Origin of the sequence: Eubacterium sp. AF19-12LB (assembly GCF_003479125.1) — a bacterium.
GTDB lineage: Bacteria > Bacillota > Clostridia > Lachnospirales > Lachnospiraceae > Eubacterium_U > Eubacterium_U album.
In genome coordinates this window covers 1-56,637 of sequence record NZ_QUGP01000009.1, presented here as the reverse complement: position 1 = coordinate 56,637, position 56,637 = coordinate 1, and the positions used below count along the sequence as shown (strand labels likewise).

65 protein-coding genes, 1 tRNA gene and 2 pseudogenes (1 of these 68 only partly in view) are annotated in these 56,637 nt (G+C 38.8%); 11 read left to right on the top strand and 57 right to left on the bottom strand.

Features of this window, described 5'->3' with window-relative positions:
- The 5 genes in view from DWX29_RS09740 to DWX29_RS09720 are tightly spaced (at most 29 nt apart) and all read left to right on the top strand, a layout consistent with a single transcriptional unit that may run on beyond the window.
- Positions 1-1,288: the 3' portion of a relaxase/mobilization nuclease domain-containing protein gene (locus DWX29_RS09740; protein WP_118565761.1), read on the top strand. Its footprint begins 266 nt before the window's first position; the window shows 1,288 of its 1,554 coding nt (coding positions 267-1,554); its start codon lies off the left edge, out of view; it ends in the stop codon at positions 1,286-1,288.
- 29 nt (positions 1,289-1,317) lie between these two features.
- Positions 1,318-1,644, top strand: a complete 327-nt coding sequence (locus DWX29_RS09735; protein ID WP_003864545.1) for a hypothetical protein — start codon at positions 1,318-1,320, stop codon at positions 1,642-1,644.
- Positions 1,631-2,410: an FAD-dependent thymidylate synthase gene (locus DWX29_RS09730; protein ID WP_118565760.1), complete on the top strand. Its 780-nt coding sequence runs from the start codon at positions 1,631-1,633 to the stop codon at positions 2,408-2,410. Before DWX29_RS09735 ends, DWX29_RS09730 begins: the two co-directional genes overlap by 14 nt.
- Positions 2,400-2,813, top strand: coding sequence for a deoxyuridine 5'-triphosphate nucleotidohydrolase (locus DWX29_RS09725; protein ID WP_040015613.1), 414 nt, complete (start codon positions 2,400-2,402; stop codon positions 2,811-2,813). The genes DWX29_RS09730 and DWX29_RS09725 overlap by 11 nt, the downstream gene beginning before the upstream one ends.
- 4 nt (positions 2,814-2,817) lie before the next feature.
- A complete protein-coding gene (locus DWX29_RS09720) occupies positions 2,818-3,096 on the top strand; it encodes a helix-turn-helix transcriptional regulator (protein WP_118143298.1) in 279 nt (92 codons plus the stop codon).
- Between the two features lie 77 nt (positions 3,097-3,173).
- On the opposite strand, the gene DWX29_RS09715 is transcribed toward DWX29_RS09720, so the two are convergent.
- The 30 genes from DWX29_RS09715 to DWX29_RS09570 form a co-directional block, all read right to left on the bottom strand.
- Positions 3,174-3,365 carry a PC4/YdbC family ssDNA-binding protein gene (locus DWX29_RS09715; RefSeq protein WP_055249572.1) on the bottom strand — a complete coding sequence of 64 codons (192 nt, stop codon included), beginning with the start codon at positions 3,363-3,365 and terminating at the stop codon, positions 3,174-3,176.
- A 78-nt stretch (positions 3,366-3,443) separates the two neighbouring features.
- On the bottom strand, positions 3,444-4,241 hold the full coding sequence (locus DWX29_RS09710) for a YhfC family glutamic-type intramembrane protease (protein WP_243053256.1): 798 nt from the start codon (positions 4,239-4,241) through the stop codon (positions 3,444-3,446).
- Between the two features lie 19 nt (positions 4,242-4,260).
- Positions 4,261-4,563, bottom strand: a complete 303-nt coding sequence (locus DWX29_RS09705) for a hypothetical protein (RefSeq protein ID WP_008121271.1) — start codon at positions 4,561-4,563, stop codon at positions 4,261-4,263.
- A gap of 9 nt (positions 4,564-4,572) precedes the next feature.
- A complete protein-coding gene (locus DWX29_RS09700; RefSeq protein WP_003865061.1) occupies positions 4,573-4,779 on the bottom strand; it encodes a helix-turn-helix transcriptional regulator in 207 nt (68 codons plus the stop codon).
- Positions 4,776-5,105 carry a DUF6442 family protein gene (locus tag DWX29_RS09695; protein WP_005349825.1) on the bottom strand — a complete coding sequence of 110 codons (330 nt, stop codon included), beginning with the start codon at positions 5,103-5,105 and terminating at the stop codon, positions 4,776-4,778. Before DWX29_RS09695 ends, DWX29_RS09700 begins: the two co-directional genes overlap by 4 nt.
- 213 nt (positions 5,106-5,318) lie before the next feature.
- Entirely contained in the window at positions 5,319-5,396 is a 78-nt protein-coding gene (locus tag DWX29_RS12975; protein WP_242854876.1) for a TnpV protein, read from the bottom strand.
- A 202-nt stretch (positions 5,397-5,598) separates the two neighbouring features.
- Positions 5,599-5,889, bottom strand: coding sequence for a molecular chaperone (locus DWX29_RS09685; RefSeq protein ID WP_118004269.1), 291 nt, complete (start codon positions 5,887-5,889; stop codon positions 5,599-5,601).
- A 3-nt stretch (positions 5,890-5,892) separates the two neighbouring features.
- On the bottom strand, positions 5,893-6,777 hold the full coding sequence (locus tag DWX29_RS09680; RefSeq protein ID WP_118565758.1) for a DUF4316 domain-containing protein: 885 nt from the start codon (positions 6,775-6,777) through the stop codon (positions 5,893-5,895).
- Positions 6,767-7,027, bottom strand: coding sequence for a transposon-transfer assisting family protein (locus DWX29_RS09675; protein ID WP_005423594.1), 261 nt, complete (start codon positions 7,025-7,027; stop codon positions 6,767-6,769). Before DWX29_RS09675 ends, DWX29_RS09680 begins: the two co-directional genes overlap by 11 nt.
- On the bottom strand, positions 7,024-9,045 hold the full coding sequence (locus DWX29_RS09670; protein WP_118565757.1) for a YodL domain-containing protein: 2,022 nt from the start codon (positions 9,043-9,045) through the stop codon (positions 7,024-7,026). The genes DWX29_RS09675 and DWX29_RS09670 overlap by 4 nt, the downstream gene beginning before the upstream one ends.
- 81 nt (positions 9,046-9,126) lie before the next feature.
- A complete protein-coding gene (locus DWX29_RS09665; protein ID WP_118565756.1) occupies positions 9,127-10,176 on the bottom strand; it encodes a DUF5688 family protein in 1,050 nt (349 codons plus the stop codon).
- Positions 10,177-10,204: 28 nt separating this feature from the next.
- Positions 10,205-12,316, bottom strand: coding sequence for a DNA topoisomerase 3 (locus tag DWX29_RS09660; RefSeq protein WP_118565755.1), 2,112 nt, complete (start codon positions 12,314-12,316; stop codon positions 10,205-10,207).
- Between the two features lie 75 nt (positions 12,317-12,391).
- Entirely contained in the window at positions 12,392-13,123 is a 732-nt protein-coding gene (locus tag DWX29_RS09655; protein ID WP_118565754.1) for a CD1107 family mobile element protein, read from the bottom strand.
- A complete protein-coding gene (locus DWX29_RS09650) occupies positions 13,098-13,406 on the bottom strand; it encodes a DUF4315 family protein (protein ID WP_117499802.1) in 309 nt (102 codons plus the stop codon). Before DWX29_RS09650 ends, DWX29_RS09655 begins: the two co-directional genes overlap by 26 nt.
- Positions 13,407-13,432: 26 nt before the next feature.
- Positions 13,433-15,676 (bottom strand): CD1108 family mobile element protein, encoded by a 2,244-nt coding sequence (locus tag DWX29_RS09645; RefSeq protein WP_118565753.1) that lies wholly within the window; start codon positions 15,674-15,676, stop codon positions 13,433-13,435.
- 51 nt (positions 15,677-15,727) lie between these two features.
- Entirely contained in the window at positions 15,728-16,186 is a 459-nt protein-coding gene (locus DWX29_RS09640; protein ID WP_003864573.1) for a hypothetical protein, read from the bottom strand.
- Complete coding sequence (locus DWX29_RS09635) at positions 16,170-18,611, bottom strand: VirB4-like conjugal transfer ATPase, CD1110 family (RefSeq protein ID WP_334286161.1); 2,442 nt, start codon at positions 18,609-18,611, stop codon at positions 16,170-16,172. Before DWX29_RS09635 ends, DWX29_RS09640 begins: the two co-directional genes overlap by 17 nt.
- A complete protein-coding gene (locus tag DWX29_RS09630; RefSeq protein ID WP_118565751.1) occupies positions 18,592-18,981 on the bottom strand; it encodes a PrgI family protein in 390 nt (129 codons plus the stop codon). The genes DWX29_RS09635 and DWX29_RS09630 overlap by 20 nt, the downstream gene beginning before the upstream one ends.
- Before the next feature lie 22 nt (positions 18,982-19,003).
- The gene (locus DWX29_RS09625; protein ID WP_055055578.1) at positions 19,004-19,876 is read right to left on the bottom strand and encodes a VirB6/TrbL-like conjugal transfer protein, CD1112 family; all 873 of its coding nucleotides are present in this window, start codon (positions 19,874-19,876) and stop codon (positions 19,004-19,006) included.
- Positions 19,877-19,895: 19 nt separating this feature from the next.
- Complete coding sequence (locus DWX29_RS09620; RefSeq protein ID WP_005334815.1) at positions 19,896-20,111, bottom strand: Maff2 family mobile element protein; 216 nt, start codon at positions 20,109-20,111, stop codon at positions 19,896-19,898.
- Between the two features lie 250 nt (positions 20,112-20,361).
- Positions 20,362-20,814, bottom strand: coding sequence for a helix-turn-helix transcriptional regulator (locus tag DWX29_RS09610; protein ID WP_118177960.1), 453 nt, complete (start codon positions 20,812-20,814; stop codon positions 20,362-20,364).
- Between the two features lie 103 nt (positions 20,815-20,917).
- A complete protein-coding gene (locus DWX29_RS09605) occupies positions 20,918-22,732 on the bottom strand; it encodes a VirD4-like conjugal transfer protein, CD1115 family (protein ID WP_118085141.1) in 1,815 nt (604 codons plus the stop codon).
- Positions 22,729-23,292 carry a PcfB family protein gene (locus DWX29_RS09600; RefSeq protein ID WP_114100248.1) on the bottom strand — a complete coding sequence of 188 codons (564 nt, stop codon included), beginning with the start codon at positions 23,290-23,292 and terminating at the stop codon, positions 22,729-22,731. Before DWX29_RS09600 ends, DWX29_RS09605 begins: the two co-directional genes overlap by 4 nt.
- Positions 23,293-23,571, bottom strand: a complete 279-nt coding sequence (locus tag DWX29_RS09595; protein ID WP_005423569.1) for a hypothetical protein — start codon at positions 23,569-23,571, stop codon at positions 23,293-23,295. It abuts the gene before it with no gap.
- Positions 23,561-23,704 (bottom strand): hypothetical protein, encoded by a 144-nt coding sequence (locus DWX29_RS12820; RefSeq protein WP_164492145.1) that lies wholly within the window; start codon positions 23,702-23,704, stop codon positions 23,561-23,563. Before DWX29_RS12820 ends, DWX29_RS09595 begins: the two co-directional genes overlap by 11 nt.
- 68 nt (positions 23,705-23,772) lie before the next feature.
- Positions 23,773-28,881, bottom strand: coding sequence for a SpaA isopeptide-forming pilin-related protein (locus tag DWX29_RS09590; RefSeq protein WP_347497673.1), 5,109 nt, complete (start codon positions 28,879-28,881; stop codon positions 23,773-23,775).
- A 625-nt stretch (positions 28,882-29,506) separates the two neighbouring features.
- Positions 29,507-30,127: a sigma-70 family RNA polymerase sigma factor gene (locus DWX29_RS09585; protein WP_233420481.1), complete on the bottom strand. Its 621-nt coding sequence runs from the start codon at positions 30,125-30,127 to the stop codon at positions 29,507-29,509.
- Between the two features lie 658 nt (positions 30,128-30,785).
- Positions 30,786-31,013: a hypothetical protein gene (locus DWX29_RS09580; RefSeq protein ID WP_005334838.1), complete on the bottom strand. Its 228-nt coding sequence runs from the start codon at positions 31,011-31,013 to the stop codon at positions 30,786-30,788.
- Positions 31,014-31,247: 234 nt separating this feature from the next.
- Entirely contained in the window at positions 31,248-31,601 is a 354-nt protein-coding gene (locus tag DWX29_RS09575) for a hypothetical protein (protein WP_118565749.1), read from the bottom strand.
- Between the two features lie 77 nt (positions 31,602-31,678).
- The gene (locus tag DWX29_RS09570; RefSeq protein ID WP_005334844.1) at positions 31,679-33,001 is read right to left on the bottom strand and encodes a DNA repair protein; all 1,323 of its coding nucleotides are present in this window, start codon (positions 32,999-33,001) and stop codon (positions 31,679-31,681) included.
- A 253-nt stretch (positions 33,002-33,254) separates the two neighbouring features.
- Here DWX29_RS09570 and DWX29_RS09565 point away from each other — a divergent pair, with 253 nt between their 5' ends.
- From DWX29_RS09565 to DWX29_RS09555, 3 genes are all read left to right on the top strand, one after another.
- The gene (locus DWX29_RS09565; protein ID WP_033126080.1) at positions 33,255-33,674 is read left to right on the top strand and encodes a helix-turn-helix transcriptional regulator; all 420 of its coding nucleotides are present in this window, start codon (positions 33,255-33,257) and stop codon (positions 33,672-33,674) included.
- Between the two features lie 166 nt (positions 33,675-33,840).
- Complete coding sequence (locus DWX29_RS09560; protein ID WP_055283368.1) at positions 33,841-34,281, top strand: ImmA/IrrE family metallo-endopeptidase; 441 nt, start codon at positions 33,841-33,843, stop codon at positions 34,279-34,281.
- Between the two features lie 65 nt (positions 34,282-34,346).
- Positions 34,347-35,000 (top strand): CpXC domain-containing protein, encoded by a 654-nt coding sequence (locus tag DWX29_RS09555; protein WP_055057021.1) that lies wholly within the window; start codon positions 34,347-34,349, stop codon positions 34,998-35,000.
- Between the two features lie 102 nt (positions 35,001-35,102).
- Here the strand turns inward: DWX29_RS09555 and DWX29_RS09550 are convergent, their stop codons facing one another.
- Positions 35,103-35,312: a DUF6219 family protein gene (locus tag DWX29_RS09550; protein ID WP_118565748.1), complete on the bottom strand. Its 210-nt coding sequence runs from the start codon at positions 35,310-35,312 to the stop codon at positions 35,103-35,105.
- A gap of 45 nt (positions 35,313-35,357) precedes the next feature.
- Here DWX29_RS09550 and DWX29_RS09545 point away from each other — a divergent pair, with 45 nt between their 5' ends.
- Positions 35,358-35,651, top strand: a complete 294-nt coding sequence (locus DWX29_RS09545) for a penicillin-binding transpeptidase domain-containing protein (RefSeq protein ID WP_081019506.1) — start codon at positions 35,358-35,360, stop codon at positions 35,649-35,651.
- Positions 35,648-35,704, top strand: a pseudogene (locus DWX29_RS13145) (hypothetical protein); the annotation flags it as partial. The gene DWX29_RS09545 and the pseudogene DWX29_RS13145, both read left to right, overlap by 4 nt.
- Positions 35,705-35,777: 73 nt before the next feature.
- Here the strand turns inward: DWX29_RS13145 and DWX29_RS09540 are convergent.
- From DWX29_RS09540 to serS, 23 genes and pseudogenes are all read right to left on the bottom strand, one after another.
- Positions 35,778-36,653 (bottom strand): ABC transporter ATP-binding protein, encoded by an 876-nt coding sequence (locus DWX29_RS09540; RefSeq protein ID WP_118565747.1) that lies wholly within the window; start codon positions 36,651-36,653, stop codon positions 35,778-35,780.
- Between the two features lie 4 nt (positions 36,654-36,657).
- Complete coding sequence (locus DWX29_RS09535) at positions 36,658-37,317, bottom strand: hypothetical protein (protein ID WP_118565746.1); 660 nt, start codon at positions 37,315-37,317, stop codon at positions 36,658-36,660.
- On the bottom strand, positions 37,318-38,382 hold the full coding sequence (locus DWX29_RS09530; RefSeq protein ID WP_040015615.1) for an ABC transporter permease subunit: 1,065 nt from the start codon (positions 38,380-38,382) through the stop codon (positions 37,318-37,320).
- 82 nt (positions 38,383-38,464) lie between these two features.
- Positions 38,465-39,646 (bottom strand): HAMP domain-containing sensor histidine kinase, encoded by a 1,182-nt coding sequence (locus tag DWX29_RS09525; protein WP_005334857.1) that lies wholly within the window; start codon positions 39,644-39,646, stop codon positions 38,465-38,467.
- Positions 39,634-40,308, bottom strand: a complete 675-nt coding sequence (locus DWX29_RS09520) for a response regulator transcription factor (protein ID WP_005334858.1) — start codon at positions 40,306-40,308, stop codon at positions 39,634-39,636. Before DWX29_RS09520 ends, DWX29_RS09525 begins: the two co-directional genes overlap by 13 nt.
- A 176-nt stretch (positions 40,309-40,484) precedes the next feature.
- Positions 40,485-40,637: a TnpV protein gene (locus tag DWX29_RS09515; protein WP_330371201.1), complete on the bottom strand. Its 153-nt coding sequence runs from the start codon at positions 40,635-40,637 to the stop codon at positions 40,485-40,487.
- Positions 40,638-40,742: 105 nt separating this feature from the next.
- On the bottom strand, positions 40,743-41,279 hold the full coding sequence (locus tag DWX29_RS09510) for a GNAT family N-acetyltransferase (protein WP_117528505.1): 537 nt from the start codon (positions 41,277-41,279) through the stop codon (positions 40,743-40,745).
- A complete protein-coding gene (locus DWX29_RS09505) occupies positions 41,248-41,784 on the bottom strand; it encodes a dihydrofolate reductase (protein WP_117528506.1) in 537 nt (178 codons plus the stop codon). Before DWX29_RS09505 ends, DWX29_RS09510 begins: the two co-directional genes overlap by 32 nt.
- Before the next feature lie 38 nt (positions 41,785-41,822).
- Positions 41,823-42,353, bottom strand: coding sequence for a GNAT family N-acetyltransferase (locus DWX29_RS09500; RefSeq protein ID WP_117528507.1), 531 nt, complete (start codon positions 42,351-42,353; stop codon positions 41,823-41,825).
- Positions 42,354-42,383: 30 nt separating this feature from the next.
- Positions 42,384-42,776, bottom strand: a pseudogene (locus tag DWX29_RS09495) (pyridoxamine 5'-phosphate oxidase family protein).
- A gap of 67 nt (positions 42,777-42,843) precedes the next feature.
- On the bottom strand, positions 42,844-43,341 hold the full coding sequence (queF, locus tag DWX29_RS09490) for a preQ(1) synthase (RefSeq protein ID WP_055214233.1): 498 nt from the start codon (positions 43,339-43,341) through the stop codon (positions 42,844-42,846).
- Between the two features lie 14 nt (positions 43,342-43,355).
- The gene (gene queC, locus DWX29_RS09485) at positions 43,356-44,036 is read right to left on the bottom strand and encodes a 7-cyano-7-deazaguanine synthase QueC (protein WP_117528508.1); all 681 of its coding nucleotides are present in this window, start codon (positions 44,034-44,036) and stop codon (positions 43,356-43,358) included.
- The gene (gene folE / locus DWX29_RS09480; protein ID WP_117836027.1) at positions 43,999-44,622 is read right to left on the bottom strand and encodes a GTP cyclohydrolase I; all 624 of its coding nucleotides are present in this window, start codon (positions 44,620-44,622) and stop codon (positions 43,999-44,001) included. The genes queC and folE overlap by 38 nt, the downstream gene beginning before the upstream one ends.
- A 1-nt stretch (position 44,623) precedes the next feature.
- Positions 44,624-45,292 (bottom strand): putative 7-carboxy-7-deazaguanine synthase QueE, encoded by a 669-nt coding sequence (gene queE / locus DWX29_RS09475; RefSeq protein WP_117836026.1) that lies wholly within the window; start codon positions 45,290-45,292, stop codon positions 44,624-44,626.
- Positions 45,293-45,327: 35 nt separating this feature from the next.
- Positions 45,328-45,747, bottom strand: a complete 420-nt coding sequence (queD, locus tag DWX29_RS09470; RefSeq protein ID WP_117529282.1) for a 6-carboxytetrahydropterin synthase QueD — start codon at positions 45,745-45,747, stop codon at positions 45,328-45,330.
- Positions 45,748-46,029: 282 nt separating this feature from the next.
- Entirely contained in the window at positions 46,030-46,428 is a 399-nt protein-coding gene (locus DWX29_RS09465) for a hypothetical protein (protein WP_330371202.1), read from the bottom strand.
- Positions 46,429-46,441: 13 nt separating this feature from the next.
- Positions 46,442-46,738, bottom strand: coding sequence for a hypothetical protein (locus DWX29_RS09460; RefSeq protein WP_005334864.1), 297 nt, complete (start codon positions 46,736-46,738; stop codon positions 46,442-46,444).
- 9 nt (positions 46,739-46,747) lie between these two features.
- Positions 46,748-47,746, bottom strand: coding sequence for a DUF6017 domain-containing protein (locus DWX29_RS09455; protein WP_117947869.1), 999 nt, complete (start codon positions 47,744-47,746; stop codon positions 46,748-46,750).
- 78 nt (positions 47,747-47,824) lie between these two features.
- Positions 47,825-48,727: a ParB/RepB/Spo0J family partition protein gene (locus DWX29_RS09450; protein ID WP_005334867.1), complete on the bottom strand. Its 903-nt coding sequence runs from the start codon at positions 48,725-48,727 to the stop codon at positions 47,825-47,827.
- Positions 48,717-49,502 carry an AAA family ATPase gene (locus tag DWX29_RS09445; protein ID WP_005334870.1) on the bottom strand — a complete coding sequence of 262 codons (786 nt, stop codon included), beginning with the start codon at positions 49,500-49,502 and terminating at the stop codon, positions 48,717-48,719. Before DWX29_RS09445 ends, DWX29_RS09450 begins: the two co-directional genes overlap by 11 nt.
- A 14-nt stretch (positions 49,503-49,516) precedes the next feature.
- Entirely contained in the window at positions 49,517-50,386 is an 870-nt protein-coding gene (locus tag DWX29_RS09440; RefSeq protein ID WP_195993176.1) for a ParB/RepB/Spo0J family partition protein, read from the bottom strand.
- A 422-nt stretch (positions 50,387-50,808) separates the two neighbouring features.
- Positions 50,809-50,882 (bottom strand) — tRNA-Arg (locus tag DWX29_RS09430).
- A gap of 317 nt (positions 50,883-51,199) precedes the next feature.
- Positions 51,200-52,486: a serine--tRNA ligase gene (serS, locus tag DWX29_RS09425; protein WP_118565745.1), complete on the bottom strand. Its 1,287-nt coding sequence runs from the start codon at positions 52,484-52,486 to the stop codon at positions 51,200-51,202.
- A 336-nt stretch (positions 52,487-52,822) separates the two neighbouring features.
- On the opposite strand from serS, the gene DWX29_RS09420 reads away from it, so the two are divergent.
- Positions 52,823-53,560, top strand: a complete 738-nt coding sequence (locus DWX29_RS09420; RefSeq protein WP_022088780.1) for a phosphotransferase — start codon at positions 52,823-52,825, stop codon at positions 53,558-53,560.
- 319 nt (positions 53,561-53,879) lie between these two features.
- Here the strand turns inward: DWX29_RS09420 and DWX29_RS09415 are convergent, their stop codons facing one another.
- From DWX29_RS09415 to DWX29_RS09405, 3 genes are all read right to left on the bottom strand, one after another.
- The gene (locus DWX29_RS09415) at positions 53,880-54,368 is read right to left on the bottom strand and encodes a DUF4446 family protein (RefSeq protein ID WP_022088781.1); all 489 of its coding nucleotides are present in this window, start codon (positions 54,366-54,368) and stop codon (positions 53,880-53,882) included.
- A 76-nt stretch (positions 54,369-54,444) separates the two neighbouring features.
- A complete protein-coding gene (locus DWX29_RS09410) occupies positions 54,445-55,386 on the bottom strand; it encodes a ParB/RepB/Spo0J family partition protein (protein ID WP_118565743.1) in 942 nt (313 codons plus the stop codon).
- A 261-nt stretch (positions 55,387-55,647) separates the two neighbouring features.
- On the bottom strand, positions 55,648-56,418 hold the full coding sequence (locus DWX29_RS09405) for an AAA family ATPase (RefSeq protein WP_022088783.1): 771 nt from the start codon (positions 56,416-56,418) through the stop codon (positions 55,648-55,650).
- Between the last annotated feature and the right edge of the window lie 219 nt (positions 56,419-56,637).

Below are 56,637 nucleotides of genomic sequence, written 5' to 3'. Positions count from 1 at the left end.
AGCCGATGTTACAGAAAACGGTCTTACCGGAGAGAGAGCACAGGCAATCAGTTTGGACCTTGCAAAGCAGATGTTTCCCGGATATCAGGCACTGGTGGTTACGCATACTGATGGTCACAATGAATCCGGAAATATCCATACTCATATCGTCATCAACAGTGTGCGAAAGACTGCAGTGGAAAGGCGGCCTTATATGGATAAACCACATGAGGAAGCCGCCGGTTACAAGCATCGATCCACTGATAAATTCATGAACACTTTTAAGAAAACCGTCATGGATCGGTGCCAACAGGAAGGACTTCACCAAATAGATCTTCTTGCACCGGCTGAGAAAAAAATCACTCAGAAAGAGTATATGGCACAGAAACATGGCCAACAAAAACTGGATGAGATCAATCAGAAAATCATCGAAGATGGTCTCAAGCCAACATCCACCGTGTTCCTTACACAGAAAGAATATTTGCGAAATACAATTGATGAATGTGCTGCCACATCCAATAGTTTTGATGAATTCCAATCCAAACTTCTGGAACAATTTCAAATCTCTGTGATTGAGCATCGTGGCAGATACAGCTATCTTCATCCTGATCGACAGAAGCGGATTACTGAACGTGCACTGGGAACACGATATGGAAAAGAATACCTGGAACAGACCTTCTTACGCAAGGATCCATTGGCCATTCTCTACATCAGATCTCACCTGCGCCTGGTTGTAAATCTCCAGACAAATGTGAAAGCAATGCAGAGCCCGGCTTATGCTCATCGGGTAAAACTTTCTAACCTGCAGCAAATGGCAAATACCATTATCTATGTGCAGGAACATGGATTTGATACGCAGTCAGATCTGAAAAACACACTGCTTGCCTCAAAGCAGGAACTAAAAGAAATGCAGACACAGGTTGCTCAGCATCATTCCGATCTAAGAATCCTCAACAATCAGATCCGTTATACCGGACAGTACTATGCAAATAAGGAAGTTTATTCCCAGTTTTCAAAAGCAAAGTACAAAGGAAAGTACCGGAAAGAACATGCGAAGGAAATTCAGAAATATGAAGAAGCCAGAGATTGGCTGAGATCCTTTTATCAGGATGGAAAGATGACAAGCCTAAAAACCTTGACTTTACAAAAAGAAAAACTGCAACAGCAGATAGCTTCCGAAGAAGAAGCAATAAGCAGCTTGAAAGAAAAATTAAAAGATTTGGATACTGCCGATCAGAATGTTGATTTCATTCTTCAGATGCAGATTCCGGAACCAGTAAGATCAAAAACCAAGGATCTCGAAAGATAACCATCACAAAACAAAGGAGGAACTATCACATGACACAAGAAGAATTTAATATTGTATTTGAACTTCAGATGAGAAAGTGTGCCGATATTCTGGCACATAAAAAGAAAGAATATACCGGTGACAATATTGACCGCCTCAGTGCATTCAAGATTGCTGCCGCTTTACAAAACTGCGATCCAAAAGCAGCACTGGCCGGTATGATGTCGAAACATGTCGTATCCCTTTACGATATGTGTTATTCCACTCTGTTACATTTTGACATGGAACAGTGGGATGAAAAAATCACAGACTGCATCAATTATCTGATCCTTTTAAAAGCTCTGGTAAAGGAGGAACAGGCCTATGGATCACATTGAAACAGCTATCTTAAACTGCTATGGAATCCGGGAAGCAGAACAGAATATGGTCTTTGCTGCCAGACTCACACAACACGGTCATACGATCCAGAACATGGCAGATCTGATGGATCTTTACCGTCAATCCTACAGTCAGAAGACTGTAGAAAACATTGCAGGGCTTCCGCATCCAACCGTGCAGAAATTCATGGTCATTACCGTAGCTGTTGTTGGTGCAAGCAGACGCTTCCTGGCACAGATCACAAGACATCAGAACGAAGTAAAGTACATGAGTGCATCTCTGCAGTACAGCAATTATTCCGGTCATGCTGCATTTGCTATTCCATATGGAATCATGAAAGCAGATAAAGAAATCCAGGATATTTACAAGAAAAGCTGTCAGTCAGATCTGGATCATTATGCAGAGCTTTGTGCCTTAGGCATTGATCATGATTCAGCCGGATATGCCACACCTCAGGGACTTCGAAACGTACTGATCATCAGCGCGACACCTTACCAGTGGAAGCATATGATTGGCCAAAGAACCTGCCGAAGAAATACGGATGAAACAAGGATTGTGATGCTACAGATCTGGCAAAGATTGTACAAATTAAGCCCGATCCTTTTTGCACCGGATCTGACCGGTCCATTCTGTCAGAGAGGAAGCTGCATGGAAAAACAGATGTCCTGCCAGAATCCTATTTCAAAACTTTGGACTCCTGCTGATATCTTAAAAGAAGATTATCCATTGCTCATCAGGAAGGAGGTGAGCAGCCATAAAGATTAAACTGATTGACTTTGGTCTGAAAGCAGATCATCATCCCTTCCGACCACATGAAAATGATGCCGGTGCGGATGTATTCATGCCTTATGATTGCGTATTAAAACCAGGCGAGGTTGCAAGAATTCCACTTGGATTCGGTCTCATCATCCCAGATGGATTTGCCGGATATGTCTTTCCACGAAGCAGCATGGCAGCAAAAGGACTGGTATGCGAACTTCCACCGATTGATTCCGGTTACCGTGGTGAGATTCATGCCATTATCAGCAATGTGAGCACATCTTCTCAGACCATTCATAAAGACACACGCGTCGGTCAGCTGGTGATTACACCGGTCGTGATCGCAGATTTTGTCCTGGACCTTGGTAATGAACGAGGAACCGGGGCTTTTGGAAGTACAGGAGAATAATACTATGATTACATTTGGAAGAAAATTAAAACACTTAAGACAGAAAAATCATCTCACCCAGAAAGAACTTGGCATAGCTGTTGGATTTCCCTACAGCTGTGCTGATGTCCGGATTGCTCAATATGAAGGCGATGTCCGAACACCAAAAGAGGATCTTATGAAACTCTTCGCATCAACACTCGGTGTTCCGGTTGAACTCTTTACCGTACCAGTACTCTCAGAACCTAGAGAGTATGAAGCGGCAGAATATTGGAGGTATGAGTTAGGGGCGGAGTTGGATTAAATTTATATTTCTACGAAGAAAGCCAAAGACATTTAACTGTTCACCCAATCAAACGTCTTTGGCTTATTTAATTACAACTATTTTTTTAGAGTTTTACCCAGTAACTCATACAGAGCTTCTGCCTCTTCTTGAGATAAAGTAATTCCTTTTCCCATTTTTTCATGTTCTGGTGCCCAGTCACGAATATCATATTTTTCTGCAGCTCCATTCCATGAAATCATATTTAATTCTTTTTTCCAACCTTTGGCACTTTCTGAAAGTATTCCTATTGGGTAACAAAAAACACCGTATTTCTACGGTGCGTTCTGTCAGATATATTCTGTTTTATGATAGCAGAAAACTGGAATTCACAGTTCTTCCATCCTTCCCATCTTCAGCGCCATAACAAGAGTTCCGGCTGCCATCACAAAGACACCAATTTCAATCACATAGATGGGAAGAAGCGCCGGACCTGCCACGGCAAAGAAGTCCACGATAAAATGAATCCCATATGCAAGAACCGCTGTAAAAGCCGCTGTCCTACATTTGCCTGCCTTTATCGCCCGGTAGATCAGCAGTGACAACCCGATATGCAGAATGATGGCACTGATTCTTTCGATTCCGCTTACAAAAAAGAGTGGTGCCGGTGTTGTCCATAGGGCCGACAGCTGTGACACGGTCTGGTTTGCAGACTCAGCAGGAAGTGCCGCCAACGTATTCTGCATGGCTCCGCTGTTGATCATCAGCATGGACACAAGATTGCTGATTCCGGAGAGTCCTCCGAGCAGAATGGCCTCCACACCGCCATGCCCGATTCCATACATCAGTGCATTTGGAAAATCCAGCCATTTCTTCATCCAGAACTTCATGGCAATCAGTCTTCCAGTCTCTTCAAAAACCGCTGCAGCCAAAGCCGCGTACACATAGTAAAGCCATGGCCTGCTCTGTGCGTTCAGTCCGCAGAACTGAATGACAAGAACATGCAGCAGCTGCTCCAACAGCATGGCAAACAGCAGATAGGTTCCTGCTCCGATAAAGAACGAAGAAATCCTTGCCTTAAGCTTCACCCTTCCTGCAATGAACAAAGCAATCGGTACCCCCATCGAGAGGACAACGGAGCAGATAACTCCCGCTATCGCCAGTCCTGATATTGTGTTCAATTCCATCTTTATACCTCCCTGATTCTTAAAAAATTCCTTTATTGTATTTGAACTGTCCATACAATATAAAGCCTAATCCGACAATAACTGCTGGAAGAATGATATAATCTATAATTATTTCACTCCAAAACGAAACAATAAAACCTAATACAAGAGATATTCCTATAATCAGCGTTCCTGTGCCGACTGTTTTTCCATACTTTGGTATATCTTCTTCCTTTACTTTTCGCCTGTTATAAGAGTGAATTGTGCTGATATTGCCTTTGATATTTACAATTCCCACAACAGATATGAACACTCCCAAAATCAACATTATAATATTTTCCATAATGACCTCCTAAAAATAAAATAGTTCCTCAAATTTTTTGTCCAATGCAATACAAAGAATTAGAGCCAATTTTGCAGTTGGATTAAACTGTCCTGTTTCAATAGAACTAATGGTATTTCTTGATACCCCTACCATTTCTGCAAGCTGAGCTTGAGAAAGATTTGCTTCTGTGCGAACTTCCTTTAAGTGATTTTTCAGTTGTAATTGTTCTTTCATATTCTCACCTCTAAAAGATGGCTAACAAATCCAACAAATGCCAAAATGGAAAACACAAAAAACAGAACAGTCAAGACCAAATCGCTCTTTCGCTTCATTTTGATAAAACGAACTAACCATTGTGTTGCAATAATGCTGAAGTATATAACCCACGGACTATAAATCATAGTATGAGCAAGCACAGAAGATAACAGCGAAAGTAAACAACACACTAAAGCACCAACTCTGCTTGCGTGACTTCCGGCTTGATATACCACTTCCATTTCAGCCAAGTCCTTATTGCGATGTTCTTTTCTGCTTGCATTTAAGATTTCGTCCTTTTTCATAAAAACACCTCCATGCCAAGTTTTCTTTGCATATTTTAATTATACACATACCAAGTTTTCTTGTCAATAGAGTCATAAAAAAGTTACAACCGATATAAGAGATAACTTTTCTACCACTTCGATTATACTCACGACTTAATGACTTCTTGAATACATGCCGAAAAAGAAAAACTGCCATCGGTTTGACAGCAGTTCTTCTTCGGTTGGTATCCGTTAGGAATACACAATATCATTCAATACAATCTCATCGGCACAGGCTCGAATGTTATTCATCAATCCTATCCATCTCATCATATCCGTTGCTTTCAGTTCTTCCGTTACACCCTGCTTAAACGCTAGTTTTTGCCCTTTAATCGTGGTATTACTTATAGCAAAGCACAAAATAAGGCCCAAAAGGGCACTTTCCCTTTTGAGCCTATACACTTTATTAGCTAACGTATTTTGCTTTCATTTTTCCTCATGGTCATGAGGCTTTTTTTTCTTAAATCGCATTCTATGAATCCTTCGATTGTTCTTTCTGTTCTTCAATAATTCGTTCTGTTGCTTTATGAATTCTGTCCTTAGAATAGGGTGGTCTTAAATTCAATGACAACCGTCCTTTTCTGATCATATACGTTTCACTTCCATCCTCAGAAAATCCTTTCAACCAGCAATCATCTGGATACTTCTCAGCAAAAGTCCGTAACCGTTTCTGCAAGCTCTGATTGAAGGTATACACATCATAGAATCCGTCATCTTCATTGGTCAGAATAATCGTTTCTTTTTCACACTTTAACCTTCGCATATTCTACCCCCGCTTTCTTTCCATTTCCTGATCCAGATATTTTGGTATCGGCTTTCCGGACCGGCGAGCAATAGCAATCTGTTTCTGATGGAGTCGCTTGATCACAGATCTTCGTTTCTTAGGTTTATTATCCTGTTCATTTCGGGAAGTCTGTTTGTTGCTGTGGGCATCAGAGATCTTTTCTGGATTCTTCTTCTGATTATTCACCAAACCATCCACCATATCATAATTGGCTTCGGTACCGGATTCTCTGCTTCGTTCATAAGTGCCGTTCTGGTAGAACTTCTGGTAATGTTCCAGACGGATTTGACCATCTTGTTTTAACTGTTCGACTGAATTTAGCGGTGCCTGCTGTTGAATGTAATTATGGATCTTTTGTTTTGTTTTTTCGTCGAATTTCTTACATTCTTCGACAACCATTTTTCCATAGGCATCCAGGATAATACCCTGGGCCTGATCTCGGTATACCTGATGTTCCATCAAATAAAACTGTTTTCCATCAATAATGATGGTGTCTGTTGCAATCCAGTTCCCCTTTTTCCCATTAATCTGATAATTCTCAGTTTCCATAGTGATCAGTGCACCGGATGTGTTGATACGAATAAATCCGGCCAGATACTGTGGATAGTTCTCATCTACATAGTAGCAGCTGATTTCTCCATTCTTGTTCAATACGAGCACGTCACTGACTTCGCATTGTTTTTTCGTCCGTTTCCAGATGTCAGCGACTTTTTCATTTTCCTGCATTTCATGAATCGAGATTAATCGGTAATTTTCGACAGTAATCGACACATTCTGCTGTCTTGCCTCTTGATATGGCAGATGCCACAGTGCTTTTCCTGCTGTCTGCTGATCTACTCGGTAGACTGCAAATTGATTAAGCTTCATAGGCATCGTCCTCCAAGTTATTCAGATAATAATTCAGATCCAGAGAATAGTAGTATTTGTCTTCGATCTGCTGTAATTTTCCAACTGTAGAATTGATGATCTCAATCATTTCATCATTCTCAGGATCACTTTCTTCCTGTTCCAAAACTTCCAAAGCTTCTTTCAGTGTTTGGATTGTTTCTTCCTTTGTGTGCTGCTGGAAGATAGCAGTAATAGTCAGTTCGTTTTCTTCCAGGTTTACATTTCTCATAGGCTCATTTCCCCCCTTTTCTTTTTCGGTATTGGTTTCATCTGTATATTCAGCTCCTTCTCGTTTTTTTCTTCGCTTATATTTTTTTCGTTATCCACTTTCTTATTGGATTCCAGAGGATTTTCCATATTTGGATGTCTTTCTTCCAAGTACTTTTCCACACGACTGATTGCATTTTGCACATAAGAATTTTCTCTAAATCCAGGAATCGAATTCAAAAATTCTTTCTGTATTTTTCCTTCGATCATCAGACTCTGCATTCCTTCATAATCACTTCCGTCTTTCAGATCAAAGCCAACACATTTCAGTCCATGCATACGTTCTGATGGGATTTTCTCATAAGCTTCCAAGGCTTCTGGTAATGTCAGGTCATAATGTACTTCACCCATTACAGGAAATTCAGCACATTCAGCCGCATAAAAACTGATACATGTAAGATCATTTTCATAATCCACATTTTCTATTTCCGGGACAATATCGAGTATTTTTTCTCTTTGTGCTGCAAAGTCTGGAAGTTCTGCAAATCCAAATCGATCCACGTAATATGCCTGCATATCCCCACCACGGTTTGTAATGATAACATCACTGACCGACATAGAATGTGATTTATAATCTGCCGGTGGATTATCGTTGAATACGGCATACAAATCATCCAGCTTTTCATTTTCATGTAATCTGCCAGAATAGACACATTTATAATTTGCTGCATCGATTGTAATGCCATCTTCTTTGACCATTGCCATATTCATAAATAAATGTTGTTTTCCCGGTGTGCCTTCATCCACATGGTAAATCGCATAGCGGTCACCATTACCTCTGAACATTTCTTCCTCTAGGGTATAATCAAACTTAAATGGATACAAAGCCCGATCAACTCTTTCCGAAATATCCGTTCCTTCTGCAATCGTATCTTCCAGCCAATCTTTGATATCTCCCCATGATTCAAACTGCAAATACCCGGCAATTTCATGTGTCCCATCCGGTGCCAGTACAATATGTCCCGGTTCGCTTTCCCGATAATCATAGCGGTATCCGGCTGCTTCCAGTGCATCTACCAGAATGCCGTATTTTTCATGTAATTCTGTTTTTTGTTTTTCTTCAAGAATGATTTCCAGTTCTTCTGTAAGCTGATCGATCATTTCACCGGCTGTCTTGCGGATCACATCCATAGATGCTTTCATTTCCTTCATTTCCCGGCTGCTGCTCCAACCTGCAATATAAGGAAAACTGTAATCCGATGTATCCAAACCAAAGGAAGAACACACACAGTAAGCAACGGATTCTGCTTCAACTTCTTTTGTCAGACGGTCTTTTTCTACACCAAGGCTTTCCATGATTTCCTTGTCATGCAGTTTAGCATGGGCGGTTTCATGAATAGCAGTCTTTAAGGTCTGACTTTCACTGAGCCCTTTTTTGATCACGATTTCCTTGTCTGCATTATGATAATATCCATTGGCATTGCCATTGATCTCATCGAATCGTATCGGCACTGGGGATATTTTCTGAATAGCCTGCATGAAAGAATCAAAATCCTGCACAGCTGCAGTCAATAATTCCGGTGCTAGTGTCTGGATTGGTTCCCCGGATGTCTGAGCAATATCAAAGACGGTAACTGCTTTAAAATGTGGAACCGTAACTTCCACTTTTTCAGTCTTAGGTTTTCCATCGGTTCCCATGATTGGTCGCTGATTTTCATCCAGGACCTCTTTTTCCTTCATTTTCTTATATGGTGCTGGTGCGATGATCGTAATTCCTTTTTCGCCCTTCATGACCTGTCTACCCATGGACTGCCAGTTTTTGTAGCTGGTAACAAGTGTGGCATCCGGTCGCTGCATAGCAATCAACATTGTATTGTTAAAGGAATAATTGTGAAACTTTGCCATGGTTTTAAGAAATTCCTGATAGCGGTTACTTGTAAAAAGTTCTTCCACACCGGATTCCAGTGACTGCATAATGCTGTCCATATCTTTTCCCTGAACAGGCAGTGGAATAGTAGTAGTTTTATTTTGTTCTGTCATAATACTCCTTTCCAAAAACGCCCTACGACATTTCTTTATGCCGCAGGGCGTTTGCTCATTTAACGTTTTTCATGCTTGGTATTAAAGTTCCATATCATGTTTCTTTGCTTTCGGTTTCTTATCCGGCTGTTCTTTTCCGGCTTTCTCCGTTTTTGCAGCCTGTGCTTCTTTTTCTTTCTGACGTTCTGTGAATCTGTCAGCTTTTTCAAAGACATGATCCTTTGTATCAAAGTGATATACATCATTGGTAAGGCGTTCTGCGGGGGCTACCTGAGTGGCATTTACTTCTTTTACCATATCTCTTAACATTTCTGCATCCACTTGCCCGTCATCTGGAAAGACCAGCATTTGATGGATGGATGATGGCAAAATGAAGAAATCATTTCCAAGAAGTTCCCCCATGTTATCCATGAATTCCGGATAAAAGATCACACCGGCTCCATCAATTCTTTCTGTATTCGTAACAAAAAAGAATGTCGGCATCTCACTTGATTCCTGCAATGTTTCCTGCAGCATTTCACGTTCATCCGGTGTCAGCATGAGAATATTTTTCTGATACATTTCATCTATCAATGCACCTATACTTGATACCTCCGGGACCATAACTCGCGGTGAACTTTTCATCGCATCTTCATGAAGCTGTTCTGCCGAGATTCCATACTGTTCAAGCAGATCATTCTTGATAAACATGGAACTTAATCCATCCTGATCCTTGCCTACTGCCACATGATAGGTAATTGCGAGGTCTTCCTTCAGCTGATGCGGCGCATTTTCGAGGACTTCTTTATTTGCTTCGGCTGATGATACACGGATAAACAGCTTGTCCTTCACGTCTTCATAATTTAAAATGGACTTCAGATCAATCTGTATCGGTGTCTCAATGACTATATCTGCAATCTTTCTGCATACAGTTTCCATTGTTACGCCAGGCTGTGCTTTATATGCTTCATACAGCTGATTAAGATTAATCGTCGGGGTAAGCATCTCACCTTCTTTTCTCACCATCAATCCCGTATAGGCACGGTTCAGTTTCTGACACTCCATCGTTGATACTTCTGCATTCTCATAATCCTTTGGTAAAAAGAGTTTGATATTGTCCTTTACTTCATTTACAAATTCATTAAAATTCATTCTTCGTTTCCTCCTCTAATCTGTTTTCTTATTTCTTTTTGCTTTTGTTTTTTGGTTTCTTTTGTGGAAAGGATAAAGAAAAATTTACCCTTCCGGTTTCATCTGCATCCATAAGAAGATCTGCCTCAAAGTACATATTCTTCTTTTTGGAATACAGGTCTTTTACATGCACACTTCCACTTTTCAGAAGTTCTGCAGCCATCTTCTTATCCATGGCTTTTTCCATGCTCTGCAGATAGCGATTTTCTTTCCAGAGAGCAAAATGGCAATCGTGGTTACTGCAATAGAAGTTGGTTTTACTTTCGTATACCAGGCTTCCACATACCGGACAGGTTCCAATACTTTCTCTGGTCTGAAATCTTCTTGTTTCTTCTTCGGAGATTGCATCGCATCCATTCAGCATCATGGTGAGCATGTTTTTGATCCCGGTCATAAACTGTTCCGGTGCAATTTCTCCATGCTCCATCAAAAGCAGCTGATTTTCCCATTCTGCAGTCATACTTGCAGATTTCAGAAAGTCTGGCAGGATCTCCACAAGGACTTTTCCATCATCTGTTGGAAGAATCTTTTTTCCTTTTCGGGTAGCATATTGGGAATAGATCAGTTTCTCGATGATACCGGCTCTTGTTGCCGGAGTTCCTAATCCTTTCTTTTCCGTATCTTCATCGAATTCCTTATTTCCAGCTGTTTCCATTGCCGCAAGGAGAGTATCTTCGCTGTATGGTTTTGGTGGCGATGTAAAATGTTCTGTCTTTTCTGCAGCTACAGCATAGAAAGTCTGTCCCTGGGTTACTTTCGGCATCCTCTCTTTCATTTCCTGATCCGGATCTACGATTGCCATGCGATCCTTATTTTTGAAGCAGTTTTCAAAGAGTTTCCATCCATCCTGCAGAACAATCTTTCCTTTTGCTTTGAAGATTTCTCCCTGGCATTCCACTTCAATCTCTGTTTCCTGGTAAATGTGATCCTTACTCATTGCCATGACCGTATGGACTGCGATCAGGAAGAGAATCTTTTCTTCCCAGGATTTCAGTTCATCCAGATGGCTGGATGCAAGCTCCATCGTTGGGATGATTGCATGGTGATCTGTCACTTTGCTGTTATTCATGACTTTCTTCACATCTGGCTGCTCCGGCTGATCAAACGGACCTGTCAGTTGATATTTCTCATAAATCTGACGAACCACATTTCTTGCGGTCTGCTCCATATCTTCGGTCAGATACTGGCTGTCCGTTCTTGGATAAGTGATCAGTTTCTTTTCATACAGGCTCTGAGCGGTATCCAGTGTCTGTTTGGCTGTCATTCCGTAGATACGGTTTGCTTCTCTCTGCAGTGTGGTCAGATCATAAAGCTTTGGTGCTTTTACTTTCTTTTCCGTTTCTTTTACTGCTGTGACAATAGCTTCACTTCCTTGGCATCTGCTTCTTAACTGTTCCGCCTCATCCGGATCAAAGATTTTTGGCTTTACAGCCGGAATTCCATCACAATCGAGTTCCACATTGAAATACTTTTCTTTCTGGAAATTGCTGATCTGTCCGGCACGTTCCACCAACATGGCAAGTGTCGGTGTCTGAACCCTTCCAACGGTCAGCTTTTTGAAGTACTTTGTGGTGTAAGCTCTGGTTGCATTCATTCCTACCAGCCAGTCAGCCTGAGAACGGCATACAGCAGCTTCGGCCAGATGTCGGTATTCCTCTGCGGATCTCAGATGCTGCATTCCATCAAGGATTGCTGAATCTTCCAGAGAACTGATCCATAATCGTTTCACCGGCTTTTTACTTCCGGATAAGTCATAGACATGTTTGAAGATTAATTCTCCTTCACGTCCGGCATCACAGGCATTTACGACGTATTCAATTTCCGGACTGTTGAGCAGTCTTTTTAAGATATAGAACTGATCTTTCTTATCTTCTGAGACTGTAACTTTCCAGTCTTTCGGGATGATCGGGAGATCTTCATATCTCCACTGGCTAAATTTCTCATCGTAGACATCCGGTGAAACATACTCGACCAGATGTCCGAAGCACCAGCTGACCATACAGTCGGTTCCTCTTAAATATCCGTCTTCTCGTTCCTGTGCTCCAATCACTTCTGCGATTGCTCTTGATACACTTGGTTTTTCTGCAATTACTAAATACATGATGTATAACCTCCTTCATATAACGAAACGGAGAGAGCATGTTTTACAGTCCCCTCCGCTAAAAAAGTTTATTTATTATTCATTTTCTTCAAAATCTTCGTCTTCAGACTCTTCCTCATCCGGAATTTCTTCCAGTCCACCTGTTTCCAACCCTTCCGGCTGATCATCCTCGTCTTCCTCTTTCTTTAGCTTATAGATCTTGAAGTAGTAGTATGCTGCTACACCGCCGAGAGCCAGGATCAGGATTGTTGCCATTGCACCCATATTGGTTTTGGTAGATGCTGTTTTCTCCGGATCAACGGTAGCTTCCTTGTCTACATCCTCATTATTTGTTTCATCCAGCACAACCTTTGATGTATCTGGCTGTGGTGTTACGACAGTAGCAGTGCTGTCTTTATCCAGAAACTCTGAAAGATCATTTTCATCAATCTGGGATAACATATAGACATTCTGGGATGTGGCACTGCGGTCGATCACGATATAGAAAGTATTATTATTCTTCGTTGTAACTGTAAGAAACTCCTTTGTGGAATCATCGGTAATGTCATCTTTAACTTCACCATTTCCAGGTGTCGTAAATGCAGTTCCCTTGTCTGTTCCATCTTCTGGCAACACCTCACTTGTACTTGCCGCCTCGTCCTTTTTGTCTTCTTTGTCTGTTGACTGCTCTGTCTGAGTTGTCTCTGCTTTGGATGCCTCTGCTGATTCATCCACATAGGCAAATGCTGTGGTTGATGCTGTAAAAAGCATCATGACTCCCAACAACACTCCTGCCATTTTCTTATTCATTTTCTTCCATTTCACCATTCTGATTTTCCTCCTTATTTTTTTCTGTGAATACAAAGGAGCCCGAACCTTCTTCGTCAGACTCCCTGCTTACCTGAAATTTAACTGTTCCCTTCTGGATACCATCCAAAAGATCATATAACTGACCATTCTCCATCTTCATACCACGGATGCACCTGATCATCTCATTGTCCTCTTCCTGCTTTAATGCAGCCTGGACACCTCTGAGATATTGCTGCAGATCCGCAATCTTTTTCTCTGTCTTGGCAATCTCATCCAGATATTTTTTAATCTTTTTATTCAAACTTTCACCTCCCTTCGTTCACCCCTTTATGGCAGTCTTCCAAAGCACATGAAGTGTTGCTGCCAGTAGGATGTGCTGATATTTGAGTAATGGATCGGATCCCCGCAATGGATCATCATATTATTACCGACATAGATACCCACATGGCTTGCACCAGATGTGTTATACGTTCCCTGGAAGAAGATCAAATCTCCTGGTTTTGCTTCTTGCGGTGATACATAAGTACATACGCCTCTTAATCCATCCGCGGTCAATCGTCCATAGTTCCAGCCATTACCACAGTGGTTAATGACATAAGATACGAAACCTGAGCAGTCAAATCCGGACGGAGAGTAACCGCCCCATACATAAGGTACTCCCAGATATTTTTCTGCTTCTCGAATCATCCGAGCGAATTCTTCATCCTGCAGTGCTTCCGGTGGAATCTCATAACTCATTCCATTACCGCCTGCTCCACTGGTCACATTGTTTACATCCCACAGATAATTTCTGTTTCCATAGGTCGTATTTAATGCATTGTAGATGATCAGCTGCTCCGCATTCAGATTGGCTCTTGCCACAGCATCAAAGCTTCCATTTGTCAGTGTCACATATAGAATCTTCTTAGTGCTTGTACTGGTAACCGTTACTTCCTGACTGCCATTGTCATCTGCGATATAGGCTTCCCAGGTCTGATGTCCATGAGCAGAAGCGGCAGCATGGTTATCATAGTAAACGTCAAACTGCACACCATATCGTGCAAAGGCTCCGGTATCCTCAACCGTGTATTCCACACCATTCATTACTACCTTAGTTCCGATCGGCACAAATGGATTGGATGCATCTACAGCAATGGTATGGTTTGCAGTAGGATATGCCCCACTGGCAGTTGGGCCTCCGGACCATACGCCACAACAGATTCGACAGTTACAATATCCGCTGGTCACTACCTGTCCTAATGATTCTCCGACTCGAACATTTCTGGTTTCTGTCACCGTTTCTGTTCGACCTTCTGTATTCAGATGATATTGTGCTTCAAAAAGAGATTGCAGCTCGTTTTCAACATCTGAGTACGTCCAGTCCCCATATTTTGCGGTAAGATACGAGATAAGATGGTATGGATTATGACCAATCTCAGCAATGTTGTACTGATACTCGTCATAATTCGGATGTCTTCGTTCCATCTCATTAATCTGCTGGTTCAAGGCACTTTCCAAAGCAGCATATCTGTTTTCGGCAGCATAGATATCCTCGTCTGAACTTGGATACGTTGTAATACCAATCACAGATCCAGCTCCCTCGATAGAAGCACTGCAGCTCCCCAGAGATACTGAAATGACTAGAAAAAGAAGCGCAAAAATACCGATGCCTGCGAACATGGCACGATTACGCTTTATAATCTCTTTCAAGGCAATCTTTGCTTTTACCGTCATGTTCTCGACACCGGCAATGGTTGTTGCTCCACCTAGACTGCCAACGGATTTTCCGGCTCTGGCTGCCCGGTATGCATCCTTATATCGTTTTTTCTGAAAGAAGCGGTTATAGAAATGTCTCTTTTGCTCAGCGTTCTTTACCGATTCTGCATGTTTGACTCCTTCCATACTTTCTGCAGAACCAAATTTCAGTTTCTTTTCTACGGTAGCCTCACGATAACCTCTGCGATGGGTTTTCACATCCGTCCGTTTGCTGCGGATCTGAGTATGACGCAGACCACGTAACGCATCTTCTGTTTCACGCTCTACAAGTCTGGCACTTTCCACACCTGCATTTTCATCTGTTTCTTCCTCTTCGGAAGAGACTGCTTTCATGCCAGATATAACAGCTTGTGTGGCAATGTATTTCCCGGCTGTCCCTCCCGGTTTCATGCCAGCACCTTTCACCATCTGATTTCCTTCATCATCAAAGGATAATCTTCCGGCTTTTGCCTGTTCTTTGGTCATCTGTTTTTGCAGCTGTTTCTTCCGAATGGATTTCTTTTGGCTGTTCAGAGTGTTATCATCATCCGGGATTTTTTCATGGCGATGCAGTTTCTTTCGATATCCGGATACTTTTTCTTCCGGTGTAACTTCAACTGTATTCTCAACAGCTTCCTGCCGGACAGAAGATTTCCGGATCTTTTCCATCTGCAGTCGTTTACCTTTTCCCGATTTTGAATCTTCATTCTCAGCCTTTTTCCGTTCCCGTTCAGGAACAAATTCTTCTTTAGTTTCCGGTCGCCCACGGCTCCTGTGACTGATATCTTTTACACTACCATCATGGAGATTTTCTTCTGTCAGACCATCTCTGGTCATCTTTGCGACCTTTTTATCTTTGCCTTTAAATTCTTTTCCAGCTATAGGTCATCACCTCCTGGCACAACTTTTCTTTCTGTACTCATTCAGTTCCTGGCGTCCTATAATCGGGATACCAGGATAACCATCTGCCTGTGTCCTGATTGCCGGAGAGCTCGCCTGAATATGAAATACCCAGTTCAATTCACTCGGATCTCTCGGCCAGAAACCATTGATCAGCATAGCCTCCTTGAACTGATTGTTGTGCAGATGGATCTGGGTACGTTTATACAAAACTTCTTTCAGATCATCACTGGTAAGATGCGGATAGATTTTCTGTGCCGGATAAAAATTCCAGAATACCCAGTCAAGGATAATATTCTGTGTTTCCAGCGGAAGTTCATACAGATGATGATCATCATTGACTGTATGAACACGGTATCCAGGCTGTGCATTTTCCAGATTTTTCATCTGAATGTAAGGATTATCCTGGTTCCACTGCCTGATTCGGATCTTATCGATTTCCTTCATGTTTTTCCGCCTCCATTTCTTTCTCTCGTTTTTCAACTTCTTCCGGTTTTGTAGTCATCAAACTGTACAGCTTCAAGGTCTTATCGAACTTGTCCTTAAATGGAATAATTGTTGTTCCATAGAAAAGAAGTCCTTCTCCTTCCCCGGAATTCGTCACATAAGACAACTGATATGGGGAAATATTCAGCTGTTTTGCGAGGATCTGTCTGTCACCTGCCGCCTGGTTCAGCATCAGGATAAAATCACTGTTCTCAAAGATATTTTCAATTTCCCTGCTGGCAAGAAGATCCTTAATGTTCTGAGTGATACCAGTCGGTACACCTCCCCATTTACGGAATCTCTTCCAGATTTCTACGGAATAAGCTGCTGTCTGTTCTTCTTTGAGCAGAAGGTGGAACTCATCGATGTAGTACCTGGTGGATTTGATGCCACGGTTGATCGTAACTCTGTTCCATACCTGATCCTGGACGATGAGCATTCCGATTTTCTTCAGCTGCTTTCCAAGCTCTTTGATATCAAAACAGACAATTCGATTATTCAGTTCCACATTGGTTCTATGGTTGAATACTTTCAGTGATCCATTTACATAGATTTCCAGTGCTGTTGCAATTCTCTGGGCCTGTGGTTCTTTCTGCTTTCTGAGGCAGTCATACAGGTCACCAAGGACCGGCATGTTTTCCGGTTTTGGATCTGCAAAGTACTTCTGATACACCAGTGGAAGACAACGGTCGATCACTGATTTTTCCTCTGCTTCAATACCATCCCTGCTTCCCATGATTAGCTCACATAAGGACAGGACAAAATCAGATTTCACACCAAGTGGATTGTCATCATCGGAATAATCCATATTGATATCCATCGGATTGATATAATCCTTACTGGTTGGTGAGATGTGTACTACCTGTCCGCCAAGTGCATGGACCAGCGGGTAATACTCGCCCTCCGGATCTCCGATGATAATGTCATCCTTCGTAACAAAGAACGCATTGGTGATCTCTCTTTTTGCTGCAAAGGATTTACCGGATCCAGGTGTACCAAGGATCAATCCATTCGGGTTTTTCAGCTTTTTACGATCCACCATAATCATGTTGTTACTAAGGGCATTCAATCCGTAATATAAGGATTCTCCCGCCATAAATAGTTCCTGTGTCGTAAATGGAACAAAGATTGCTGTGCTGGTAGTCGTAAGAGCCCGCTTGATCGGGATATGATTTACTCCCAACGGAACACTACTCATAAGTCCTTCTTCCTGCTGATAATCCAGACGTTTCAGTACACAGTTATATTTCTGGGCGATACCGGCAGTCTGGAAGATGGCATTATCCAGTGCCTGCTTTGTCTTTGCGGTATTTAAAAAGAGCGCTGTTACAAGGAACATACGCTCATTTCGTGACTGCAGGTCTTCCAGAAGCCTTTTCGCTTCTCCGCCATACGTGTTCAGATCCGATGGGATAATATCCATATCATATCCGGCCCGGACTGCTTTTTTCTGTTCTTCGATTTTCATACGATTGATATCCGTCACTTTGCTTTTTACCAGCTTGATTGCCTTCATCTGATCCACCGACTGCACATGCAGGTTGACGATCAGGTTCTTATCAATATCCAGAAATTCTGCCAGCATCTTATCCGTAAGCTCCGGCGCCAGGATCTGCAGATAGGAGACAGCCCCGATGGTATTTCCCATCTGGAATGTATTTCTGTCCCGGAACACAAAACTGGTCGGTGCCACATAATCCTTTGTATTGAGTCCTGTCCGGATCATGGATCCATAGTCAAACTGGAAATCTGTCATCACATCCGGATTGAATGTCTCATACAGGATCTGCAGACGTTCCACGCCATTCAGCGGATATGCCGGAACTCCAAGGATCTTGAAGTTGTTCAGGATATCTGATTCAATACGTTCCAGCTTTGGCTTTGCTTCCCGGATATTATCCGCTTCGATGGAAAAGGTGATATATTTTGACTTCACCAGACCGTTGTTTCCTTTTGCCAGCTGCTGTTTCAACATCTTTGCGTATTCCATACGGACATCATCAAAAGCATCCTCCTGTGGCCGGATCCGGATGACCTGTTCAAATTCTTTCATGCTGCTTTTATGATTGATAAAGCTCAGCTGAAAATGGATACTGGCATCAAAGTAATTGAGGAAATCACACCAGTTTTCAAAGATTGCATTTTTATCTTCATTCTGAGCCAGCTGGTAGTTGATGTCATAAAAGCGGATACACTTAGAATAAGTTTTTCCCTGTACCCTGCAGATTCCATCTCTTCCCATTTCCTTATAAGCGATCGACTGCTGGACGGACAGTTTTTTCTGCCTGCGTTTCTCTTCCTGCTTTTCTTTTTTCTTTTTCTCTTTTCTGTCTACTTTTTTGTATCCGGTATCTGCGACAGTTTTCTTATTTTTCTTTTTTTGCAACCGTTTTTCCTCCTTTCGGTTTTCCTGCATCCGGAGACTGTCTGATCTGTTCCGGATCTGTCTCATAATAGTTTTCAGTTTCATATTTTCTGACGAGCGGACGAAGAAACTTCACCCGGATCATATGCATCAGAACATCTTCCAGATGCATCCCGTCTTTTTCGTACATGGCAAATAAAAATGCCGGTAACATTAAAAGCACCATGACCGTTGCTGCATTACTGTTTCCCATCACATTACGCAAGAGAAAATAGCTTGGAATTCCCATTGCAGCACCTATCCCGATACAGATCAGCTGTCTTTTGGTCAGGTTAAATGCCACTTTATTCTTTACCTTCGTTAAATCTTTCGGTACGCTGACATATGCCATGATTTTCACTCCTTCCTGTAATTTAGTGCGCGTTAAATATCGACTTACTTAAGGATGCCGTCTTAAAGAGGCTGTAACATAAGATCACCGTGTAAGCCATAACGCCAAATAATGAAGAACTCAGATTATCTGAATACTGGATACCTGCAACAAGCACTGCATAGATTGCAACGCATACCATCATCAGAAATGCCTGGAAAGCCAGGGCAAAGAGTCCTCTGAAATAATTCGTGCCGATCTGTCCCCATTCTCTGTTACTCATAGTTGCGAATGGAATCGGCGCAACTGAGGTATATAGGTAAATCTCTATCATACGTCCATACATGATCACTGTGATCAGTACAGACAGGATCTTCATACAGAAGCCGACGATAAGGGTTTCCAGCGCCAATACAACAAGTTCTCCGATTTCCATACTTTCCAGTGTTGTGGAAAGATCCGTCAATGCCGAAGAAATATCAATGGCGGTACTTCCTGTGATAACACCGGCCGCAGAATTAACTACGTGCTGACCCACATCGAATACCGCCATTGTGATCGTAAATGTGTTACTCACCAGATACACAGCGATCCACATTTTTACGAAGTACTTGAAAAACATCCAGGTATCAATATCATGCATGTTGTTACGCTCGGTCAGCATAGAAATCAATTCGTAGCAGAGTACGAGTGTGATAATAATACCTGCGATCGGCATGATCACGGAATCCGATAGGTTCCGGATCATACTGAATATGCTGCCGTTCCACCCTTGCGGGGTCTGTCCAACCTGGGTAGCGATCTCACCGGTCTTTTGATTGACATCAGTAAACATCGTGTCCAGGTTGGAAGTGATCATCCCGGTTAAGAGTTCCCTCATCCATTCCTCAATCGCATCAAAAATCTGACTGAACATGGATCTCTACTCCTTTCTCTTAACCAAATAATCCACTCAGAAGCGGGATTAGCTGTGTTCCGATCAGGATAACACCACCACCGCTCATCAACTGCTTAATTCCCTGGGATTTTGCACCCGGGTTGTCGTTTCCATAACCTTCCATCAGGTTGATTACGCCCCAGACACCAAGACCGGCACCGATTGCAACGACCAGTGTCTGAAGGATATTGATTGCACTGCTAAAAAAAGCCATAATCAAATGTATGAACAAACGCTTTTTCTTATGGTCTGTAAGCGTTTGGCTCTACTCCTTTCCCTTTTATTCAGACCTTTTTTTACCTGTTTTATTTGCAAGGCGATCTTATCTTTATCTTCACTTTTTTCTCCTTTCTTCCTACTTTTAGATTTCTTTCTTGAAAAAACATAAAAAAAATAGAGCATATAGATGGATTTTTCTACATGCTCTAACGCTTTTTGTTCTTTTTACAAATACTTGAAATTTTTTACTTCCTATCCAATTTTTTTGCCAGCACAAAATTAAACAAAAATGCTACTGTCACTATTAAAATACATATTATCGTAATCCACGCTGGTACTTTCATATCAAATTGAACTCTTAGCAACAAAGAAATTACTAAAAATATACCTCCTATAATCTCTATAAAATCTAGGATCCTTTTTTGCATCATCTGAATTTTTTCCCTTTCTTTTACCCTATCAAACTTCCATATTCCATATTTTGATTGAATATCTGTGATATCTTCATCAGATATAAGTTCATCCAAAGTGACTCCAAGCTCCATTGCTAACTTTTTTGCTGTAATTAGATCTGGACATCTTGAACCGTTCTCCCATCGGCATACAGTTTGTCGTGATACGTACAGTTTATCGGCAAGTTGTTGTTGTGTATATTTTTTTTCTTCTCTGATTTTTTTAATGTTATCATTTAAAGCCATACTTCTTACCTCTCTTTCATTCATATCATATAATGATACCATTAAAAAAGAAAGAACCAGCATGGTTTTCCTATGTTTCCACTTTGGTAACATAGAAATTTTCTTAATTAATGATTTCAATTTGTCTTATTTCATCCTCTGTTACATCAATCCGAAACATCTCAAACTCTGTATCTTTTGAAAATGTCAGATTATGATTCAGATATTTTTCAACATCAAAAGCATTTTTCTTATCATAATCGGCAAGTTCCTTGTACCGTTTATGCTTTGTGATGTCATATTTGTTGCTTAAAAACGGCCGGACTCCTCGAAGCTGTAAGATACATTTTTCTCCATCCATGACCGCCAGCTCATCTCTACTCATCAGTTCTTTTCCAGTCTTTTGATAGTTCAGCCCATAGGACCGGTTGCTGCCTCTAGTGTCTGATGTGTTGTAAAGATCTATGGTTTCCTTTCCCAGGGTTTCTGATATTTCCTTCAGTGTGGAACTTTCCTTTCCACCCAGGAAAAGAACGGTGTCACAGTTACCCGTGATCGTCTCAGCCGCATCCTTATAGATTGTTTTCAGCTGAGATTGTGACTGCAAAATGATAGAAGCGGAGATTTCCCTGCTTCGGATCGTAGCAATCAATTTGTCGAATTTTGGGATCTGTCCGATATTGCTGAACTCATCAAGAAGCAGTCGTACATGATAGGGAAGCCTGCCTCCATGCTCATCATCCGCTTTATCACAAAGCAGGTTAAAGAGCTGGGTGTACATGATTGCTACCACAAAGTTGAATGTGTCATCTGTATCACTGATGATGACAAACATAGCTGTTCTCTGATCACCGATCATATCCAGTTCCATCTCGTCATAGGACATGATTTCTCTTAGTTCCTGAATATCAAATGGTGCAAGTCTGGCACCACAGGAAATCAAAATCGATTTTGCAGTTTTGCCGGCAGCAAGCTTGTACTTGCGATATTGCCTTACTGCAAAGTGTTCTGGATTTTCTGCTTCCAGCTCTTCAAACAATTCATCCACTGCATTTTTAAATTCTTCATCATCCTCCCTGGTCTCACTGGCATTGATAAATTCCAACAGAGTAGAAAAGTTCTGTTCTTCCTCTGGTGCCTCATACCAGATGTATCCGATCAGTGCAGAATACAAAAGACGTTCGGCCTTCACCCAGAAATCTTCCGTTGATTTTTCGCCTTCACCCTTGGTATTTGCGATAATGGTATTGACCAGCTTCAAGATGTCTTTTTCACTCCGGATATAATGGAACGGATTGTAATGCATGGACTTTTTAAAGTTGATCGTATTTAATACCTTGATCCGGTATCCTCCATTTACCAACATCTTCCCGCATTCGACGATGATAGTACCCTTCGGATCAGTGACCACATAGGATACGTGATCCGTCATCTGCATAAGGTTGGGCTTCACATAGAATCTTGTCTTTCCGGATCCGGAACCACCGATGACGATCACATTCTTATTTCGGGCATACTTTGGTGCTTTTGGTCTGCTGTTCATGGTCAGACGTTCCGTTTCTGTGAGGATGACATTGTTTTCAAAAACCGGATCCATGAAGGGTTCGATATCTTTTCTATTTCCCCATCTTGCAGATCCATACTCCACACCCTGCCGGAACTTCTTTGCATTTTTAGAACGATAGTAGACCACCAGCTTTAATGTACTTGCAACCAGAACACCTACTGTAAGATCCTGCAAAGCGACACTTGGCAGCCAGCTTAAAAATGCCAGTCGGAAATTGACTAACATCACGCCAAGTCTCTGGACCATGCTTTCTCCCAGGCAATGCCGGTACAGCCAGGAGCCTTTATCTGCTACATAGAAGATAAAGAAATATGGGAGATTTAAGATCACCAGCCGTTTGACCTGGATCTTCTGTAATTTTTCCCTAATCATCGTTCCTGACCTCTGGATTTTTGTCTCTGCTTCACACGCTGGCGGTGCTTTGCTTTTCTTTCTACAGATTTCTGCAGTTTCTTTCTGACAGATGGTTTCTTCACCTGTTTCTTTTTCAGTTCTACTCCGGCATATTCCCGGAAAGCCGCTGTCATCACATCCACGTCTTTTGCCTTAAAGAAGACCAGATATTTCGGTGGATCAGCACCAACTTCTTTCTTCAAGCTGTAATCAATGCCGTATTTTCTTGCCACACGGTCAAAGGATTTGATATTTTCATCTGTGATCTTTAAGTTGGAAAGCTGTACTCCCTGTGCATTCAGCTGCTTGATGGTCTGCTTTCCATGCGGCTTTTTCTTTTCAATCTTTTTTCGGGCTTTTTCCCTTCCTTTCTCCTGAGCCCGTCCGGTCTTTTCTGCCATTTTCACCTGCGTTGCTTTCTGTTTCCTGCGGTTGTCCATTTCCAGGAACTTCCGAAGGGCTGCTTTTAGCACACTGGCAGTGATCTTGACTCCCTGGATGCTCAGGCTGATCACTTTCTGATTTACTTCTTCCTGCAATTACCCACGTCCTTTCTTTCCTTTCATCTCAGAATAAAGACGGGCAATACAATATCCGATGCATGGAACATGTTTTCCATACGGACAGCCACCACATGGTGTTGTTTTTACTGCTTTTTTCTTTTCCGGAAGCAGATAGTGGCACTGTTTCAAGCTACAGCCTTTCTTTTTGCCTCCCCACCAGTAACAGTACTTGCAGGACCATGGCTTTTCTTCGCTGTACTTTCTTCCCTCAATAGCTGCATTTGGTTCTATGATCAGATCTTTATTAGTCTTCATTCTGTTCTTCCTCTTTTCTCATGATTTCTGTCAGTTTTTTCTCTGCCTGACTTCCGGCAGCAATGAGACAATACAAAACTGTAAATATTGCCGCTGCTCCCAGAAGAGCAACAAAAATAATGATATTTCTCATGGTTTCTCCCATCTAAAAAAGCGTCCACAGATTCCTTTCGGTTTCCATGAACGCTCATTCTTATTTAATTAGTGTTTCTTTTTTCTCATAAATGCAAGGGCTCCTGTACCAGTCGCACCAATGCCGAGAAGCATAAACCACAGCCACAGATTGGTGTTATCCCCAGTCTTTGGTGAATCACTGACAGGTTTTCCACCTTCCGGTGTCTTTTCTGCCGGTTTTTCCTCATCCACCATGGTTACATGCTGTACTACACTGGTATCCTTTACTTCGAATTCCACATCTTTTGCAACCAGATAGCCATCCGGTGCTGTTTCTTCACGGAGAGTGTATTTTCCGATCGGAAGCATTTCGATGTAATGTGCTTTCTCTGTACTGGTCCAGCTTTCCACAACTTTTCCATCCTGATCAAGGATTGTGAGTTTCGCTCCCGGAAGTTCTTTTCCGGCGATATCCTGTTTGGAGATTTTCACCTTCGTTACATCATCCTTCATCTCAACTTTCTGCACATCGGCAGTATCTTTGATCGTGAACTTCACGCTTTCAGCTGTCACGTAACCATCAGCAGGTTTTGTTTCAACCAGTGTGTATTCTTTTCCGACAGTCAGCTCACGGATCACATGTGCTTCTTTACCGGAAGTCCATTCATCCACGATATTTCCATCAGCATCTACCACTTTCAGCTTACATCCTGGAAGTTCTTTTCCGGTTGTCAGACTGGATTTGGTAAATTCTACAATGGTTGGCTGATTCTCAAAGGTAAAATCATAGGTTACAGTCGGCTGATCCTCACCTGCATACTCAAACGTAAATTCTTTTCCTTCATCGTTGGTTACGAATCCGTCTGGTGCATAGAGCTCTTTTACATAATAAGTTGCTCCTATTGGAAGATCTGCAACAAATGTGATCTTTCCTTCTTCATCTGTAGATTTCAGCTCAATGATCTCATCGGCTTCGATCAGGACTTTACCAGTTGTCTCAGACTTAATGTCATCTTTGGCAAATAATCCAAAGATAGCACCTTCCAGTGTACGGTCAGAATCTTTTTCTTTCTTAAGTACACTGACTTCTACTCTCTGACGGTTGTTCTGCCAGTCTTTGTCATAGACTACAACCGGTGTATTCTGATCCACGTAAGTCAGATCTACATGACGGATCTCACCATCCAGCACATGACCGTAAGCAGTTCCTGTTTCCTTCACGTAGTATTTCCCAAGTGGAAGATTTTCCAGTTTTGCAATACCGGTTTCATCTGTCTTGATCGTTGCAATCAGTTCATCCTTTTTATAATAATCGTCACTGACGCCATCGGCAGCCTTAATGTCTTCCTCAGCATAGACTTCAAACGTAACATCTGTCAGCTTTCCGGTTACATAGTTGAAAATGTGTTCCACCACACCTTTGACCTTATCGGCCAGTGTAACAGAATCCAGGAATTCTCCTTTTTTGTTGATGATCAGTTCACCAACCGGTACCTCGTCCTTCATTTCCACTTTCTGAACCTCTCCGGTATCTTTGACTGTGAATGTCACATCATTGGCTACCAGATAGCCATGTGGTGCAAACTCTTCATGTAGGGTATAAGTCTCACCCACTTTCAGATATTTGATCACATGCGGTGCATCTTTGGAAGATCTCCAGCTATCTACTACATTTCCATCTTTATCCGTTACTTTCAGATAAGCTCCATCCAGTTCTACACCGGTTGTTGCATCTGATTTTGTGATCTCAACAGTTGTTGGCTGGTTCTTCTTTACGGATTTTAATGTTACTGTCTGTACATCCTGCCCCTGATAAGAAGCATCAAATCTCAGTACTTCATCCGAAGATACGAATCCATCTGGTGCTTTCAGTTCTTTTACATAATAGCTTCCAAGTGGAAGATCCAGTGTACATGCTGCCTGACCTTTTTCATCAGAAGTCATTTCCTGTAAAAGAGTATCTGCTTTGACGATCACTTTTCCATCTTTCGTCTGAATGTCTTTTGCATTGTAAATACCGAACACTGCTCCGGCTACTGTATTGCCTGTCTCAGCATCCTGTTTTTCGACCGTAATCGACACTTTCTGTCGTTCATCTGTGACAGAGATTTCTTTCTCGATCACTGCAGTATCCTGATCCGCATAAGCAAATTCGACATTTTCCGGCACAGTATTTAACACATAAGTGTCCGGTGCATTCTTCTCTTTAACATAGTACCTGCCAAGTGGAAGATTCTTTACGGTTGCATAACCATCTGCATCCGTTGTGACGGTTGCTACCAGTGCATCCTTTGCAAAATACAGAGTTCTCTGTCCATCTGCACCTACCTGATGATCGGCAGTATAAATATCCTCTGCCGCATAGACTTCAAATTCAGCACCTGCAAGTCCAGCCATTTCAAACTGGAATTCCTTATCAAATCCCTTTAACACTTCACCCTGTTTATAGATCTTTAACTGACCTTTGACCGGGGCATTGGTATATTCCACATCAATGACTGCATCTCCTGTGACAGGATCGGTCAGATAAGCAGTATCTGTATCAACTGCAACTGTCACATAGTTTTTGGATATTGTGTACCCATCGGGTGCCGTCACTTCCTCAATCCTGTAGTTACCAGGTTTCAGATTCTTTGGCAGTACCAGGTATCCTTCTTCATTTGTGAAATAAGATTTGTGTACCGTTGGCTTTGGATAGGATGTTGTCTGTTCCACATATTTCTGATTATCCAGGTCATATACCTTGAATTCAGTATTCGCCAGGAGTACAGATTTCTGTGTTTCTGCATCCTTTTTGATGATCTTTAATTTTGCTTTGAATTCCTTATCCAGAAGCACTCGCCATGTCTGTGGTGTATCCGGATGATTCTCTGTGATCTTCACTACAAAATCATCGACCGGTGCATAGTTGTGTTTGCTTGTGGTTTCTCTTACCACATAAGTTCCATATGGAAGCGGAATCGATCTTGCATATCCTTTTTCATCGGTAAACATTTCTGCCTGGCCATCTGCAGTCAGTACAACTGGTCTGGCTGAGTCAAAATCGTAACTTCCATCTGCTTTTACTTTCAGATCACTGACAAGCCATGCTGAAAAACCAACTCCCTGCAGAAGATCTGCATCGGTCTTTCCGTTGTTTGCTGCCTTGATGATCTGAAATGGCTGTTTGATGACAGTTTCTTTACATACAGAAGTTCTTTCTACTGTCGGAACAGTAGCACCTTCGTAAGTACAGTCCACCTCATGTTCTGTCGGATCCAGTACGTATCCCACCGGAGCACTAAGCTCTTTCAGATAATACTTTCCAAGATAGAGATCCGATACAGAAGCTTCGCCATTCTTATCCGTTGTCAGGGATGTGATCAGGCTGTCTTTCTTATGGATCGTTCCGGTTCTTCCATCCGGATGAACAATATCTTCCCTTGCATAAAGGCCATATACTGCACCTTCCAGCGTTGCATCACCCTGTGCTGCATTCCCTGTCTCAGCATCCTGTTTTGCAATGTTGATCTTTGCATTTACACGTTTGTCTGTTACATTTTTGGTCGTTGTCTTTCCGATAGCAAGAGTCACATTATAAGACTTTGTATCGATCTGATACCCTGTTGGAACAGAGATTTCTTTCAGATAAACAACTTCCTGTGTTTTCTCCATTGTGAGCTGTGAAGCACCATTCTGATCAGTTGCAGGCATCTCTGCAATCAGCTTTGTACATGCAGCATCGGAATAGATCCCGTACACTGCACCAGCCAGTGCATTTCCTGTATCCTGATCTTTCTTTACAATGGATACTTTGCATTCTTTTGTCCAGGTTACTTTAAAATCCACATATTTCTCATTTCCGACACCTTCACCGAAAACAAGAGCCAGGTCCTGTGTCCCAGATCCTGTTGTGATCTTATAGGCTGAATATTCCTTATCAATACTTCCTTTCATCTTAGAAGAGAAAGTAGCACTGACATTTTCTGCCTGATTAAGTGGTGCTGTCAGATAGAACTTTGTACCACCGGAAATCTCCACATTAGCCCCTGCAGCACTTGTTTTTCCGGTTGTCACATTTACAAGTTTTACACCTTTCGGCAGCTTGAAAGTAACCGTCTGCAGTTTATCCGCTTTGAATGTTATCACACTTGTTCGCTGGCTGTTTCCTTCCACATAAGCCTTTACATTAGATTCGGAAAAGCTCATATCTACAGACGGAATGTCCGGCATATTTACACAATAATTGTAAAGCTCCATTGCCAGGTTCTTTCCTGTTGCATTAGTTCCGGATGCCCAGTCACTGGATCCATTTGCATAAGCTGCTGCAAGATGGGTAATGATGAATCTCTTTCCTGCCGGAAAATCCGGATGTTTCTCATCGAAGAAACCATTCTCATCACTTGCTTTTGTTCCGTAATAGCAGACCTTTGCAAGTGTCTTTCCATCGGCAAGTTTCTGGATCGTATAAGTTCCATTTCCCGGTCCTTTTTTCGATGGTTCAACACAGTATGCTGTCGCATTGATGCTTCCCCATTTCACATAATATGGACAAGTCAGATAAGAACCTAATCCATAGTCTGCGTAATAGTACCAGGAGCCGGCTGTAACTGTGACTGATTTTGTTCCTGTTTCACCGGAAGCAAGCATCATTGGCATATCAAAAGTAATACTTTCGCCTGCTTCAAGATCTGCAAGAGCAATTTCCTGGTCAACAGCTTCCTGCATAACCTCTGAGAGTGTGATCCCTGTTTCCGGATCAACGGTCTCCTGATCCTCCGTTGCTTCGATTTCTGCATCAAATTCTTTTTCTGTCAGTTCTGTTTTGCTCTCCGTGTCAGCAGCATCAGTTTCCTCTGTAGACGAGTCAGCCTCCGAATCCTCTGTTTCTGTCTTATCGGAAGAACCAGCATCCTGATCAGAAGAACTTTCTGACTGCGAATCTTTCTGTTGATCCGCTTCTTTTACCACGATCTTTCGATTGATCTGGTAGGTTGGGTGATCCGTTGTCTGTGGTTCTACATAATAGACTGCCTTATAGGAATTGGCATAATCGGTAGAAAAATCATTCCCGTCCGTATCTTTTGCTTCCTGAAATATAACTTTTACTTTGCTGTCATCCTGGATCGTAAGACCGGTATAATCACTCTTTACATCGAAATTGTCTCCAACCTTGATCTCATAATCCTTTGCAGTTACCACTTCATCTTCATCCAACTGATCCTTGATCTCCTCATAATACGGAATCTTTTTTACAGATCCGGCATCATCAGAAGCATAGGCAACAGCGGGAGAGAGTACCGTCGATAGAACCGTTACTGCAGTCAGTAAACCGGACATCACCCTGCGTGCTTTCTTTTTCACGTTCATTCTCTTAAATCCTTCCTTTCTGATTTTTTTGTGTATGGTTATCTGTTAGTTTCTGCATATTATCTTTTATACGAAGATGATCGCCTCCTTTCCTGAAATTTGCGCTATTTGGGACAGTCAGCACAAGCTGAGATAACAGCACAAATATATGGCGGTACCTGTTTGTCACAAATACCGCCACATGATTTCTACTGTCATCCTCTTTTTAGATTCAGACATTTTATTTTGATTTAAGATTTAAGCGTTTTCCTGTTTTCTTTCCCGGATCCGTTCCTATATCAGTTTCCATCTCTGATACGTTTTCTTCTGGCAGACACGCAGCTTTTCGCTCTATGCATGTTCAAACCAAATATCACTCCGGGCAGGCTATTCATTTTTCAAGGTACATGAAGGTGTTCTATGCAAACCCTTCATATAACGAAACGCTCAGAGCCTGTTTTACAGTGGTCTAATTCAATTTTTTGAAATTTTTTTAAAATTCTTCGTTTTCCGCCTTTTTTTTCATCGTTTTTAATGCCCTGTTCAGGAGGTCATTTACACTCTGCTGTTTGATTCCCAGATAATCTGCAACATCCTGCTGACGCATTTCCTCGAAATAAACCAGATTGAGTACCATCTTTTGCCTCTCTGTCAATTCCTTGATCAGCGCATGCAGAATTTCTCTGTCGATAACATCGTCAACAAAATCTTTTGAAGATCCTCTCATAATCTCCGCATCATCTGTAACATCGCTGTTAGAAAATACACCATGATTGGTGCTGATTTTGCTCTGGCTGTATGCCATACGGTCTTCAGCCTCTATCAGCAGACGGATATACCAGTTTTCATTATCAAAGAACTCTTTATTGAATTCCTTGTTATCGCCAGTTACACTCACATATTCATAGTCATCACAACTATGAAGTGGAAATACGGTTGATTGATTTCCTGCTGTATAAAGTACATATCCGTGATCATAAACAGAGATTGTTGTATCTGCATTGATCATTTCCTTTACTACAACTTTGTGTTCCTTCAAGGATTTCACGCTTGGGATTCTCTTCTCCACATCAGCAACTTTCACGATTTTTTTCAGTTCTTTTAATGTCAACATAAAGACCACCTTTCTGCCTTTCGGCTCCGGGTGGTCCATTCCATCTTTTATAAAATTCCTGCACAGACATAAAGAACTGCAGCACAAGAGGTCACGAACTCACCCGTTTTTTTTGGACGGGAGTCCGCGACTCCTTTGTAACGCATGTATCTGCGTTTAGATTAAGTTTGCCAGATTGCCTGGCTTATTCAGTTGCTATGTGCATCTTCTGATTCATTCTCTGTTTGCTCTTTGCGAAACATGGAATAATCGCCCATAGCATCGTAAGGACAATGCCTTACAAATTCCTGGTATTCGATTTCAGTCATCTTTACTTCCTCCTTTGCGCCATATTATCAAAATCTCTCTCTGCAATTATTTTTGCAGAAGAGAATTCAACCTCTATATAACGAAACGCTGAGAGCCTGTTTTACAGTGGGGTACGACAAAAAATTTAAAAATTTTTTGAAATACATCAAAAAAGCCCGACAAAACAAATACTTCAACAATCTCCAAAACCAGAAAATACTTCTGATCTTGCAGTGTATCCGTAAATGTTTTGCCGGGCTCTTAGTGATTCCAGTCAGGTTCAGCTCCTTGACAAACTCTTGCTGTCTGGTGCGTTCTTGATGGTTCCTGCCAAATTCAACGCTTACTACAGACAGCTCATTCTATTCTGTTATGATCCCTGATTCATCATCTTTCGGGAATACGTCCGCATCCTGGACTTTAATTGTTCATCTCGTATATGGATCGGACGAACCGACACCATATCATCCTTTACAAATATTTCCAATGTACTGCGACATTTTTTGCACTCCACTTCTGAATCGCTTTGTGCGCTCTTTTCAATAAATGCTCCACATACAGAGCAGTGTACATGCCATTTAATAGCACCTGATCCCATATAGGCTTCCTCCTTTAAGCAATAAGATATTTCTCCATTTATTACTCAACGGACCAAAGGGAAATCAAATCCGCCTTATGAGCATCATGCCATCCATTCCGTAAGTGCCAAAGCTGCACGAACAGCACGATTTTTATTCTGATCAGATCTGCTTTGTCGATCTGTGCATCTTTTTTTATCCTTCCACCAGCTACCACACACTCTTTCCGGTATAAAAAATTCCGCTGTGATTAATTAACATGATATTTCAATAGTTTCAAATACATCACCAGTCAGATCACAGATGTCCTGGATCTGGATCTCGGTATCATCAATCCGTAAGTGGACTGATGGATCAAAAAATTCTACGGTTCCAGATAATGTATGGTACTGACCAACGGATGGATTCTTCCATGACTTTTGAAAATAAGTTGCCTGTATCTTCATTCCATATACCAGGATCCTTAATTTCATATCCAGCTCATTTTTCTTTTCCTCAGATAAATCTCTTTTTGGTTCGTAAATGATTTCCTGTTGCCGGATCGTTTCATCCAGTCCACGAAGTGCCGCAAATGGAGCAAACTGTTTTGCCCTGCGTCCTACATCCATGGGATGTCTCCTGGAAACCGGTCTTGGTAAATATAAATACGGTTGATATGCACTTGCCAGCACTATTCGCACCTCCTCTAAGCACGGTGTCCTCCAACCTGTTCATTGCGTTCTCTATAGGTGGAACACTCCAGCAGATTGGATCCACGCATGATCGCATTCTTTCCATAACGCTGCTTTACATTCAATACTGCTTCCTGTAAATGCCGTTCTTTATCAGTCTGTTTGGGATCATCAAACAGGCTGTACTGCACATAACTTTCAGGAGCAACCCTGTTCGCACACACCTCGATTCTTCGGATTCCGGTATATCTGTCTGCAATCCTGAGATATAAATCTTCCACTGCATCTATGATCTTTTTGGAACTGTTACTTTCTCTTTCGAGTTTTACGGTTCCTTTGGATGCCTCATGCTCATACCTGTGGTCATAGGCGATCCATAAGGTGAGAGAGCTTGTTACCAGTCCTTTTTCAAACAGATCCAGGACCAGATTATCTGTCATTTCCCTTACGATCACAAGTGCTTCGTCAAAAGAATAATTTCGCATCAGCACCTGACCATTTGAAAGGCTGTGTTCCTCCGAATGATAGTTCTTGATGTCACTCATCCGGCACGTTTCATATCCCCATGCATGATCGATCAACAGCTCTGCATCAATCCCAAACATCTTATACAGCCAGTCTTCGGATCTTAAAGAAGCCATTGCGATATCGCCCATCGTATGGATCCCGTAACCAGCCAGTTTCTTTTCAGTCCGGGATCCAATCCTCCAGAAGTCACTTAATGGTTTATGATCCCATAGCTGCTCTCTGTAAGAGAATTCATCCAGGATTCCAATATGGTCATCCACATGCTTTGCTACGATATCCATTGCGATCTTAGCAAGATACAGATTGGTTCCCACACCTGCAGTTGCAGTGATGCCAGTTTCCTCCATGACTGCCTGCATAAGCTTTATCGCCATTTCTTTTGCAGTGAGATGATAAAGCTGCAGATAGTTTGTCACATCAATAAAACACTCATCAACACTGTACACATGGATATCTTCTTTTGAGACATACCGCAGATAGATTCCATAGATCTTTGCGGAATAATCCATGTACAACTGCATCCTCGGCATGGCTGTAATGTACTTCACACAATCCGGTATCTCATGGATCCGGCACCGGTTCTTGATGCCAAGAGACTTCATAGCCGGAGTGATTGCCAGGCAGATTGTTGACTTTGATCTGGTCGGATCTGCAACCACCAGGTTTGTTTTAAATGGATTCAGCCCACGTTCTACGCATTCTACAGAAGCATAAAAGGACTTCAGATCAATACAGATAATAGAAGTCTGATCCTGACTCACATTGCCACCTCCCATACGTCTTTCCTCTTTTTGTAACATGTATCCCATTTTGACTATCAATGATTGTCTATCCTTCCTGTTTTCATTGAATTACAGGAAATTCATTTCACATATCCATTGACAAAAGAGGAAATATTGTGTATCTTATAGGAAAGATGTTTCCCTTATCTGTGATTCACATTATAGGAGATATATTTCCCTTTGTCAAGATTAATTTTTATTTTTTAGGAGACACATTTCCCGTTTTGCCTTGAAGCGGCTAATGAAACTTATAAGACAAGGCTTAGAAAGAGGTATGTTTATGACATTCGGTGAAAAAGTAAGATCATTAAGAAAAGAAAAAAAGATGAGTCAGCAGGAACTGGCCAGTATGGTTGGTGTTTCATATAGGACCATTCGATCCTGGGAAGTAGAAGGACGTTTTCCAAAACAAAATGTTCTGTATCAGAAACTGGCAGATGCATTACAGTGTGACGTTTCTTATCTCATGAGTGAGAATGAAGCTTTTATCACAGAAGCATCCGAACAGTTTGGTAACCGTGGTGCCAGACAGGCTCAGCAGATTCTGGAACAGGCTGCAGCTATGTTTGCCGGTGGATCACTGACAGACGAAGATAAAATAGCTTTTATGGATGAGATCCAGAGCCTTTATCTGGATTCCAAAAGACGTGCAAAGAAATTTACACCGAAAAAATATCTGAAAAACCAAGAGGAAAAATAATAGAAGGCGGGATTATTGTACACCTAATCTGTTACCTTATAGTTACAAGGATATTTCTGCCCTTTTATTTTTTACTTTTGAGGTGATTTATTTGAGAAACACTTACATATATACAGAAACAAAGAAATTAATCAAGAAATATGGAACCCGAGATCCATTTGAGATCATGGATCAGATGAACATTGTTGTCGGGGAAACTTCCAGATATAAGACACTGAAAGGATATTGTTTTATGAGCTGCAAGACGATCTATGTCATGATCAGCAGTTTCCTTTCAGAAGAAGAAAAGATGATCGTTGCCGCCCATGAATTAGGGCATATCATCCTGCATCGTTCCCAGCTGAAAATGGCTCCGATGCAAGATGATACACTCTACAATATGACGGATAATACAGAATACCAGGCCAATCTGTTTGCTGCCGATCTGCTGATTGAAGATGAGAAAATCGAAGATATGGTTCAGAACGAGGACCTGGATTATTTCGGACTCTGCAGTTCATTGAATGCGACTCCGGAACTAATGAGCTTTAAATTATACAGCCTGACAAAACGAGGCCAGGCTTATCATATGCCGATGGAGATTCAGAGTAATTTCCTGGCAAAATAATAAAGGATAAGCGCATTCTACAATAAGAAAACTATAGATTTATCTCACTGAAAGGAGGAACATTTATGTCAAGACATCATATTGAAAAAGTAACTTGTCCTTCCTGCCATCATGAGGGGGATTTTGAGCTCTGGGACAGTATTAATACTGCACTGGATCCTGAAATGAAAGAGAAGGTACTTAATAAATCTATTTTCCTTTATACTTGCCCGAGCTGTGGAGAGACCTTTCGTTTAAACTATCCTACACTCTATCACCAGATGGAAGATCTTATCATGATTTATCTGGTTTCTGAATCAGAAGTAGAAAAGACATATGAAATGTTTTATGGTGAAAATGCTTTGTTTGATTTTCGTACTGAAAAATATTTATCCCGAATCGTAACGTCACCAAATCAGCTCGTTGAAAAGATACAGATTTTTGATGCAGGTAAAGATGACAGGATAATGGAACTTGTTAAATTACTTGCGACAGATTCTCTTCTCGAAAATAATCCTGATGAAGAATTTGATGAACTGCGCTTTGCTGTCGACGATGACGGAACAAATATTCTTGTAATCATTAATAAGGGTGAGACCACTGGTGCAGTTGACATTGACGATATGTATGAATTTGCTTCTTCACACTGCACTGATTTCAAAGATCTCCGAGATGATGAGGATATTGTTATCAATCGGGAGTGGATTCTTAACAAACTTGCTGAAGCAGAAAACGAATAGTATATTTGGTGGCTACACCCCCAAGCCCCTGTAGAATAAATAACGCCAGTACTGGATATCAAAAATCCCGCACCGGCGTTATTTATTAAAATATTTTGTTTTTTAATCTTCAATACTCTCTACTGAAACTTCTTTTTTCTTCCTACTTTTACCAGAAATCATCTTGTGTCCTGTATAAATAGCCATAATCATGCAAAGCAAAGAACTTGCTGCAAAGTACTTATGGCCTTCTTTTGATTCCTTATAACCTGTATAAAAAGTTCCAAGCATTGTAATCAGTGCACCGATAGACCAATATTTATGTGCTTTCATTCAGATACCTCCTGCCGTTTTTCTTAATCATATACCTTTTAAAATATATATACAAACTGGTATTTTGAATCAATCGACAAGCAGCTCGGAGCTTCCACTATAAATTCATACCTTCAGCAAATAGGATATGGCAATGAAAATATATCCGGAGATTTCTCTTCCTACTGGATGCAGTCATCCTTAAAGATTTCACCAGTAGAACAAGTTGAACTTTTGAAAAATTTATATCGAAACAACTTCAACTTTACTCCTGCTAATATTCATGCCGTCAAAAATTCCATCCATCTTACCGCCTCTGAAAATGGAGAATTTATGGAAAAACCGGAACCGGACGAGTGAACGGGCAGGATATAAATGGCTGGTTTATAGGTTTTATAGAAAGCCAAAATAATACATACTTTTTCTCCACAAATATTCAAAGCGAACAACGTGCAACTGGTAGTAAAGCATCAGATGGTGCTTTATCTACTCGTATTGATTCGTCACATAAATATAAGCATCTTCCAACGTTGCAGGAATTGACATACACTCCAATTCTGGCTGTATTTCAGAAATCACTCTTAACTGCAATCCCCCCTCAACATACTGTTTTGATGTAATACGATACTTCTGTTCCACTTCTCTTGCTTTTCTCTCATCAGGTACTTTGCAAATCCAGATTTTCCCCTGTGCTTCTTCTGTCAAATTCTTCATAGAACCCGCATACAGAAATCGACCTTTATGCATAATTGCAAGCTGATTGCAGGTGGCAGCTAAGTCTTCTACCACATGAGTTGAAAACAAAACCGTTCTGTTTTCAGAAAAATCTACTAACAAATTGCGGATGCGAATACGTTCCTCCGGATCTAAACCGGTAGTTGGCTCATCCACAATTAAAAATTCCGGTTCATTTAAAAGCGCCTGCACCAATCCTACCCGTCGCTTCATACCGCCTGACAACTGTTTCATTTTCTTTTTCCGGTGTTCTGCAAGACTGGTCTTTTTCAAATAATATTCTATTCGTTTCTTACACTCTGCTTTTGGAACACCTGCCAAATCACCCATATACTCTAAACACTCCTGAACAGTCAAATTAGGATAAAGTTCAATTTCCTGTGGCAGATACCCTATTTTTCTCTGAATTTTTTCATAGTTTCCTTCACTATATAAAATCCCGTCCAATGTGACCGTTCCGTTTGTAGGTTTAAGTACAGTAGTTAAAACCCTCATCAAAGTTGTCTTTCCTGCTCCGTTTTCTCCCAATAATCCGAAAATTCCATTCGGTATATTTAAATTCGCATGATTGATTGCTGTCACACCATTTTTAAATCTTACTGTTAAATCCTCAATATGAATACTCATAAACTTACCCTCTCTTTCTAACTATTTTCGGCAATACTACCAATAAAATCAATCCAATACCAATACACAAGGCTTTCCCTTGTAGCCATGTAACATCAGCAGTATTTTCTATGTCTCTGAAAGCATAGGAAAACAGATTCCATGCCCCAAAAAATTTATCTCCTCCCGTGGAATTTGTTGCTACCCATATCAAAAGACAACTTCCAATCCCCATCCACATATTGCGAAAAAGCATAGACAATGTATTGACCAATATTCCCCAAAAGAAAATGGTTACTACAATCGCTAAAAAATAGGCAATAAACTGAAGTATTTCACTTTCTGTTGCCGGATGTGTGACCGGTTTTTGAAACACAAAAAACAATCCGTAACCTAAAACAGCAAGCAGTAATAAAAAAACTTCCTGTATCATTATTCGCTGCATGATGGAGCAAATTCTCTTTCTTATTGGATACAGCCTATGGATTTCTGATCTCTTGCTTGTAATTTCCTGCACATAAGTGTCCGCACAAAAAACAGCAGTCAATATAGCAAAAGGTGCCTCAATGGAAAGTCCTATTTCATTTGTGAATACAACCCCACGTATCAAGCTTAAAATCACAACAAAAGATACTGCATAAGCAATCTTATAAAACGGCAGAACAATCTTCATTTCCTTCTTCATTTACATCCGCCTCCTCTTCCAAATCTGTATTGAAATCAGAATAATCACTACAGATGCTAAAATAAGTAGACTCTGATTTAAAAATGCCATTGGTGGCGGTGTCGTATCGAAAAGCTGATCAGGGAATCGAACCATAATCGCAAAAGGTCTTCCCCAATATCCATAAACTCCTTCCGCATTTCTTCCGCCCATATTGGAATATACCATGTAAAGAATCAGAAGTGGCACTCCCGGAAGTGGATTTTTAAATAGGAGTGAAATCAATGTATATACACTTACAATCATCAGCATATTGGGAAGTATATAAAGTACAGTAGAAACTATAAAATCCCAGAACCGCACTTCAAACCCACTGTCTTTTGTATAAATAACACACAATGCCCAAAATAATAGATTTATAATAGTCAGAGCAATCAAACAAATTGCAAATCCTGCGCTTACTTTTCCCAATACATACTTTCCGGCAGTGATCGGTTTCGTGTGAAGCAATTCATAAGTATGCTTTTTCGTATCCTGTAAAAACAGAACCGCTAACATAATTGTTGCAAAAAAACACATAAACAACCCTGCAAAATCAGCAAATTTTCTTGAGTAATAAAAAGAAAACGTCTTATTTTTCATTTTTTCGTTCAGATATGCGTTGATTTCTTCTGATGTTCCTTTGTAATAGGCACTATCTTCGTACATATATCTTGCACTATACCAATCATATTTTTCCTCCAGATATACGAATGCTTCTTCTAACTCCATATCAACAAGTTCGCTCATTACGGATTGTGCCTCTAAATCAGACATTTCTAATTCATCAATTAGTGCTTGTTTTATCTGTCCACTCCATATTTCTCGATGTTTTTCAGGATTCGCAGGAATATATCCTTCATAAACATCTCCTAAGCGAACTGTATCAGGATAATCATTGACAATTTTCTCTCCTTGCCCTAAATAGTGTGTCATTAAATATGGACTTGTCGTATTAAACACACCATAAATCACAAGCAGAATACCTACCCAAAATAACGGTCGCTTTAGATAATTCTTAATCTCTCTTTTAAAAATAGCAATCATACGTTTGTCTCCTTTCCTTGTTATAGACATCATAAAATATAAATCACAACAAAAAGACAACAGTATAAAAAAATCGGACTGCTTATGCAATCCGATGAAATACTGCTGTTATTACAGCTCCACTCTGTTTTTCGTTTTCTATAAGTAACTGTCCGCCATGCTTTTCACAATACAATCTGCTGATATACATACCCATTCCTGAATGTTTCAAACTATCTTTCACATTTTGCTGATAAAAAAGCTCTGTTGCCTTTTGTTTGTCTACTGTAAATCCCACTCCATCATCCTTTACTCTGATTTGTAATTCAGAATAAGTAAGGAGAACTTCCATTTCCACTTTTGTTTTGGCATAACGAAAGGCATTTGACAAAAGATTTTCTATAACCTCTAAAATCACTTCCTTATCTCCCGAAAATTTTTCTGCTGTTTCCGAACATTCTAAATCGTATTGCTTTCCAAATTTTTTCTCAAACACATTCATCTCTGCACGTATGTCTGTTTCTAACTGCTTACTTGTAATTTTTTCTGCCACCAACTCCCTTGCATCTAAACTGCTCATCTTTCGCATTGTTTCCACAAATATATCCATACGTTCAATCTGTTTTTTGCTTTCATTTACCATATCTAGGGCTTGCTCCATATTTATCTCTTTCTTAGGGAGATATTCTGAAAGCATTTCCTGATACCCCTCCAGCACAGATAGTGGAGAACGTATATCATGTGCAATCGCTGTTCGCAAAGCCTTTTCTTCCTCAATCATTTTCCATAATTGATGGTTATTTTCTGCAAGCTGCTCCTTCATCCGTTCAAATTCTCTGCACAATCTTCCCATTTCATCTTTATTTTCATAGGTAATATGAAAATCCAAATTATTTCGACCAACTTGTTGTGATGCCAGTTCTAATTCTTCAATGGGATTTTTCAATTTATGCTTATAAAAAAGAAACACTGCTATGATATTGCCTACCACAGACACGATAAGTACTGTAAACGTCTGAAGGAAATCGCATATCTCTGATACATGATAATCAAATTTTTTCATTTCATAAGAATTCGGTCTCGGAACATCTGTCAAATACTTTCTACCTTCACCTTCTGCCATTTCAAAATACTTTTCTTGATCTACATATTTCCACCAAATGTCATCTTGTATAGTGGCTGCCATTCGCATAATCAATGCTGAAAGATAAAAACTAACTATCAAACTAACAATCATATACAAAACTATAGTTTTTCTCAACGAAAGATTTCTTATTTTGTCCATTTATATCCCATCCCCCATATCGTTTCAATATATTCATGCTCCGTATATTGATTGATTTTTTTACGAATTCTACGAATTAACTCTGTCACCACTCGGCTATCTCCTTCTGCATCGTATCCACTAATCTTTTCATAAATACGTTCCTTATCAAACACCATTTCAGGGTTCATGGATAAAAGTTCTATAATCTCATATTCTAATTTAGTAAGCCCTAAAGCATTTCCTTTAATATGTACGCATTTACTGGCATAGTCAATTACTAATTCCCCATAAAACCGTTGTTCTGTTTTTCTATGTAAACGTTCCTCACGTTTCAAATGGGCAATAATTCTGGCATCTAATTCTTTCAAACTGAATGGTTTTAAAACATAATCATCGCCACCAGACAACAATCCCATTACTCGATCCTGTTCTTCTACTTTTGCAGTCAAAAAAATAATCGGACAGGAAACCATATCTCTGATTCTTCTGCACACTTCAATTCCGTCCATTCCCGGCATATTTACATCCAATAAAATAATATCGGGATTTACACTTATCTTTTCCATTGCTTCTATGCCATTTTCTGCAATAATCACTGTATAATTCTTCAATGTAAAGTATTGATTCAACATTTTTAGCAATTCTCTATCATCATCAACCATTAAAATTTTATAGTTCATAAATTCCACCTCTGGCTATAATGCTATCTTTTCTTTATAGTATATCTTATAAAAAACAACAAATAAACAACAATTCCTAAAAGGCAACAGCCTTTCTAAACTGCCGCCTTTTCTCCTTCATTTTATTTCCATTATTGATAAACCATCTCTGTATCCACAATCTCCCTTGCACACGATTACATATTGTTCATTCTCGCTACCCATTCCATCTGATTTTCTGCCTTTAACTGTTCCGTGATCCCCTGTGCCTGTTTCATCTGCTCTACAATTCTTTCAAACCTTAAATACTTATAGTCGTCTGTATCCAAACAAACAAGCCGAAGTCGCACAACAACTTGAAAATCTTATCAACGGAACAACAGTCCCAGATACTATTATAAAAAAGGAAAAAGAGCTCCTTCGAGCTCTTTTGATTCAGTTCTGTAAACTTGAATTTACCGAATGACCTTTTCAAACTGGAATATTCCGTCCGGGAACTGCTCGTCCAGTTCTTCGGAGCACATTTCCGGATCATTCGGATCTTGGTGATATTTATTAAAAAACTCTACAATGTGGAAGCCGCAGCGATTGACATAAAAATGAATGTTGCGCTGCTCAAAATACGGAGTGACCGTTTCCCACACCTTCACTTCCGGGTACAGTTTTTCAACAGCACACCAAGCAGCATATCCGATACCTTTGCTATGGACAGCCGGAGAAACAAAAAGAAGATCAAGGTCACCTTTTTCGCCGTCAACTTTGATCACTATGCCGCCGACTTTTTGACCGTCCAGTACGATACGGTAGGCTTCTCCGCCGTCAATGGACTGCTCAATCGTATCCCGTGATATGATTTGATCCTCTTCCTCAAAGTGGTCATCTCTAAGTCCAAATTCTTCCATCGCACCATAATTAAAGGCTTCCTGATTATCCAAAATAAACTGTTCTCTATCGCTACATTCAAGAGGAAACAGCTGTACAATAGTATTCATATCTTTGCTCCTTAAAATTACGATTTTTTACTGCTACTTTTCGTCTATAAATCTTTCTTGTAAACTGTTCATTGTCCTCAGACATTTCTTCAATTGTTATATCAAAATCATTCTCATCAAATTCTGGGAAAAAAACATCCCCTTGCTCTATATTTATATTAATTTCAGTAATGTACATTACATCCACTAATGGTATAGCTTCTTTATATACTCCATAACCACCGGCTATATATACATCCTTTCCTTTCGCTAACTCGATAGCCTCTTTTACACTAGATGCTGTATGAATATTTCTTCCAACATATTTTTTACTTTTTGAAATAACTATAGTTTCTCTATTTGGGAGTGGATGACCGATTTCATCATATGAATTCCGTCCCATTACCACAACATTTCCTGTTGTAAGTTCCTTGAACTGTTTTTGCTCGCCCTTAATTTTCCATGGGATTTTTCCATTTTTCCCAATACAATTATTTTTTGAACGAGCTACTATTAAACCTATCATATGATACTCCCTCCTACAGATTCCATTCTCTTTGTCAATCATTCTACACTTCGAACCTTATCCAAATCAATCCAGTATCTTTGTTCCACAACACCATCAACCACGACTTCGTTTTCTAGTATTCCTCCATTGTTTTCAATGCTTTTAGCCGAACCAATATTTCCTTTATCACAAACCATCAGAACTTTATTTATTCCTAGCTTTCTACATTCTTTCAAAGCCAACGATATCATTTTTGTTGCAATCCCTTTTCTTCTCTCTGATGGGCGAACACCATCTCCTATGTGTCCACCATTTAATAACAATGCTTCGTTTAAATAATGTCTAATGTTTACAGCACCTACAACAATGTTTCGTTCTTCATCTAAGCAAAAAAATGTAGAATCAGGAACTAATCCCTCACTTGTGTCTCTTACTTCCAGATTGTTACAATAGTAATCAAAATCACTGTAATCTAAACGACCAATTACATATGGAATAATTTCTTCACCAGAATTATTCCACTCATCTAACATATCTACAATTTGATTACGATATTTATTTGTTGCTTTTACTAACTTAAGTTTCACAATAATACCTCCAGCACTAATCCTTTGTTATTAGAATTTAACTTCCTGTGGTTCATGTGTAAATGAACTAAATGTAGCTGTGGCATTTTTGAAATAGAATACTTCTGTATTACCATCATCTGCTGAGTACATATTCTGTAAAGATGGGTATGCATCAAGCATAGACTGTCTTGCTTCTCTTCTGTCATCTTCTACAAGTTCTCCAGCCACACGGAGCCACTCTCCATCCTTAAATGCACAGATTTCTACCTTTGGGTTTGCGTGAATCTGCTTTGAAACATCCTTGGTTTTACCTGTCTGAATATACAATTTACCTTCAAAAATATGGGCTGTTCCAAAAGGTCTAACTCTTGGCTGATCTCCTTCTACTGTTGCCAAATAATATGTTTCTGCTTCCTTTTAAAATTTTACTACCTGTTCCATTATGTAATCCTCCTATCTCAATTTTTATTTTGATAGGTTCATTATATCACTATTTTCCCTATTATTCTTATCTATTATCAACCTTTTCCGGATACATATCATGATTTGCCATTCTATTAAATGCGATTTCTTCCCATTTTGTTCCAGGCTTTCCATAATTACAGTAAGGGTCTATTGATATTCCACCTCTCGGAGTAAATTTTCCCCATACCTCAATGTATTTTGGATCCATAAGTTTTATCAAATCTTTCATAATTATGTTCATACAATCTTCATGAAAATCACCGTGATTTCTGAAACTAAATAAGTATAGTTTTAATGATTTACTTTCCACCATTTTAATGTTGGGTACATATGATATTGTAACAGTGGCAAAATCCGGTTGACCTGTTATGGGACACAAACTTGTAAATTCAGGGCAATTAAATTTTACAAAATAATCATTTCCCTGATGTTTATTCTCAAAAGTCTCTAACATCTCCGGTGCATAATCGCATGGATACTGTGTTTTCTGATTACCTAATAATGTTATGTCTGCTGTCTCTTCTTTGCTTCTTCCTGTCATAATTCTTCTCCTTTTTATTCCATTGCCGGATCTTTAATTCCGTTTAACTCAAACGCTTTAGCTCTGTCTATACATGTTCCACATTTGCCACAAGGTTTTTCTCCACCTTCATAACAACTCCATGTGTATTTATATGGCACATTTATCTCAAGTCCCTTTTTAACAACCTGATCTTTAGTTGCATTGATAAATGGTGCTACAACCTTAATCTGTTTTCCACTTCCAAGATATATCGCTTCATTTATTGCATTATTAAAATCGCTGCTACAATCAGGATATGCACTTCCAGCTGCATCATCTGCATGTGCTCCATAATATATCTCACTGCAGCCTTTTGAAAGTGCTATACTGGCAGCACTTGATAAGAATAATCCATTTCTAAATGGAACATATGTTGAAACAGGTGAACCATTTGTACTCTTAATCTGGTCATTATATGATTCTTTAGGTATTTCCTTATCAGAATGTGATAATAGGGAACAATCGCTATATTGAAAAATTTTTGCAAGGTCAAGATAAATATGTTCTACATTATAGTATTTTACAATTTTATCTGATGCTTCTATCTCTTTTGTATGTTTCTGACCATATGCTATTGATAATGCAATAACATTTTCTGGACCATATTTTTCTACTGCCATACCAAGGCATGTTGTACTATCTATTCCACCACTGAACAAAACCATTGCTTTCATTGTTAAATCTCCCTCTTAATGTTTGTGTATATGTTTTTGTGTTAGTTTTTTTAATTCCTCTTGCAGTCATGCAGCTGTGACATCCTTCAATAAGTACTGCTATATCTTCTGCTCCTGTAACCATCTGCATAATATCTGCAATATCACTTCCTATTCTTTCCTGAAGTTGTAATCTTTTCGATACCATATCTGCTATTCTTGCTATCTTACTAAGACCTATCACTCTTCCCTTTGGAATATAGGCAACCGTTACCTTCATATCATACATAAGTGCAAGATGATGCTCACAATAACTGAAAATATCTATGTCTTTTACCACTACCATATCAGAATTTCCATTTTGACTTTTACATTCCACGTTTTCGAACTCTTCTTCCAGTCTATCAAGTGCAAATGTTTTGTTAAACATATCTGCAATTTCTTCATTTGTATAATTCATTCCCTCAAAAACTTCTTCGTACATTTTTGCAACTCTTTTAGGTGTGTCTATTAATCCCTCTCGTTCAGGGTTATCACCCAGAGCTTTAAGAATACCAGCTATATGATATTCGATTGCTTTAGTATCTATTTTCTTATGCTTTTCCATGTTAGACTCCTTTTTTATCTGGTGACCATATTATTTTATGTAACTGAATCTGCATATTAACATCATTCATTACATTCTCTTTCATAAAATCAACTATTTCCTCTGGTTCTATCATTCCAAATACCGGACTTATATAAAGATTACATTTTCCATACAGATTATATTTTTCCATAATCTGCTTTGTCTTTATAAGATCCTCTCGGCTTCCTACTACAAATTTGACAGTATCATTGCTATTTAAAATATCAAAATTTCCTAGATTCATGGACTGTTCCATTCCACTACAGGAAAGCTTATAATCCATTGTAAAAGTTACATTTTCTTTATGAAGCTTACGGATTTTGTCAAGAAAAATGCTACCGTTAGTCTCTATTTCTACATTCAGATTGTTTTCTGCAAGAGCTGTTATAACTTTTTCAATATCGTCTCTTAATAATGGTTCACCACCGGTAAGAGTGACATTTTTCACTCCCGTTGATAAAACATAATCAAGTATTTCTTCTTCCGTCATGGGTTGATAAAGTGTATCTTGCTCATTGGCCCATTTGGTATCGCAATATTTACACTTAAGATTACAGCCTTTAAAACGTATAAAAACCGCAAGTTGTCCGGCTTTAGTTCCTTCACCATTGATACTTACAAATTTTTCAACCACTTCATATTTACTCATATACAACTCCTTTCAGATTAGAAAATTATTTATAATTATTCCATATAAGTTGCACTATTGACAGGAGTTTCATATACCGTTACAGCTTTCATGTTATATCCAAGTTTTTTTATTTTTTCATAAAAATACTTTGCCATATTCTCCGCTGTTGGACGAAAATCAAGTTCAATAATTCTGAAATTCTCGCTTTTTAAAGCTTCAAGTGTAGTTTCCTTCAATGAATTCTTTTCTATAATTAATGCGTGATCCATTGAGTCTGCAAGGTCTCTTAAATCTTTTTTCAATTCTCCAAAATCCACGTACATCCCCTTATGCTGAATGTCGTCCTTTAGTTCCTCAGCTTGAACTTCAAGAATAATCTTCCATCTATGTCCATGAAGATTGCTGCATTTTCCATCGTATCCTGCAAGAAAATGTGCTGAGTCAAAACTTGCCTCCGTTTTTAAAATATACATAAACCTTTTCTCCATTTGCTAATATTGCATAAAAAAACACGGATCCATCTGTACCCGTGCCTTAATAGATTATTTTTCTAAAAAATTCCAATTATAAATTATAAAAATAATAGCCCTGGTTTTATTTAGAGACAGGATGGTACAAACGAACTGTCTTATTAATATACCGTTCAATGATAGCAAATGATTCATAGCTTGTCAATTAAATACTCTTGGTTATCTTGCATCTACAAATTCCGATTTGCACTTCAAATCGTTTTCTTTATTCTATCATAGCATCCATTATTCCGCCATCAGTCTTTCGAACCAGGTATCCATGACAATGATAAACTGGCCTGCTCCTGGCAATTCTTGTAGCATTTCGTCAAGAGTTTTCTGTTTCACATATTTCTGCACATACACCCAACAGGCAATGCTACTGGCTTCTGATACAATGTCAGCTATGGTTTTGCGCATAAGCTCTTCAAATTCAGTAATTTCTTCTTTTGGGACAACATCATACAGTGTTGGTGCCTGATGACTTAATTTTACGCCATTTTCATTTGCATCTTTAAGCAGATTCTTAACTTTTTCTCTTGAATCCTCCGGTACTTTTATGTACTCCCACATAAATGCTACCACATCGGACGGTGTGTCTTTTTTAAGTGGTGGTAACTGAATATAATCATTGTTTTCGCTCATTTTCATATCCTCCTCACGATATAATAAAATCAATAATGCGTTCTCTTGTCATGTCCAGTACAGTATCTACGAACACTCCTGCAAAAAGGATCAGATACAGAATTACACTCAGCGAAAACAGAAATGCAACCTGTACCCAGTCATGGTAACAGTATGCAGTCGCTATAATCAACAAAGTGAATATAAACCCAAGGATCCCTCTGACAACCGCATAAGTCTGTACTGTCATCTTTACTGCCAGTCCGATCACAAAAAGGATCAGCCATACCGGCAGTAATAATATTTTCCCAGCAAGTTTTAAAATAAACATGTGCACCTCCTATCTTACCAGTCCTGGCATATCATGGTTCACCTCTGCCTGATAATACCCGTTCATCGTAGACGGTGCATTAAACAGGGATGCTAATAAATATTTCTTGATGTTCTTCACTTTGGTGGTGTTACCACGCATACAGTGTAAGACATACTCGATATGTGAATAGGTCAGCATCAGAAATTTTTTCTTCACCAGTGATGCCGGATACCAGTTGCTGGCAATCAATATCTTGTCATTTTTACACATCACAGTTTCTACGATCAGGTTCACGATTTCATCTACCTGTCGCATATCGTCATGATGGGTTACTTCCAGTGATTCATAATCAATGGTCTCTTTGACAAGGTTTTCATAAGCCTGATAATCCTCAGAGCGGTTATCGCTATCAAATCTTTTCTCATCCACAGATATGATAGGATTAGATTTATTATCATTCATTTCAGTATCACTAAGATTAGTATTATTAGGGTTTGAAATGTAAACTTCTTGAAGTTTGTTTTCGGGACTTCTAGAAGTTTGATTTTGGGACTTCATGAAGTTTAAATTGTAAACTTCTGCAGGCTCTTCATTTTCCACAGAAGTTTGTTTTTTAAACTTCTCTAATTCCTCTCCAAATTTTTTCTCATCTGTTTTCTCAGGCATAAAGGTTTTTACGTAGATAACATTCACCTTTCCAAATCCCTGCCTGCGTTTCTCAATCAGACCAATTCCTGTTTCGTCATCCAGCTCTCTCATGGATTTGATGGCTTTATTTCTGCCACAGTTCAGTAATTCCATGATATCTTCGATGGAAAAGTAGATATATGCTCTGTTTTTGTCGTCAAACCACTGATTTTTGATGGAAAGAGACATTCGATCCAACATCAGTCCATATAAAATTTTAGCATCGCTTGATAAATCTTTAAAATAGCTGTCTGTAAATAATGCTTTTGGTATGCGGTAGAAGCTGAACTGATCAGCTTCGGTACCGTAAAAATAATTAAATGTCATTTTTTTCTCCATAATTTCCTCCTTTCGTTTTCTGCTAAGAAGTCCTCTTTTTAAACTTCTTTGACTTTGTTTTCTTAGCTTTTTCTATCCTTAACAGGACTGTTCCTGCATCCATTTTTCTAATAATGATTCAATTACCTGTTCCATATCTTTGGCTGTATAATCATCCGGAAAATACTTTGTCAGTTTCTTTTCTGAGAAAGTAAGAGACCGGGATACTTTCTTTGCCATCACACAGTTATTGAAAATCGATAACATCTGAATCTGATTGATTGGTCCATCATTCAGCTGATTTCTGAGTGCTGCAATCTGTTTTGGTTTGATGAATCCGGTGTCGCTGATATATTCGTAGATCCATCCCTGTACTTCCTTATCGATGTAGGAGATATTGACAGCAACCGTAAACTGAAGCTTCTTGTTATCTACCAGATCAAGAAGTTCCGGAATAAGTTCTGTTAATCGTACAAATCTTTGAACCTGAGCTCTACTTTCCCCAACTTGCTTGCTCAAGACTTCATCAGATCTCAACTTCGTCTCATTTTGAGACAAAGTTAAATCTGTTCTAACTCCCTGTCTTTTCATTGCCTCTAGTTTCATCTTATAAGCAAATGCTTTCTCACTCGGCAACAATTCCTCTCGCTGAATGTTAGCATCCACCATAGCCACAATGGCATCATCATCCGATAATTCTCTTACGATTGCCGGAATAGTTGTAAGTCCTGCAAGCTGTGCTGCATGCATTCTTCTGTGACCGGATACCATTTCATATTCTTCATTATCATCCATTCGAAGCAGTACCGGTGTCAGTACTCCATTGATCCTTACACTTTCAACCAGATCCTGCATCTTTTCATCATCCAGCACCTTGAACGGATGATTTTTAAACGGATGGATCTTACTAATCTCTATCTCCATTGCAGATTCTTCATTTACCACACCAAGCAGTTCATCAATGCTTGCCAGTTTAATCTTTTCGCCACTTCTATTTTTCATTTTTCAAAACCTCCTGTGTTAAGTTCTTATATGCTTCGGCAACTTTTCCTTTCGGGCAGTGCATGTAGATGCTTTTTCCCTCTGCACTGGTCTCAGCTGCTTTTACAGACATCGGAATCACATTTTCAAATACTTCTATCTGGCTTCCGTATGTTGTATGTACTCTCGATGCAATGTCCCTTGCGTAATTGGTTCTGAAATCAACCATAGTCAACAGAATGCCCTCAATCGCCAGTTTCCGGTTCAGCCTTTTCTTTACTGTAAGAATGGTCTTGATCAGCTGCTGAAGTCCTTTCACCGGCAGATATGCGGCCTGTACAGGTATCAGCACGGAATCGGAAGAGACCAGTGCATTGATTGTCATCATACCAAGACTTGGCATACAGTCGATCAGGATATAATCGTATCGGCCTCTTATCGCATCGATATATTCCTTCATGATCATTTCTCTGCTCATAACATTTCCCATCGTTACTTCCAGGGCAGAAAGCTCAATATTTGCCGGAAGTAGATCTACATTTTCCTGGTGATGTAAGATACCATCTTCCAGAGAGATTTCTTCTTCGTTAATGACATCCATCATAATCGTTGCCAGTGTGATGCGAAGATCATCCGGTTCCTCATATCCAAGACTTGCGGTTAAACTTCCCTGTGGATCCGCGTCGATCAGCAACACTTTCTTACCTTCTCTTGCCAGTCCAATGCCTACATTTACGGTTGTGGTGGTCTTTCCGACGCCACCTTTCTGGTTTACTACGGATATAACTTTACACATGATTTCTTCCTCCTTTAACTATCCCATGATTCTTTTTTCCATAATTTCAACAGTGCCAGTATTTCCCGTTTCATCATTGCCGGTGTATAAGAATTTGGAAAATACTTGTGCAACTGCTCGTTTGTGAATGCCACTCTTGTGATCTCACCCTTTTTCACTTCACACATGATCTCTTCCATCTTTTCCAGTGACAACTGTTTTTCTTTACTCAGTTGCCGGATCCTCTGGGCCTGTGAGAGTGATGGGATTGCCTGTGCATACTCCATTGCTACAAGCAGTTCTCTTTGTTCTTTTTCACTTAATGCAGCTATCTCTACAGCCGGACAAAAAGAAATGATCTCATCATCCAGTTTCTGCAACATTTCCGGTATCAGTTTTGTCAGTGAGATATAACGCTGCACTTGTTTTGGGCTATCACCACAATCTTCACTGATGATTTCTATTGCCCGCTTTCTTGGTGTTTTGTGGTCAACTTGGCTCTTTTTTCGACCACTTTTTCTTTTTAATACGTCATTCTTCAGTTTGTAAGCAAAAGCTTTTTCACTGTAGCTGATCCGTTCTCTGTGAAGATTGGAATCTACCATGCTCAAGATGGAATCATCTTCACTTAATACCCGGATGATTACCGGTACTTTACGGTATCCCAGTTTCTCCGCAGCATGTTTTCTTCTGTGGCCGGATATGATCTCATAGTATCCATCCGGTACCGGTCTGACGATCAGCGGATTTAATATTCCATACTTTTCAATGCTTTCCTGCAGAAGAAACATTTCCTTATCATCCTTCACCTGAAACGGATGCTCTTTGAACGGTCGAAGACGCTCAATCTCAATTTCTATGATTCTTTCTTCGTTTTCTTCTGATTGTCTGTTTGGTTCAGTCATCTTGACTCCTTTCCTCCAGGATTCAGGAAATAAAAAATGCCTGCCTGGAACTTTTATAGATAGTAAAGTTCCAAACAGACATTGCTGTTTGACCATTAGCTGTAGCTAATAGAATTGAATACTGTTTCAGCTAATTCATGTTTGCAGGTTTGGGAGAGATTGTTTCTTTTCCCGCCTTTTCTCTGATTTACATCCCCGAATAAGGGGTGACAACAGAGCGGAACCCAAATGTTAGCTGAACTTCCTAAAACCCATGTTTGCAAACCGGTAATTTTGATTAGCTGTCAGCTAACAAAAATCAGATTGCGTTAGCTGGAAATTGATCATTTTGAATGGAAAATCATGTCACGAACGTGATTAGAAAATAACAAAAGCGTTCGTTGTCAGCTAATCCAGCTAACATTTTCGAACGCTTTGAAGCCCGTCGCCAAGAGGATTTGAACCTCCGACCCCTCGCTTAGGAGGCGAGTGCTCTATCCAGCTGAGCTATGACGACACATGCCGCAAACCCTTGATTTTACTGGGTTTCTGGGATTTTTCCCTTCGGCCATATATAAGATTATCAACTCTTTTTCGAGTTGTCAATCTACAGATTTTTTCGATTTGGTAACATTAGAACGTTCCCCAAATTGGAGAATGCTTTGTTGTCACCTTTGGCATTTTTCAGAATAGATTTGAACTGAAAGTTGTTTTTCATTTTTTCCCTTTGGGGAAAGCCTCGGCTTTCTCTTAGGAGGCGGTCGCTCTATCCAACTGAGCTATAGCGACATTTATAAAATTTTTCTGAATTTATCTTGTTTTTAAATATTTTAACTATTTCTTAGGAACAATTTTTTCCATTCCACCCATATATGGTCTTAAAACTTCAGGAATATTTACGCTTCCATCTGCATTAAGGTTATTTTCCAAAAATGCAATAAGCATACGAGGTGGTGCAACTACTGTATTGTTAAGAGTATGAGCAAAATAGTTTCCTTCTTTTCCTCTAATTCTTATAGAAAGTCTTCTTGCCTGAGCATCTCCTAAGTTAGAGCAACTACCAACTTCAAAATATTTCTTCTGTCTTGGTGACCAAGCTTCAACGTCAACTGATTTAACCTTAAGGTCTGCTAAATCTCCTGAGCAACACTCCAAAGTACGAACCGGAATATCCATGCTTCTAAATAAATCTACTGTGTTCTTCCAAAGTTTGTCATACCACATCATGCTATCTTCCGGCTTACAAATAACGATCATTTCCTGTTTTTCAAACTGATGAATTCTGTAAACACCTCTCTCTTCGATACCGTGAGCACCTTTTTCTTTACGGAAACATGGTGAATAACTTGTAAGTGTGTAAGGAAGATCTTCTTCATTTGTATGTGTTCCAATAAATTTACCAATCATTGAATGTTCACTTGTACCGATTAAGTAAAGATCCTCTCCCTCAATCTTGTACATCATCTGATCCATTTCATCAAAACTCATAACACCTGTTACAACATTACTTCTAATCATAAAAGGAGGTACGCAATAAGTAAATCCTCTATCAATCATAAAGTCTCTTGCATATGAAATAACTGCTGAATGAAGTCTTGCAATGTCTCCCATAAGATAATAGAATCCATTTCCTGCAACCTTTCTTGCAGCGTCTAAATCAATACCATTAAATTTTTCCATGATATCTGTATGATATGGAACTTCAAAATCAGGAACTACTGGTTCACCAAATCTTTCAATCTCAACATTTTCACTATCATTTTTTCCGATAGGAACTGATTTATCAATAATATTTGGAATAACCATCATTCTCTTCTTGATTTCTTCTTCTGTTGTTTTCTCTTCATCTGTAAGTTCATCAATTCTTGCATTACCTGCAGCAACTTTAGCTTTAACTTCTTCAGCTTCATCTTTCTTTCCTTCTTTCATTAATCCACCAATTAATTTTGAAAGACTATTCTTTTCAGCACGAAGTGCTTCAACTTCCTGCTTTATTTTACGATTCTTTTCGTCTAATTCAATAACTTCATCTACTAATGGAAGTTTATGATCCTGAAATTTATTTTTAATATTCTGTTTTACAACTTCCGGGTTGTCTCTGACAAATTTAATATCTAACATTTCTTTTCTCCCTTTGCATAAAAATTTTTACTTTTACACGCCATTTCGATTATAACCCCAACACCCTATTTTTGCAAGTTTTCTGTACAATTCGTCGATTTTTCTTTTACTTTTTTATACCTATTTGTTATGCTTATATTATAGTTATTTTAGACAATATATTATGTTACTTCTAGTAAATTTTTATGCATTATGGTATAATAACCTTCAAATAAATAATTTAATTTTTTATTAAATATGAAATCGAATGAACTTTATTTATTTTCTGTAAATGTTTCTGACGATTAATCACTATCCAGATATTTTAGTAATACATTTTATATGAGGAGATTTATTATGGAATTACAATTGATGAATGAAAGACGTCATAATAAAATATACAACGACGAAAGTTATACATACAAAATTTTTAATATTGATTACGACAAGAAAGATGTTTTTCAAGAAGCATTTATTACTTCTAAGGTTGAAGAACTTGATGCACACGCTCCTTTAATTGACTCTGTTTATAAAAAAGACGGACAGTGGTGTATCAAATTTGATTTAATTAAAGGTGAATCTCTTTTTTCACTTATTAATAATAATCCTGAAAATATTAAAGAATATATTAATAAATTAGTTACTATACAGACTTCTATTCATACTAATTTTTGTACTGCTATTCCAAGACAAAAAGCAAAATTACAATATGGAATTAAGAATTCAGGTTTAGATGAATCAACTCAATTTGATTTACTAGAAATGCTTGATTCATCACCAAAGCATAAAAAATTGTGCCATGGAAATCTTACTCCACACAATATTATTATCTCAGGTGATGATTATTGCGTTTTAGATTGGAATCATGCATCTCAGGGAAACGCCAGTGCTGATATTGCGCGTACTTATATTTGGTTTAAAATAAATATGCCTGAATATGCTGAATTATATTTAGATTCATTTTGTAATATGACAGGAACAACTAAACGTTATGTAAACCAATGGCTTCCAATTGTTGCAACTGCAAGAATTTATAAAGATAATCCTGAAGAATTTGATATTTTAAAATCAATGATAAAAGTAAATGAATATTAATATAAGTACGAGTATTAATTTAATTATTAATAGTTTTTATTAATATAAGCATTGTATTTATTAATAATTATTTACTTTTCGTGTTATTTATTAATTACTCTTAGATTTTTATCCATAATTATTAATAAACATATTACCAATATTCTTATATTAACCACAATTGATGTTGAATTTTTTATTAAATTCAATTTCATAAATAGGGTCATGCCCTAAAAAAAATGAGATTAGTCTATATTTTAACTAATCTCATTTTTATTATTTTTGATTATTATATTTATCTAACTTACTCTCTAATATTAAACTATGATGTTAACCTTTATTATGAATTCATTGCTTTTTCTAATGCTTCTTTTTCTTCTTCTCCTAATGTAGCGTAAGCTTCACCTTTAATTATTTCTTTGATATATGTGTAACTTCCTTCTCTTCCATGCATTGTATTCAAGATAAATCCGGTATTTTCACTATCTAGCATACATAATGCAAAGCTTAAGTTTCCGCCCATTTCTTTAAATGCATTATATTTTACAATTCCTAACTTCTGGAACACTGAATTTATTCTATGAACAGATTCTTCTACTTTAATCATTGTCTTTTGATGTTCTACATTTATTTTTTCAATCTGTTTAAAACTCTCTCTTATTGCTCCATCAAGATTTTCTGCATTTTTTCCTTTCATAAACTTATCATATTTTTTCATTAACTTATTTAATTTCATACTTTGCTTAATGTATAAAATAAGAAAAATCAAAAACATTACTACAACTGTAATAATATATGTATATGCACTGCTAAATATTTCCTGTATCATTTTCTTTCTCCTTTATTTTTCATTTTTACATTATAAGACTGTTTTATTAATTTGTATATATTAATATTTTGCAAATTTACTCATGAATTCCACTGAATAATTCTATCAGTCTTTCTAATTCTTCACTTGAATAGTATTCTATTTCAATTTTTCCTTTACCGTTCTTTTTTGGATTAATTGAAACTTTAGTTCCCATTACTTCTTTTAATCTATCCTGAATCTGATCATAAACAGCCTTATCAACAGGTGGAATTTCCATTCTTATTTGCTTTGGTTTAAGTATATTTTTTACCAATTTTTCTGTTTCTCTTACACTTAATCCCTTTTCAATTACAGTTTTTGCTGTATCTATCTGCAATTCTTCATGTTCAATTGCAAGTAATGCTCTTGCATGTCCCATAGACAACTCCTGATTAATAATCATCTCTTGGACATCTTCTGCTAATTTTAATAAGCGCATTGAATTTGCAATTGCAGCTCTACTTTTTGACATCTTTTTAGCAAGTTCATCCTGTTTTAAGTTATATTCGTTAATAAGACTCTTATATGCAATTGCTTCTTCTATTGGATTTAAATCTTTACGCTGTATATTTTCTATTAAAGCAATTTCCATTACTTCCTGAGGTGTATATTCTTTTATTACAACCGGTAATTCCTTTAAACCAGCTATTTTAGCTGCTCTCCATCTTCTTTCACCAGCTATAATTTCATAATAATCTTCTTTTTTCTGAACAATTATTGGTTGAATAAGTCCATGAATCTTTATAGATTCAGCTAATTCCTCTAATGCATCTTTATCAAAATTTTTTCTTGGCTGTTCTCTATTTGGTTCAATATCATTAATATTAACTAACGTATCCTGAGGTACCTTTACCTCTTTTACAACTTCCTTTACAACCTCTTTTACCACAACTTCTTTTTCTTTATCTTCATTTTTCTTTGGTTTGATGGCTGCACCATAATTGGGTATCATTGATTCTAATCCATTTCCCAATCCGCCTTTTTTTGGTCTTGGCATAATATTCTCCTTTATACTTCTTATTTATATTTAGTTTACATAACTTTTTTAGTTTATTTTATATATGAAAATTTAATAATTATTTTTTTAAATGCATATTTTTAACTCGTTTTTTCTAAAATCCCTGCATATCCATATATAAATATGTATTTTTTTTTATTATTTATACTATTTTACAAGTCATACGTCATTTATTTAAGCAATTATAAATTTTTAATTTTTATTTACTACTTATCTATTTTTATTATTTTTATTTACTACTTATCTATTTTTATTATTTTTAATTACTTCTTTTGCTAAATTCATATAGGCTACAGATCCTGCTGATTTGGCATCATACATATGTATAGGAAGCCCATAACTAGGTGCTTCTGCCAATCTTACATTTCTCGGAATAATTGTTTTATATATATTTAAATGCATATTTTCTTTTACATTATCTACAACCTGGTTAGATAAATTTGTTCTAGCATCATACATCGTAAATACTATACCTTCAATTTCTAATACCGGGTTAATTCTTTCCTGAATTAAATTTATAGTATAGATTAACTGTGAAAGTCCTTCTAAAGCATAATATTCACATTGGATTGGAACTATAACCGAATCAGCTGCAACTAAAGCATTAACTGTTAATACATTTAATGATGGAGGACAATCTATAATTATATAATCATATAAGTCTTTTACTCCTTCTAATGCTTTTTTTAGTATAAATTCTCTTTCATCCACTCCTATTAAGTCTATTTCTGCTCCTGATAGGTTTACATTTGATGGCAAAACATTTAAATTATCTACAATACTACTTGTCAAGCACTCTGATAACCTACATTCTCCAATAAACATATCGTAAACTGTCTTTTCTAGTTCCTGTTTTATAATACCGACCCCACTTGTAGCATTTCCCTGTGGATCAATATCAACTAAAAGTACTTTTTTACCTCTTTCTGCTATACATGCAGACAAATTTATAGCTGTAGTTGTCTTACCAACTCCACCTTTTTGGTTTGCAATTGCAATTATTTTTCCCATTTCAATACCTTTCTATATTTCAAGTAATTTAATTCATGTTTTTAACAAATATTATTGTATCATAGTTCCTTTTTCAAATCTATATTAATGTTTCACGTGAAATATTAATTTTTTATTAAACTTTCTGAATTTCTGAACTATTTATAAATACATAATATTGTTTTAGATATTTCATTTCTATTTTATTTAATTATTTTATTGCTAATAATAAAAATTAGC

What these genes read in the sequence shown, in the direction of transcription:
- DWX29_RS09605 (WP_118085141.1), bottom strand. Translation starts at nt 22,732, where the DNA reads ATGATTAGGGAAAAATTACAGAAGATCCAGGTCAAACGGCTGGTGATC.
- DWX29_RS09455 (WP_117947869.1), bottom strand. Translation starts at nt 47,746, where the DNA reads ATGGAGAAAAAAATGACATTTAATTATTTTTACGGTACCGAAGCTGAT.
- DWX29_RS09580 (WP_005334838.1), bottom strand. Translation starts at nt 31,013, where the DNA reads ATGGGATCAGGTGCTATTAAATGGCATGTACACTGCTCTGTATGTGGA.
- DWX29_RS09620 (WP_005334815.1), bottom strand. Translation starts at nt 20,111, where the DNA reads ATGGCTTTTTTTAGCAGTGCAATCAATATCCTTCAGACACTGGTCGTT.
- DWX29_RS09665 (WP_118565756.1), bottom strand. Translation starts at nt 10,176, where the DNA reads ATGAATTTTAATGAATTTGTAAATGAAGTAAAGGACAATATCAAACTC.
- DWX29_RS12820 (WP_164492145.1), bottom strand. Translation starts at nt 23,704, where the DNA reads ATGAGAAATATCATTATTTTTGTTGCTCTTCTGGGAGCAGCGGCAATA.
- DWX29_RS12975 (WP_242854876.1), bottom strand. Translation starts at nt 5,396, where the DNA reads ATGAGATGGATAGGATTGATGAATAACATTCGAGCCTGTGCCGATGAG.
- DWX29_RS09525 (WP_005334857.1), bottom strand. Translation starts at nt 39,646, where the DNA reads ATGGACAAAATAAGAAATCTTTCGTTGAGAAAAACTATAGTTTTGTAT.
- DWX29_RS09675 (WP_005423594.1), bottom strand. Translation starts at nt 7,027, where the DNA reads ATGAGAAATGTAAACCTGGAAGAAAACGAACTGACTATTACTGCTATC.
- DWX29_RS09585 (WP_233420481.1), bottom strand. Translation starts at nt 30,127, where the DNA reads ATGTTGACATTAAAAGAACTGAAAAAAATCGTGAAAGTTGCTGATGTG.
- DWX29_RS09710 (WP_243053256.1), bottom strand. Translation starts at nt 4,241, where the DNA reads ATGGAATTGAACACAATATCAGGACTGGCGATAGCGGGAGTTATCTGC.
- DWX29_RS09630 (WP_118565751.1), bottom strand. Translation starts at nt 18,981, where the DNA reads ATGGCATATGTCAGCGTACCGAAAGATTTAACGAAGGTAAAGAATAAA.
- DWX29_RS09540 (WP_118565747.1), bottom strand. Translation starts at nt 36,653, where the DNA reads ATGAGTATTCATATTGAGGATTTAACAGTAAGATTTAAAAATGGTGTG.
- DWX29_RS09610 (WP_118177960.1), bottom strand. Translation starts at nt 20,814, where the DNA reads ATGGCTTTAAATGATAACATTAAAAAAATCAGAGAAGAAAAAAAATAT.
- DWX29_RS09445 (WP_005334870.1), bottom strand. Translation starts at nt 49,502, where the DNA reads ATGTGTAAAGTTATATCCGTAGTAAACCAGAAAGGTGGCGTCGGAAAG.
- DWX29_RS09685 (WP_118004269.1), bottom strand. Translation starts at nt 5,889, where the DNA reads ATGCGAAGGTTAAAGTGTGAAAAAGAAACGATTATTCTGACCAATGAA.
- DWX29_RS09520 (WP_005334858.1), bottom strand. Translation starts at nt 40,308, where the DNA reads ATGAACTATAAAATTTTAATGGTTGATGATGATAGAGAATTGCTAAAA.
- DWX29_RS09645 (WP_118565753.1), bottom strand. Translation starts at nt 15,676, where the DNA reads ATGACCAGAGATGGTCTGACAGAAGAAAATCTCCATGATGGTAGTGTA.
- DWX29_RS09655 (WP_118565754.1), bottom strand. Translation starts at nt 13,123, where the DNA reads ATGGTGAAATGGAAGAAAATGAATAAGAAAATGGCAGGAGTGTTGTTG.
- DWX29_RS09625 (WP_055055578.1), bottom strand. Translation starts at nt 19,876, where the DNA reads ATGTTCAGTCAGATTTTTGATGCGATTGAGGAATGGATGAGGGAACTC.
- DWX29_RS09440 (WP_195993176.1), bottom strand. Translation starts at nt 50,386, where the DNA reads ATGACTGAACCAAACAGACAATCAGAAGAAAACGAAGAAAGAATCATA.
- DWX29_RS09550 (WP_118565748.1), bottom strand. Translation starts at nt 35,312, where the DNA reads ATGAAAGCACATAAATATTGGTCTATCGGTGCACTGATTACAATGCTT.
- DWX29_RS09405 (WP_022088783.1), bottom strand. Translation starts at nt 56,418, where the DNA reads ATGGGAAAAATAATTGCAATTGCAAACCAAAAAGGTGGAGTTGGTAAG.
- DWX29_RS09570 (WP_005334844.1), bottom strand. Translation starts at nt 33,001, where the DNA reads ATGGGATACATGTTACAAAAAGAGGAAAGACGTATGGGAGGTGGCAAT.
- DWX29_RS09695 (WP_005349825.1), bottom strand. Translation starts at nt 5,105, where the DNA reads ATGAAAAAGGACGAAATCTTAAATGCAAGCAGAAAAGAACATCGCAAT.
- DWX29_RS09510 (WP_117528505.1), bottom strand. Translation starts at nt 41,279, where the DNA reads ATGAATACTATTGTACAGCTGTTTCCTCTTGAATGTAGCGATAGAGAA.
- DWX29_RS09670 (WP_118565757.1), bottom strand. Translation starts at nt 9,045, where the DNA reads ATGACAGAACAAAATAAAACTACTACTATTCCACTGCCTGTTCAGGGA.
- DWX29_RS09565 (WP_033126080.1), top strand. Translation starts at nt 33,255, where the DNA reads ATGACATTCGGTGAAAAAGTAAGATCATTAAGAAAAGAAAAAAAGATG.
- DWX29_RS09530 (WP_040015615.1), bottom strand. Translation starts at nt 38,382, where the DNA reads ATGATTGCTATTTTTAAAAGAGAGATTAAGAATTATCTAAAGCGACCG.
- queC (WP_117528508.1), bottom strand. Translation starts at nt 44,036, where the DNA reads ATGAAAGCAATGGTTTTGTTCAGTGGTGGAATAGATAGTACAACATGC.
- DWX29_RS09420 (WP_022088780.1), top strand. Translation starts at nt 52,823, where the DNA reads ATGGAATTACAATTGATGAATGAAAGACGTCATAATAAAATATACAAC.
- DWX29_RS09560 (WP_055283368.1), top strand. Translation starts at nt 33,841, where the DNA reads ATGGATCAGATGAACATTGTTGTCGGGGAAACTTCCAGATATAAGACA.
- DWX29_RS09660 (WP_118565755.1), bottom strand. Translation starts at nt 12,316, where the DNA reads ATGTATTTAGTAATTGCAGAAAAACCAAGTGTATCAAGAGCAATCGCA.
- queD (WP_117529282.1), bottom strand. Translation starts at nt 45,747, where the DNA reads ATGTATATTTTAAAAACGGAGGCAAGTTTTGACTCAGCACATTTTCTT.
- DWX29_RS09640 (WP_003864573.1), bottom strand. Translation starts at nt 16,186, where the DNA reads ATGAAGGAAATCGATAAGATCCGAATCAGGCAGTGGAACCAGGATAAT.
- queF (WP_055214233.1), bottom strand. Translation starts at nt 43,341, where the DNA reads ATGACAGGAAGAAGCAAAGAAGAGACAGCAGACATAACATTATTAGGT.
- DWX29_RS09575 (WP_118565749.1), bottom strand. Translation starts at nt 31,601, where the DNA reads ATGGATGTAGGACGCAGGGCAAAACAGTTTGCTCCATTTGCGGCACTT.
- DWX29_RS09535 (WP_118565746.1), bottom strand. Translation starts at nt 37,317, where the DNA reads ATGAAGAAGGAAATGAAGATTGTTCTGCCGTTTTATAAGATTGCTTAT.
- DWX29_RS09730 (WP_118565760.1), top strand. Translation starts at nt 1,631, where the DNA reads ATGGATCACATTGAAACAGCTATCTTAAACTGCTATGGAATCCGGGAA.
- DWX29_RS09680 (WP_118565758.1), bottom strand. Translation starts at nt 6,777, where the DNA reads ATGAAGCTTAATCAATTTGCAGTCTACCGAGTAGATCAGCAGACAGCA.
- DWX29_RS09460 (WP_005334864.1), bottom strand. Translation starts at nt 46,738, where the DNA reads ATGTTTATTTTAAAACTTGCTGGGAAAATATTATTACTGCCGGTATGG.
- folE (WP_117836027.1), bottom strand. Translation starts at nt 44,622, where the DNA reads ATGGAAAAGCATAAGAAAATAGATACTAAAGCAATCGAATATCATATA.
- DWX29_RS09705 (WP_008121271.1), bottom strand. Translation starts at nt 4,563, where the DNA reads ATGGAAAATATTATAATGTTGATTTTGGGAGTGTTCATATCTGTTGTG.
- DWX29_RS09595 (WP_005423569.1), bottom strand. Translation starts at nt 23,571, where the DNA reads ATGAAGACTAATAAAGATCTGATCATAGAACCAAATGCAGCTATTGAG.
- DWX29_RS09450 (WP_005334867.1), bottom strand. Translation starts at nt 48,727, where the DNA reads ATGAAAAATAGAAGTGGCGAAAAGATTAAACTGGCAAGCATTGATGAA.
- DWX29_RS09415 (WP_022088781.1), bottom strand. Translation starts at nt 54,368, where the DNA reads ATGATACAGGAAATATTTAGCAGTGCATATACATATATTATTACAGTT.
- DWX29_RS09735 (WP_003864545.1), top strand. Translation starts at nt 1,318, where the DNA reads ATGACACAAGAAGAATTTAATATTGTATTTGAACTTCAGATGAGAAAG.
- serS (WP_118565745.1), bottom strand. Translation starts at nt 52,486, where the DNA reads ATGTTAGATATTAAATTTGTCAGAGACAACCCGGAAGTTGTAAAACAG.
- DWX29_RS09720 (WP_118143298.1), top strand. Translation starts at nt 2,818, where the DNA reads ATGATTACATTTGGAAGAAAATTAAAACACTTAAGACAGAAAAATCAT.
- DWX29_RS09465 (WP_330371202.1), bottom strand. Translation starts at nt 46,428, where the DNA reads ATGAGCGAAAACAATGATTATATTCAGTTACCACCACTTAAAAAAGAC.
- DWX29_RS09555 (WP_055057021.1), top strand. Translation starts at nt 34,347, where the DNA reads ATGTCAAGACATCATATTGAAAAAGTAACTTGTCCTTCCTGCCATCAT.
- DWX29_RS09505 (WP_117528506.1), bottom strand. Translation starts at nt 41,784, where the DNA reads ATGATAGGTTTAATAGTAGCTCGTTCAAAAAATAATTGTATTGGGAAA.
- queE (WP_117836026.1), bottom strand. Translation starts at nt 45,292, where the DNA reads ATGAGTAAATATGAAGTGGTTGAAAAATTTGTAAGTATCAATGGTGAA.
- DWX29_RS09410 (WP_118565743.1), bottom strand. Translation starts at nt 55,386, where the DNA reads ATGCCAAGACCAAAAAAAGGCGGATTGGGAAATGGATTAGAATCAATG.
- DWX29_RS09700 (WP_003865061.1), bottom strand. Translation starts at nt 4,779, where the DNA reads ATGAAAGAACAATTACAACTGAAAAATCACTTAAAGGAAGTTCGCACA.